This is a genomic window from Mesorhizobium sp. M1406 (genome assembly GCF_040317555.1).
Lineage (GTDB): Bacteria > Pseudomonadota > Alphaproteobacteria > Rhizobiales > Rhizobiaceae > Mesorhizobium.
Map to the genome: position 1 here is coordinate 1 of NZ_JAMYKW010000030.1, position 57,399 is coordinate 57,399.

The window sequence follows — 57,399 nt, forward strand, 5'->3', positions numbered from 1 at the left end:
GCACGGTCGATGGTAACCACGGTCGTATCGAGACCCGAGACATCACGGTTATCCACGATGTCGACTGGCTTCAAAAGAGCCATCAATGGCCTGGCCTCAAGAGTGTCGTCATGGTCCAGAGCACCCGTGAAGTCGCCGGCAAGATCGAACGCGAGACGCGCTTCTACATTACCTCGCTGGTTCTCATCGCCAATCTGATCGGCCCCCTCATCCGCGACCATTGGGCCGTCGAGAACAGCCTCCACTGGGTGCTCGACATGGTCTTCCGCGATGACGAGTGCCGCCTGCGAACCGATCACGCTCCAGCAAACTTCACCACCATAAAACACATGGCTCTCAATCTCATACGACGAGCGCCTGGAAAGGATTCGTTGCGATTGAAACGAAAAGTGGCGGCGTGGGACGACGAATTCCTCGTAAGCGTCATCTCACGATAATTAACTCACCCGATTCCCCTGGTCCGTGCCGCGCTTGTTGCCGCCTTCGCGATGGCAGTTCTTGCTTCGAACATTGGACAATCGCGGCGAATTTAAGGAAAACGGCGGTCGTATCTCCGAAAGGCGCAGCGTCGCCGGCGGCTACGGCAGGTATTCGCTGACCTCGACCAAGTTGCCGTCCGGGTCGCGGAAATAGACCGACATCATCGGTCCTCGGGCCCCGACACGTTCGACCGGACCGAGTTCCACCACCACACCATTGGCCGCAAGACGGGTGCTGACTTCGGCCAGCGGCCGGTCGGCGATCAGGCAGAAGTCCCCCGAGCCGGGCGTCGGCGCCTTGGCCTTCGGCTCGAAGGTGCGGCCGACCTCATGCACATTGATCTTCTGGGTGCCAAAAGCCAACGCCGTCGGCCGGCCCGGCGTGTCGATGCGTTCAAAGCCCAGCACGCTCTGATAAAAATCACAGGTCACTTCAAGCGAAGCCACCGTCAGCACGAAATGATCGATGCCGGCGATCATATCCAATTGCTTTCATGCATGTCGTTACTCCAAAACCGCTGCACACTTCTGGGCGACATGGATGGTCAGATGTTGCGGCTGCCGGGCTTGATCGGCGGGATGGCGGCCAGCTCCGGCGGCAGCCGGTCGGCCGGATAGGCCGGAACCTCGTATTCGGCGAGTGCGATCAGCGGCACGCCGACGTCCGTCTTGCCGGCCGAACGGTCGATGATGCAGGCCGCGGCAACCACTTCGGCGCCAAGCTCGCGCAGGCACTCGATGGTCTCGCGGATCGACAGGCCGGTTGTGACGATATCCTCGACGATGACGACACGCGAACCTCTGGCGATCTCGAAGCGGCGCAGGCGGAACTCGCCCCCTTCCCGCTCGACCCAGATCGCCGGCACGCCGAGGTGGCGCGACGTCTCGTATGCCGGGATCAGCCCGCCGATCGCCGGGCCGACGACGTAGTCGATCTTGCCGGGCACGCCAGCGCGAATCTTCTCGGCCAGCGCCTTGCACAGAAGCTCGGTCTTGTCGGCGTGCATGAACACGCGCGCCTTCTGTAGGAAGATCGGACTGCGCAGGCCCGAGGTCAAAATGAAATGCCCTTCCAGAACAGCACCGGCCTCGCGGAAAATCCCCAGCACTTCATCAGTGTTCATTGTTTGCTCCGTGGTGAATGGTGAATGGTGAATGGTGGCAGTGAGCACCTTCTTTCACTATTCACTATTCACTATTCACTATTCACTATTCACTATTCACTATTCACTATTCACCCGTTCACACGCCGTGCATCGCTGACGCTCGAATTGTCCTTGAGCTGCGACAGCAGCCGGTTGAGGTGCTTCAGATCCCAGACTTCGAGATCGATCAGCATTTCGGTGAAGTCGGGCGCGGTGCGCACCATCGACAGCGTGTGGATGTTGGCGTCGTTCGACGCAACCACCTGGGCGATATCGGCGAGTGAACCCGGTGCGTTGATGGCGGTGACCGAGACGCGCGCCGGAAAGCGCTCCTTGGTGCGCTCGTCGATGTCCCAGCGCACGTCGATCCAGCGTTCTGGCTGGTCGTCGAAAGCCTGCAGCGCCGGCGACTGGATCGGATAGATGGTGATGCCGGTGCCCGGTTGGACGATGCCGACGATGCGGTCGCCAGGGACTGCTCCTTCCGGCGCGAAACGCACCGGCAGGTCGCCGCGCACGCCGCGGATCGGCACGGCGCCATCACGTGGCTGGTCCTTGTCCTTGCGCGCGGCGCGGCCCGGAATCTGGAACAGCATGCCGGCGGCATTGCGGATCTTCGACCAGCCCTCCTCGCGCGGCTTGGGTGCGGCCGTGGTGACGCGCTCATCCTTGTAGTCGGGGAATACCGCCTTCATGACGTCGGCGGAGGCAAGCTCGCCACGCCCGACCGAGGCCAGCACATCCTCGATGTCCTTGCGCGCCAACCGGTGCAGGACCTGCTTCAGGCTCTCCTTGGTGAAAGTCTTGCCGGCGCGTTCGAAGGCGCGTTCCAGGATGCGGATACCGAGACCCGAATATTGCTTGCGGATGGCGTTCTTGGTGGCGCGGCGGATCGCCGAGCGCGCCTTGCCGGTGACGACGACCGATTCCCACGCCGCCGGCGGCACCTGTGCCTTGGAGCGGATGATCTCGACCTCGTCGCCGTTCTTCAGTTCCGTCATCAGCGGCATGATGCGGCCGTTGACCTTGGCACCGACGCAGGTGTCGCCGACATCGGTGTGCACCGCATAGGCAAAGTCGATCGGTGTCGCGCCGCGCGGCAGCGCAATCAGCATGCCTTTGGGTGTGAAGCAGAACACCTGGTCCTGGAACAGCTCCAGCTTGGTGTTTTCGAGGAAGTCCTCGGGATTGTCACCCTCGGCAAGCTGCTCGATGGTGCGCCGCAGCCAGGCGTAGGCGTTGGTCTCTTTCGAGATCGCATGGGCGGCACCGTTCGTCTTGCCGCCGGTATCCTTGTAGATCGAATGGGCGGCGACGCCGTATTCGGCAATCTTGTTCATCTCTCGGGTGCGGATCTGCAGCTCGACGCGCTGACGCGACGGCCCGACGATGGTGGTGTGGATCGATCGGTAGTCATTCTGCTTCGGCGTCGAGATGTAATCCTTGAAGCGACCCGGAACCATCGACCATGTGGTGTGAATGGCACCAAGCGCCCGGTAGCAGTCCTCGATGGTGTCGACGACGACGCGGAAGCCGAAAATGTCGGACAGCTGCTCGAAGGACAGCGCCTTGGCCTCCATCTTCCGGAACACCGACCACGGCTTCTTCTGGCGGCTTTTCACGCTGGCATTGATCGCATGCTTCTCGAACAGCGCCGACAGCGCCTTCTCGATCTCGGACAGCACATCCTTGTTGCGCTCGAAGATTTCGGCGAGCCGGGCGGTGACGGCGCGATAGGCCTCCGGATTGATGAAGCGGAAGGCGATCTCCTCCAGCTCTTCGCGCATGCCTTGCATGCCCATGCGCCCGGCCAGCGGCGCATAGATGTCCATCGTCTCCTCGGCGATGCGCAGGCGCTTGGCCTCCGGCATATGATCGAGGGTGCGCATGTTGTGCAGGCGGTCGGCGAGCTTGACCAGAAGCACGCGGACGTCTTCCGAAATCGCCAGCAGAAGTTTGCGTAGGTTTTCCGCCTGCTCGGCCTTCTTCGACACGAGGTCGAGCTTCTTCAGCTTGGTAAGCCCCTCGACCAGCTTGCCCATTTCGGGCCCGAACAGCTCGTCGATTTCGGCCCGCGTCGCCGTGGTGTCCTCGATCGTGTCGTGCAGCAGGGCGACCGCGATCGTCGCCTCGTCCATGTGCATTTCGGTGAGGATGGCGGCGACTTCGAGCGGATGCGAGAAATAGGGATCGCCGGAAGCGCGTTTCTGGTGGCCATGCTTCTGCATGGCATAGACGTAGGCCTTGTTGAGCAACGCCTCGTTGACGTCAGGCTTGTAGCGCTGGACGCGCTCGACAAGCTCATACTGACGCATCATGGGCGGAATCTCGCAGCGGTGAAATGAATCATGCGCCGCACGGCTGTACGGCGCATGTCCGGTACCAACTGTCGCAAATACCAGATTAATGCATTATGCCAAGCGCGGCCCAAACTGCATCTGGTATTTGCGACAGTTGGTACTAGATAGCCACGAAACTGCCGATACGGAAGTGCTGAAGATTGTTCCAGCGACCTCCGGACCCGAGATCGCTTAGTAGTCGTCGCTCTTTTCCGGCGGCACCAGACCCTCGATGCCGGCCAGGAGGTCTTCCTCAGTCATCCGGTCGAAGGTGATGTTCTCCTCGGTGTCATCGGCGTCGGTGGCCGCAACGGCGGCGCCGGTCTGATCGGCGATCGCCTCGCCATCGGCCTCGGGCTCGTCGACCTCGACATGCTTCTGCAGCGAATGGATCAGATCTTCCTTGAGGTCGTCGGGCGACAACGTTTCATCGGCGATCTCGCGCAGCGCCACGACCGGGTTCTTGTCGTTGTCACGCGGCACGGTGATCGGCGCGCCCTGGCTGATCTGCCGGGCGCGGTGGCCGGCCAAGAGCACCAGCTCGAAGCGGTTGTCGACCTTGTCGATGCAATCTTCAACGGTTACGCGGGCCATGGATGCCCCTTTCATGCGATGGATTTGATGGAAAACAGGCGCGGTCCATAACCCGAACGCCGCCAAAATACAAGCATCATGGCAATGGCGGGGCTGCAGGGCGCTCAATCCTTGGTTCGAACAGCCGATTTGGCAAAACCTGTCTGTACTTATGCGTTCGGTGTCCCGATCACAATTGCTTGCAACGCCGCAACACGCCCTTGGATTGCCGCGAAACTGGCGCTATCTCGGATAGCGTAGAGGTCAGCCGGTTTATTATGAGCCTGACCGAACGTCGCTATCGCATTTCGTTTAGACGGCCGTTTATTTCGAGAAGGAATAATTTTCCATGTTCGACCCTCGTGAAAAAATCGCCCTATTCATCGACGGCGCCAATCTCTATGCGACGTCGCGCGCGCTCGGCTTCGACATCGACTACCGCAAGCTTCTGGCGAGCTTCCAGAAGCGTGGCTATCTGCTGCGCGCCTATTATTACACGGCGCTGGTCGAGGATCAGGAATACTCCTCGATCCGTCCGCTGATCGACTGGCTCGACTATAACGGCTACAAGGTGGTCACCAAGCCAGCCAAGGAATTCACCGACTCGACCGGCCGCCGCAAGATCAAGGGCAATATGGACATCGAGCTCACGGTCGATGCGCTGGAACTTGCCGATGTCGTCGACCACTACGTCATCTTTTCCGGCGACGGCGACTTCCGCACGCTGGTCGAGGCGCTGCAGCGGCGCGGCCGCAAGGTGTCGATCGTTTCGACCATGGCCTCGCAACCTCCGATGATCTCCGACGATCTGCGCCGTCAAGCCGACCACTTCATCGATCTGACAACACTGAAGAACGAGGTCGGCCGCGATCCGTCCGAGCGGCCGGTGCGCCGGCCCGAGCCGGCCGAAGTCGATGAGGACGACTACTGAGGCCGGTCGTCTTGACCGCCCTTTCCGCCTCCGAACCCGGCCGCGATTGCCCGCTCTGCCCAAGGCTGCATGATTTCATCGCCGAGTGGCGGCAGCGTGAACCATCCTGGTTCAATGCGCCGGTGCCGACTTTCCTGCCCCCCGAAGGTGACGCCGCGGTTCAATTGCTGATCGTCGGGTTGGCGCCCGGCCTGCGCGGCGCCAACCGCACAGGGCGTCCCTTCACCGGCGACTTTGCCGGCGACCTGCTCTACTCGACGCTGATTTCGCACGGTTTTGCGCGCGGCGAGTTCAAGGCGCGGCCAGATGACGGGCTGGAGCTGATCGGCACGGCGATCACCAACGCGGTGCGCTGCGTGCCGCCGGAAAACAAACCTGTAGGCGCCGAGATTGCCACGTGCCGGACATTCCTGGTGCCGACGATCGCCCGGTTTCCCAACCTGCGCGCCGTGCTGGCACTGGGATCGATCGCGCACCAGTCGACCGTACGGGCGTTCGGCGGGCGCGTCGCCGCCTACCCGTTCAAGCATGGCGGACAGTTGCCGGCCGGGGGCATCACGCTGTTTTCGAGCTATCACTGCTCACGCTACAACACCAATACCGGCGTGCTGACCGAAGCGATGTTCGTCAGGGTATTCAGAGAGATAGCGATGTTTTTGCAGAAATAGAGGATGTTTCTGCGGGAACAGAGTTGGGTGCCGGCAGACTGTCAGCGTGGCAGCGCAGACAGCGCATTCAACACCGCCGGCCCGCCCTGCAGCACATTCAGGTCGACATCGCCGTTGATGCCGTCGACGCGGCCCCTGTTGTGGTACTGCCAGTAGACCCAGTCGCCGCGGTCCGGCTCCAGGAGCAATGAGCGAAGCCAGAGCGGACGGGCAGCGATGCGCCCGGCATAAGCTTCCGCTGCCTCATCGGTCAGATAGACAATCGCGGGCTTGCCGAACGCCGCCTCGACTGGAGCGAGGAACGCGGCCAGTTCGGCGCTCAGCTGCTCGGGCGTTGGCCGCTGCGGACAATTGCCAACGAACTCGATGTCGACAACCGGCGGCAGCAGCGGCTGATCGTGCGGCACCACCGAGATGAAATTCTTCGCCTGGTCGGCACCTGGCCGGCAGAAGGTGAAGAAATGATAGGCACCGACGGCGAGACCGGCGGCGCGGGCCTCTTCCAGATTCCTCGCGAAGGCATCGTCGACATGATCGCCGCCTTCGGTTGCCTTGATGACGGCAAAGGCGACATCGTCGGCCGCAACACGCCGCCAGTCGATCCAGCCCTGATGATGGGAGACGTCGATGCCCCTGACCGGATATTTATCGCGGTCCGGCGAGAATGTGCGGAAATAGAGATAGCCGCCAGCCGCGACGAGACATACCAAGACCAGGCTGGCCAAACCAAAGAGGACAATCCGGTTCTTCAAACGAATGGCCCCAGCCTACCTACGCTGTTTTACCTATCCACGCTCTTTTAAGAGCCGACCCTTCTCGCGCGACCAGTCGCGCTGCTTCTCGGATTCGCGCTTGTCGTGCAGCTTCTTGCCGCGGCCGACGGCGAGCAGCAGCTTGGCGCGGCCCTGATCGTTGAAATAGATTTTCAGCGGCACCAGCGTCATGCCTTCGCGGTCGACGCTTTGCGACAGTTTCGCCATTTCGCGCTTGTTGAGCAGCAGCTTGCGGCGCCGGCGCGGCTCGTGGTTGAACCGGTTGGCCTGCAGATATTCCGGCAGATAGGAATTGATCAGCCAGATCTCGCCGCCCTCGACCGAGGCATAGCTGTCCTGGATGTTGGCCTGGCCCTGGCGCAGCGACTTGACCTCGGTGCCGGTCAGCACCAAGCCGGCCTCGACCGTGTCGAGCACCTCGTAGGAAAACCGCGCCTTGCGGTTTTCCGAAACGGTCTTGTTGTTGGGATCGGCTTTTCTGACTTGATTCATGATGTGGAGAGGTGGCGCCTCATCGCTAATTAATCAAGCCGGCGTGCTTCATGGCCGCGTCGATCTTCTCGGCGGTCGACTGTTCGACCGTGACCAGCGGCGAGCGCAGCACATTCTCGACCTTGCCCAGCTGCGACAGCGCATATTTGGCGCCGGAAACGCCGGGCTCGATGAAGATCGCCTTGTGCAGCGGCAGCAGACGATCCTGCAAGTCCAGCGCCTTGGTGCTGTCGCCGGACAGGGTCGCCTCCTGGAATTCTGCACACAGCCGTGGCGCGACATTCGAGGTCACCGAGATGCAGCCGACGCCGCCATGTGCATTGAAACCAAGCGCCGAAGCATCCTCGCCCGAAAGCTGGATGAAATCCTTGCCACATGTCGCGCGCTGCTCGGAGACCCGTTCGACCTTGCCGGTCGCATCCTTGACGCCGACAATGTTCTTGAAGTCGTGCGCGAGCCGGCCCATCGTCTCGGGCATCATGTCGATCACCGAGCGCGGCGGGATGTTGTAGATGATGATCGGCAGCTTGGTCGCCCTGGCGACAGCCGCGAAGTGCTCATACAGGCCGCGTTGTGTCGGCTTGTTGTAATAGGGCGTGACGACCAGGGCGGCATCGGCGCCGGCCTTCTCGGCATATTGCACGAGGCCAACAGCTTCCTCGGTGTTGTTGGAACCGGCGCCGGCAACGACCGGAACGCGTCCCTTGGCCACCTCGATGCACACCTTGACGACTTGGCGATGCTCATCATGCGACAGCGTCGGCGACTCGCCGGTCGTGCCCACGGGAACCAGTCCTGTCGTGCCCTCCGCGAGTTGCCATTCGACGAACGCGCGAAAGGCTTTCTCGTCGAAACGCCCGCTCTTTTCGAACGGTGTCACGAGCGCGGTAAGCGAGCCTCTCAGCATGTCGTCCAACTCCTTGGGACTTCTTTGTTTATGCAGGCCACCGCCCCAAAACCGGTATCCAGTTTTTGGGCGACATGCATCGGTGTTTTGTCGTGCGCGCCTTCTAGCCGAAAGCGAAGCGGCGCACCATAGTCTCGACATTGTTGCGCGGCAAGCATTGCCATGGTGCCAGCAAGCGCAATTCGAACGGCCTCGCTAACTCTTTGTTTACGGGCTCTTCACGACCTAAGTTTAGGCTTCGAGCTTCTCGGCCTGCGGTAATATGCCAGGACAAGGAAAGACGTAAAGATCATGCCGGGCAGTCGGCCTCACCTCTTCGCGCTGCTTGGCGCCACGCTCGCGCTGATGCCGGGCATGGCGATCGGCGGTAGCGTGGATGTGCGGGTCACTTCGGCCATTCCGTTGCCAGGCTCGGCCATTCCGATGCCGGGCTCGGCCATTCCGATGCCCGGCCTACGGGACAAAGCGCAAGAAGATGCCTCACCCGGCGTCGCCCTGTTGAAGAGCGGACTGGACGCGCTGGCGGCTGGCGATAGTCCCCGCGCCCGTGCCGTGCGCGATGCCCTTCCCGTCCATTCGCTCGACCAGCATATCCTTGCCTGGGCCATCGCGCTTTATGGCGGTGACAAGGTTCCGAGCGGCGACATTGCCGCCGCTGCGAAGATGTTGCCGAATTGGCCGGGCACCGTCGCGCTGCGCAAGAACAGCGAGCGCGCGCTCTATCGCGAGAACCCTGCCCCCGACATCGTCGTTGCGGCATTCGACGGCAGCCAGCCGCAGACATTCGAAGGCGTGGCGGTGCTTGCCCGCGCCTATGTGGCGTCGGGCAACGTCAAGGCTGCGCGTTCGGTGCTGTCGCCATTCTGGCGCACCGCGATCCTGGAGGCCAAGGACGAGACGGCGCTGATCAAGGAGTTCGGCGGCCTGATCCCCACCGCCGACCACCGTTTTCGCATGGAGCGCATGTTCTATGCCGACCGCGCGAATTCCGCGCTGCGTGTTGCCGGCCTCGCCGGTGCCCAGCAGCTTGCGGACGCCTGGGCAGCGGCCGACAAAGGCGACAAGAACACCGCCAAACTGCTGAAAGCGGTGCCGGCGGCACAACGTTCGGCTGGATATTTCTTCGCGCAAGCCGAATATCTGCGCAGGCAAGAGGATTTTACCGGCGCCGCGGCCATTGTGATGCAGGTACCGACCGACCGCGAAGCTCTGGTCGATCCGGATGCCTGGTGGGTCGAGCGCCGAGTGCTGTCGCGCGAACTGGTCGACCAGGGCGACATGAAGACGGCCTACCGGATCGTCGCCACACACGCCGCCGAAAGTGCCACCAATGCCGCAGATGCTGAATTCCATGCCGGCTGGTACGCGCTGCGCGGCCTGAACGACCCAAAAACCGCGGCAACGCATTTCGCGCGCATCGCCGACCTTGCCCAAGGGCCGATGACGCTGTCGCGCGCGTATTACTGGCTTGGCCGTGCGGCGGAAGTCGGCGGCCCGGGCAACGCGAAAGACTATTTTGCACGCGCCGCTGCCTACGGCACGACATTTTATGGCCAGCTTGCCGCCGAGCGGGTCGGCCGGCAGGCGCTGAACATCGTCTATCCCTCGCCAAGTGCCGCCGACCGGCAGAATTTTGCCGGCCGGGAGGCCGTCAGCGCCATCAAGCGGCTGCAAGAAGCCGGCTACGACCGCTATGCCGAGACGCTTTATCGCGATCTTGCCGGACAGTTGACCAGTCCGGGCGAGCTGGCGCTGCTGGCTGTCCTGGCGGAAAAGCAGGGCAACCATTTCATGGCGCTGAAAATCGGCAAGATCGCCGGCGCGCGTGGCATCGATGTCGGCGCGCTGTCGCATCCGCTCGGCGTCATTCCTGATTCGGCCGACATTTCCGGGTCGGGCAAGGCGCTGGCCTATGCGATCGCCCGTCAGGAAAGCGAGTTCAACATCGGCGCCGTGTCCAGCGCAGGCGCGCGCGGGCTGCTGCAGCTGATGCCGGGCACCGCCAAGCAATTGGCGAAGAAGGCCGGATTGCAGTTTTCGCAGACACGGCTGACCACCGACGCCGGCTATAACGCGACGCTCGGTTCCGCCTTCCTCGGCGAGCAGCTCGATCGCTTCAACGGCTCCTACGTACTGACCTTTGCCGGCTACAATGCCGGCCCCAACCGGGCCAGCCAGTGGGTGACCAGATACGGTGACCCACGCGGCAAGGACATCGACGCGGTCGTCGACTGGATCGAGCGGATTCCCTACACGGAAACAAGAAGTTACGTCCAGCGCGTGATGGAGAATTACGAGGTCTACAAGATGCGTATTTCGGGCAAATACGACATCGTGGGCGATCTGGTGAACGGGCGGAGTTGAGGCATGATAGATGTGGCCGCCTTCTTGCTGCGATATTTGCACAGCGCTCGACATCTTTGAATCGCGTCCCTTCACACCCCCCTCTGCCCTGCCGGGCATCTCCCCCGCAAGGGGGGAGATCGAATGTCACGTCGGCCTTCGCCAATCTCCAACGCAACAGGATGGGCTGAGCGCCGACGCTGCCAATCTCCCTCCTTGCGGGGGAGATGCCCGGCAGGGCAGAGGGGGGTACTGTCCCGCCAAATTTCAAAATTTCCCGCGCCACGTCCTTCAATTTGACCGTCCGTGCCCCCGCCTGTAGCAGTCGCAGACCATCTACACGACGGAGGAGTCCGCATGCCAAACCACGAAGGCTTTTCCGATTTCTTCTACGCCGCACCCGATGGGCTCCAGCTCCACGCACGTGTCTACGGCGAAGCAAGTCCCGGCCACTGGCCGGTCGTCTGCCTGCCGGGCCTGACCCGCAATGCCCGGGATTTTCATGAGCTGGCGCTCTATCTGTCGACCCATGCGGCAAATCCGCGAAAGGTCATTGCCTTCGACTATCGCGGGCGCGGGCAATCCGCCTACGACTCCGATATCAGCCACTATAATGTCGGTGTCGAGGCCGGCGACGTCCTTGCCGGGCTGGCGGCGCTGAACATCGAAGACGCAGCCTTCATCGGGACGTCGCGCGGCGGGCTGATCATCCATGTGCTCGGGATGATGCGGCCGGCTGTCCTGAAAGCCATTATTTTCAACGACATCGGACCGGTGATCGAGGTGGCTGGGCTTGCCCATATCCAGTCTTATCTCGAGCGCGACCCGACACCGAAAACCCGCGCACAGGCGGCTGCCGCCCAGCGCGGCGTGCATGGCAAGGACTTCTCCGCCCTTGCGGGGCCGGATTGGGATCGGATGGTCTGGGCTCTCTACCGTGAAACGGACGGTGGCCTGGTGCCGGATTTCGACCCGAAGCTGGTCGACACCGTTGCCAGTCTCGACCTGGCGCAGCCGCCGCCTGTTCTATGGCCGCAATTCGAGGCGTTGGCAGCCATTCCCTTGCTCGCCATTCGCGGCGCCAATTCGAGACTGCTGTCCATAGACACCCTGCAACAGATGAGAGAGCGCCATTCCATGATGGAAGCGTTCACGGTCGTGGGCCAGGGCCACGCGCCATTCCTTGAGACTGGTAGCCTGCCCAACGACATCGCAGGTTTTCTTGAACGCGCCGAGCGGCGGAACAGCCTGAAGTAGATCCCAAGACCAAACGAGGTCCTGGGATTGCCACATAGTATAGGTCGGGCTCGCCAGCCTACTTGGCTTTTGAACTTTTCCTGGGCGCTTTCTGCGATTCCTTTGCCGCGGTGGCCTCGTTCACTTGTTTCCGCTCTGCCTTCGGCGACGAGGGCGTCGTCACGGGCGATGAAAACATGGAGCCTTGCGCGCAGTTGCCAGCCGGCTGGCACGATCGAGGCGTTTCCAGCACGATGACGCAGCCATCGAGATCGTTGGTGGCCAGATGCGCGTAGCGCATGGTCATCGACAGTGTCTGGTGGCCGAGCCACATCTGCACGCGCCTGATGTCGATGCCGCCTTGGACAAGACGCGAGGCGCAGGTGTGGCGCAGGATGTGCGGCACCACCTGGTCGTCGGCGCCGAGGCCGACTTCGGCCTTCGCGTCGTTCCAGATGGCACGGAACTGTGCCTGGCTGAGCTTGGTGAACGGTCCCTTGGGCCGGCGGCCTTCGGCGGGCGGCAGCTTGATGACCTCCTTGACCCGCTCGGTCATCGGAATGGTGCGGCTGCGGCCGGATTTGGTGATCCAGAAACTGACGCGATGCTCCTGGATGTCATTCCAGATCAGCCCAAGCGCCTCACCGAGACGGCATCCGCTATCGACCAGGAAGACCGAAAGCCTGTAGGCGTCCTCGCTGCGGCTCTTGATAGCGGCGAACAACCGTGCCTCTTCGTCCCTCTCGAGGAAACGAATCCGTCCCGCCCGCTCCTTCTGGCGGCGGAACTCGGGCAGGCTGTGGATATCCCCCATCTTGTGAGCCTTGCGCAGCAGTTTGCTGAGAGCAGCCATCTTTCGATTGATGGTTGCGTTGCTGTTGCCGCGCTGGCGCAAGGTGCCGATAAGGTTGTCCAGGGTACTCTGGTCAAAGGCGCTGAACCGCTCCCCAAGGAGAAGCTCATCTATCTCGCCTATGAATGAGCTGACATTATATTTATGCCGCCCATCATCCCAAAGTATATCCCGATATGCTGAAAACAACTCTCCGACCCTATACGATTTTACTTCTCTGATCTTGTTGTAACTGTATCGTATCGTCGAATTCTGAGAAGAAAACATCGTAAAATGATCAGAGGGCCCACCCTCTTGAATCGCTTCGTTTGTCATTATTTGCCACACCCCCGAGTGGATAGATTCAGCCCTATCCGTTTGGAGGCGTCCTTTCAAGAGTTTAAAATCGTGCGGCTGATTTCATCCGCCGGGCGGCGGATCCCACGAAATCATTCCTCGGATTTTATTCAGCTACCGAATCCCCCTTTTCCTTCTGTCTGACCAAGCCCAGTCACGAAACAAAGACAGCCCGGGCGTAGAAGCGCCCGGGCTGGATTTCACTTGTAAGGAACCAGCCCTTAGAACGAGCGCTGGAAGCGGAGGATGCCGCCGATGGCGCTATCCTCACCGGCCGGAATGCCAGTCCAGTTGGAGTCGCCTTCATTGACGTAGTCGACTTCGGCCGTGACCGTGAGACCTGGAACGACGTCGTAGGCGATGTTCGCCGCCACGCCGAGGTTCTGGTCCTCATCATACGAAATCTGGGTGTTGAACGAGGTCTTCTCGTTGAACTTGTAGGTGCCACCGCCCCAGATCGCCCAGTTGCCGCCCCACTGCTTGAAGAAGCCGCGACCGCCAGCCGGAATGGCCCAGGTCGGATCCGAGAGATTGTCATCGGAACCATAGCCGCCCATGACCCACAGCTGTATGGCGTCATTGACGTTCACGTCCAAGCGCACCTTGCCGGCGACTTCTTCGTAGTTGCTGTCATAAGCCACGACACCGGTGATGGCGCCCCAGCCCTGCGTGTACTTCACGCCGCCGACGACATGCGGAACGTAGCTGTCGATCGTGCCCCTGCCGTAGGCACCAGGCGTGCCAGCGCCCGAGCCTTCTTCAAGAGAGACCACGGCCGAGAAGCCGTTGCCAGCGTCGAAGTAGTACTGGATGACGTTGGAGTCGAAATCACCGTAGGGAACGAGCGTATCCTGGATGACGTTGCCGGCATAGCCGATGAACGTATTGAACGCCGATTCGTCCTTACCGACGCGGAGACCACCGAGCTGGATCCAGGCGAAGTTCAGAGAAGGAGTGGCATTGCTGGCAACAGCACTGTCGCCATTGCCGAAGTTCCAGCGGGTCTCGGTGAAGGTCTTCAAGGTGCCGAGCTCGGTTTCCTGGCCGGTCCAGGTCTTCAGCGTGAAGCGGGCATTCTTGTGCCAGGTGTCGTTTTCGGTGCCGTCCTCAACGTCGGTGGCGCGAGCACCATCGAAGCTGCCTTCCTCGCCGGCGCTGATGTCATAGCGGACAAAGCCGCCGATGCGCAGGCAGGTTTCGGTGCCGGGGATGTAGAAGTAGCCAGCGCCGTAGACGTCGCAAATCTTGACGTATTCAGCGGGTTCCGGCTCGGCGACGACGACGGCGTCGGCGGCGCGCGCACCGGAAACTGCGATCAGGGCCGCAGCGGAGCCGAGGAGAAGGCTCTTAATGTTCATTTTCTGACCTCCAGTCAGAATCGAACAAAACAGCGGCGTTTCGGGAGCATTTTGGCGCCGAATCGCGCGGCGATGGCAGCGGGATATCCAGCTATCAGCCTGTTTTAATGAAGTAATTTTTGGACGCCGGTCTTCAAGCAGGCAGAAGTGGCGGAGAGGATGGGATTCGAACCCACGAGAAGCTTTTGACCTCTACTCCCTTAGCAGGGGAGCGCCTTCGACCACTCGGCCACCTCTCCGTTGCGCCGCTGGATAGAGAAAAGCATCCGCACAATCAACAAACCCGCGTCACTATATGGAAAAGTCTGAGCGCGCCGAACATCGGCTTTTCCTCGGATGCGGCGGATCCGCGGCAATTCCCTGGCGGATGACTCGTGGTCTTGCCATGATTCCGTCGACCGATCGCCGGATTCGGCGGTAAATAAGGGGTTGCGGCGGTCCGGATAGTTAACGAGAGCTTTCTAAGTGAGGCCAAATCGTGACGTTTCTGCAACACAGGCCGGGCATAGCAGCCGAATAGCCCTTTCGCCGGTACGATCGTGGTTGAACGCCGCCGCCTCATGGGTAATGTCGGTTTCGAGGAAGCGGCGCGGTGCGCATCTTTTTCGGTAGTGGGGATGGGGCAGGGAACGCTGTCCTTCAGCAAAGAATACCCAGACCCGTTTTTTAACTTTTGACTGGAGGTCAGAAAATGAACATTAAGAGCCTTCTCCTCGGCTCCGCTGCGGCCCTGATCGCAGTTTCCGGTGCGCGCGCCGCCGACGCCGTCGTCGTCGCCGAGCCGGAACCCGCTGAATACGTCAAGATTTGCGACGTCTACGGCGCTGGCTACTTCTACATCCCCGGCACCGAGACCTGCCTGCGCATCGGCGGCTATGTCCGCTACGACATTGGCGGCGGCGACGTCGGCTCGTTCGACGGCGCTCGCAGCTTCGATCACGAAGACGGTTCCGAAAACGACACCTGGTACAAGAATGCCCGCTTCACGCTGAAGACCTGGACCGGCCAGGAAACCGAACTCGGCACCTTGAAGACCTACACCGAGACCCGCTGGAACTTCGGCAACCGCAACGGCTACGGCGCCTTCGACGCCGACGGCTTTCCCCTTGGCAATACTGCCGGCAACAAGGGCACCTCGCTGAACTTCGCCTGGATCCAGCTCGGTGGCCTGCGCGTCGGTAAGGACGAATCGGCCTTCGATACGTTCATCGGCTACGCCGGCAACGTCATTCAGGATACGCTGGTTCCCTACGGCGATTTCGACACCAACGTCATCCAGTACTATTTCGACGCTGGCAACGGCTTCTCGGCCGTTCTCTCTCTCGAAGAAGGCTCGGGTGTCGTTGGCACCATCGACAGCTACGTTCCGCACGTCGTCGGCGGCGTGAAGTACACGCAGGGCTGGGGCGCCATCACCGGCGTCATTGCCTATGACAGCAACTACGAAGAAGTCGCCGGCAAGGTCCGCTTGGACGTGAACGTCAATGACGCCATACAGCTGTGGGTCATGGGCGGCTACGGCACCGACGACAACCTTGACGACGGCACCTATGCCATTCCGGCTGGCGGTCGCGGCTTCTACAAGCAGTGGGGCGGCAACTGGGCAGTGTGGGGCGGTGGCACCTACAAGTTCAACGAGAAGACCTCGTTCAACGCCCAGATTTCGTATGACGACTGGAAGAACCTCGGCGTCGCGGCGAACATCGCCTACGACATCGTTCCCGGCATGACGATCACGGCCGAAGTCGACTACCTCAATGCAGGCAAGTTCGACGACGCCGACTTCTCCAACTGGACTAATGCCGACAAGAAGAGCAGTGTCGGCGGCCTCCTCCGCTTCCAGCGCTCGTTCTAATAAATTTCGCTTCGGCGAAATTGAAAACCCGGCGGGCAACCGCCGGGTTTTTTGCATCGAAGACAGGCCTCGCGGCAACTTGCGCCCACCCACCCGGCGCGCTAGCAAGAAGCCCCCTTTTCAAGCGAGCTTCCGCTATGCGCCAACGCCCTCCCCTAACGCCGCTCGTCGACGCGCTTCCGTCGACCGTGCCCTTCGTCGGACCCGAAGCGCAGGAGCGCGAGCGGGGCCGCGCTTTTCGCGCCCGCATCGGTGCCAATGAGAGCAGCTTTGGGCCTTCGCCGCGCGTCATCGCCCGCATGGCCGAGATCGCCGGCGACATGTGGATGTATTGCGATCCCGACAATCATGATTTGAAGGTGGCGGCCGCCGCCCATCACCGCGTGAAGGCCGAGAACGTTGTGGTCGGCGAAGGCATAGACGGCCTGCTCAGCCTGGTGGCCCGCATGTATGTGGCGCCGGGCGATACCGTGGTCACGTCGCTCGGAGCCTATCCGACCTTCAACTTCCACATTGCCGGTGTTGGCGGGCGGCTGGTCACGGTCCCCTATGAGAACGACATGGAAAGCCTGGACGGCCTGCTGGCGGCGGTGCGCAAGGACAAGGCGCCGCTGGTCTATCTGTCCAACCCGGACAATCCGATGGGCAGCTGGCGGGAGGCGAACGAGCTCATCCGCTTCATCGAGGCACTGCCGGAAACCACCATGCTGGTGCTCGACGAGGCCTATGGCGAACTGGGCCCGGCCTCGGCGCTGCCGCCGATCGATATCTCCAGGCCAAACGTCATCCGCATGCGCACGTTTTCGAAGGCTTATGGGCTCGCCGGCATACGCTGCGGCTATGCGATCGCCGAGGCCCAGGTGATTCGCGACTTCGAGAAGATCCGCAATCATTATGGCGTCAGCCGCATGGCGCAGATCGCCGGCGTCGAGGCGCTTGCCGATCAGGACTATCTCAGGAGCGTGGTGGCGCGGGTGGCTGCCGGCCGCCGGCGCATCGCCGGCATTGCCGAGCAGAACGGGCTGATGCCGCTGGCGTCGGCGACCAACTTCGTCACCATCGATTGTGGTCGCGACGGCGCCTTCGCGCTGAAAGTGCTGCAGGGCCTGCTGTCGCGCGACGTCTTCATCCGCAAGCCGATGGTGCCGGTGCTCGACCGCTGCATCCGCGTCAGCGTCGGCCTCGATCACGAGCTCGATATTTTTGCCGAGGAACTTCCCGGTGCTTTGGCGGCAGCGCGCGGAAACTAGGATCCGCCAGCAGGCAAACCAGATCACAAGGCGCGCGCTTACAAATCCAGTTCCCAAGTCTGGCCGGTCAATTCCTTGCCGAAACTGTGGTGATGCTGCTGCGAGACCAGCCTGAAGCCGGCGCGCTCGTAGATCGCGCGCGCCGCGACGAGAACGTCGTTGGTCCACAGCACCAGCCTGATATAGCCGCAAGCCCGAGCCTGGTTCACGCATTCCGCGACCAGGCGTTTGCCTATGCCAAGGCCGCGCGCCGTCGCCTCGACATGCAGCAGCCTCAGCTTGGCCACCTCGTCATCCTGATGAACAAGGAACACCGCGCCGACCGGCTGTCCATCGCGTTCGGCGATCCAGCAGAAATCGCGGCCGGGCTCGAAATTGCGGATGAAATCGGCGCCGATCTCGGCGAGCATGGCCTCGAACTCGATGGTCCAGCCATATTCCTCGGCATAGAGCTGGGCCTGCCGCTGCACGACCCAGCCGACGTCGCCGACGCGGTGCGGCCGCAGCGTCACCTCGCCGTTCTCACAGGCGGGATCACCCAGCAATTCCCCCACCTTGCGCAAGGCGCTGCCCAGTTCCTGCAATCTGTGGTCAGGCAAATTCTCGATAAGCCGCGCCGTATCGCGATCCGCCGCGGCCTGGAGCCCTGAAAGGGCTGCCTCGCCTCTTGCCGTGAGCGACAGAATCCGCCGGCGCTTGTCGGCCGGATCGGTCCGGGTCTCGGTCAGCCCTTCGCCGGCGAACTTGCGCAGAATTCGCGTCAGATAGGCGGCATCGACGCGTAGTTGCCTGGCGATATCGGAAGCAGTGGGGCCTATCTCCAGATGAAAAACCTTGGCAAGAAAACCCCGCTCCCCAGCAGCTTCAGAAGCCGCCGGACGATTAAGGTGGCCGAGTTCGAAAAGCACGCGCGCCTCGGTCAAGGTGAATGCGCTTTGTGTCAGCGTCTCGTCGAGAAGACCAACGGTGCGCGTGTAGAAGCGATTGAAGCGCCTGATATCGGCCACCAGTGCTTTTCGTTCGTCCAACATTTGCGTCCAACTCCCAATAGCCAGCCCCATTTTCCAAAATTAGTGGACTGAGTAAATTAAATTTCGAAAGCCAGAGAGCCAAGTGCTTTGTGCGCATAATTCCCAGGTTGCTTTCCCCGGGCCATGCGCCAGATTCCAAGGAGACAGGCTTGGAGACAGTCATGACTGATCCTCGGGAAGTGCGGGCGCGCGTCTACGGCAATGTGCAAGGCGTCGGTTTCAGGATTTGGGCCCGGGACGAGGCCACAAGCCTCGGTCTTGCGGGTTGGGTTCGCAATGAAGCGGACGGGTCTGTAACGACCCAGATTGCAGGCCTTGATGAGGCGGTTTCGACAATGATCGAACGACTGTGGAAAGGGCCGTCCGGGGCTTCCGTCTCGAGGGTCGACGTCGAGGAGTTGGCACCCGGAAACACATCTGTCGAGTTCAGGATTGTTGCATGATGGTGGATTTGGTTTAGCGCTCTTGAATTAATTGAACGTTCGTTTTATTATTGTCCCGCGAAGGGGCAGACATGGCGCGTACGACCGGATCAGATGGTGAAAAGACCGAGGCAGCCATCCGCGAGGCGGCGGTCAATCTGATCGCCCGTTTTGGCTACGAGGCGATGTCGACGCGCCAGCTCGCCGCCGAAGTCGGCGTCCAGGCGGCCGCGCTCTACCGCTATTTCCCGACCAAGGAAGAGCTTCTGTTCACACTGATGCGCGAGCACATGGAAGGTTTGACCGATGCGTGGGAAGCAGCCCGCCCTATCAGTGCGGATCCCGTGCAACGGCTGTCAGCCTATGTCGAGAACCACATCGCCTTTCATATCGAGCGCCGGCACGCCACGCATGTGTCGAACATGGAATTGCGCAGCCTGTCGCCAGAAAAGCTGACGCAGATCCTGCGGATGCGTACGGCCTACGAAAAGGAACTGCGAGCCATCCTGCGCGACGGCACCGAGACGGGCGCCTTCAGCATCGACGACACCGGGCTGACGGCGATGGCGCTGATCCAGATGATGACCGGCGTTATCGTCTGGTTTCGACCGGGCGAGCGGCTGTCGATCACTGAAGTGACGGCGACATATCTTTCGATGACAATGCGGCTCGTCGGCGCGAAGATCGACGCCTACAGCGCCGCGCGTGCCTTCGGACGCGCAAAGGACGTTGTAGCATTTTGATTTCGCGCATGACCCGACAATCGAAGTCGATTTTCGGAGTCATGCGGCAGGAGGAACCATGTACACGAACACGCTCGGCTTCGGGCATGACGAGGATATCGAGGCGTTGCGCGATCTGGTGCGACGCTTCGCGCAGAACAAGATCGCGCCGATCGCCGCCGATATAGACCGTTCGAACGAATTCCCGGCGCATCTGTGGAGCGAACTCGGCGCACTTGGCCTGCTCGGTATCACCGCCGATCCGGATTTCGGCGGCAGCGGTATGGGCTATCTCGCGCATGTCATCGCCGTCGAGGAAATCTCGCGCGCCTCGGCATCGGTCGGCCTCTCCTACGGCGCTCACTCCAATCTCTGCGTCAACCAGATCAATCGCTGGGCGACGACCGCGCAGAAGGAAAAATTCCTGCCGCCGCTGTGTTCGGGCGAACGCGTCGGCGCGCTGGCGATGTCGGAATCCGGCGCCGGCTCGGATGTCGTCTCGCTCAAGCTGCGTGCTGAAAAGCGTAACGACCGCTACGTGCTGAACGGCACCAAGATGTGGATCACCAACGGACCGGACGCCGAGACGCTGGTCGTCTATGCCAAGACCGATCCGGAGCGAAACTCGCGCGGCATCACCGCTTTCATCGTCGAGAAGGCGATGGCCGGGTTTTCCGTCGCGCAAAAGCTCGACAAGCTCGGCATGCGCGGCTCCAACACTGGCGAACTGGTATTCGAGGACGTCGAAGTGCCGTTCGAAAACGTGCTGCACGAGGAAGGGCGCGGCATTGAAGTGCTGATGTCGGGCCTCGACTATGAGCGCGCCGTGCTGGCCGGCGGCCCGATCGGCCTGATGGCGGCATGCCTCGACGTGGCCATCCCCTATGTGCATGAGCGCAAGCAGTTCGGCCAGGCGATCGGCGAGTTCCAGCTGGTGCAGGGCAAGCTGGCCGACATGTACACGACGATGAATGCCGCGCGCGCCTATGTCTATGCCGTCGCCGCCGCTTGCGATCGCGGTCAGACGACGCGCAAGGATGCCGCCGGCTGCGTGCTGTTTGCCGCCGAGAAGGCGACGCTGATGGCGCTGGACGCCATCCAGCTGCTCGGCGGCAATGGCTATATCAACGACTATCCGACCGGCCGCCTGTTGCGCGACGCCAAGCTCTACGAGATCGGCGCCGGCACCAGCGAGATCCGTCGCTGGCTGATCGGGCGCGAGATCATGGCGGAGGGACTATAGTATGGCGGTACTCCAAACCCAGATCTCCCCCTCCTCCGAGACCTTCCGCGCCAATGCCGAGCGCATGCGAGCCTTGGTCGCCGACATCGCGGAAAAAGCCGCGACCGTGGAGCGCGGTGGCTCGGACGAAGCGCGTGAGCGCCATGTTTCGCGCGGCAAGCTGTTGCCGCGCGAGCGCCTCGCCCAGCTGCTCGATACCGGCTCGCCCTTGCTCGAGATCGGCCAGTTTGCCGCATGGTCGATGTATGGCGAGGAGATTTCGTCGGCCGGCATGATCGCCGGCATCGGCCGCGTCGAAGGCACCGAGGTGATGGTCGTCGTCAACGACGCCACGGTGAAGGGCGGGACCTATTATCCGCTGACCGTGAAGAAGCATTTGCGCGCCCAGGAGATCGCGCTGCAGAACAATCTGCCTTGCATCTATCTGGTCGACAGCGGCGGCGCCAATCTGCCCAACCAGGATGAGGTGTTTCCCGATCGCGAGCATTTCGGCCGCATCTTCTACAACCAGGCCAATATGTCGGCGGCCGGCATTCCGCAGATCGCCTGCGTCATGGGTTCCTGCACGGCGGGCGGCGCCTATGTGCCGGCGATGTCGGACGAAACGATCATGGTGCGCAACCAGGCGACCATCTTCCTCGGCGGCCCGCCGCTGGTGAAGGCGGCCACCGGCGAGGACGTCAGTGCTGAGGATCTCGGCGGCGCCGATGTGCACACCAGGCTTTCCGGTGTCGCCGACCACTACGCGCTGGACGACGACCATGCGCTCGCCATCTGCCGGCGCATTGTCAAAAACCTGAATCGGAACAAGACTGTAAGCCTGAACTTACAGAAGTCGGTTCCGCCGCTTCATCCGGCGGATGAACTCTACGGCATCATGCCGACCGACCTGCGCCAGCCCTACGACGTGCGCGAGGTGATCGCACGCATCGTCGACGGCTCCGAGTTCGATGAGTTCAAGCAGAACTACGGCATCACGCTGATCACCGGCTTTGCCCACCTCCATGGCATGCCGGTCGGCGTCATCGCCAACAACGGCGTGCTGTTTTCCGAAAGCGCGCTGAAGGGCGCGCATTTCATCGAGCTGTGCTGCCAGCGCAAGATCCCGCTGGTCTTCCTGCAGAACATCACCGGCTTCATGGTGGGACGTAAATACGAGGCCGGCGGCATCGCCAAGGACGGTGCCAAGCTGGTTATGGCTGTCGCCACCGCCAGGGTGCCGAAGGTGACCATGATCATCGGCGGCTCGTTCGGCGCCGGCAATTATGGCATGTGCGGCCGCGCCTACTCACCGCGCTTCCTGTGGATGTGGCCGAACGCCCGCATCTCGGTGATGGGCGGTGAACAGGCGGCGACGGTGCTGGCCATGGTCAAGCGCGAGGGCATCGAGCGCAAGGGTGGAGAATGGAGCGCCGAGGAAGAGGCGAAATTCAAGAAGCCGATCCTGATGAAATACGAGCATGAGGGCCATCCGCTCTACTCGTCCGCTCGCCTCTGGGACGACGGCATCATCGACCCGGCGAAGACGCGCGACGTGCTGGCACTCAGCCTGTCAGCCTCGCTCAACGCCGAGATCGAGGAGACGCGCTTCGGCGTGTTCAGGATGTGAGATGAACGAACGCCCGCGAATTCAGGTTCATACCGGCGACATCACCAAGCTAGCGGTCGACGCCATCGTCAATGCCGCCAATACCTCATTGCTCGGCGGCGGCGGGGTCGATGGCGCCATCCACCGCGCCGCAGGCCGCGAGCTTGAGTTCGAATGCCGGATGCTGAACGGATGCAAGGTCGGCGACGCGAAGATCACCAAGGGTTACAAACTGCCGGCTCGACACATCATCCACACAGTCGGCCCAGTCTGGCAGGGCGGCGGCAAGGGCGAAGCCGAGTTGCTGGCCTCCTGCTATATCAGGTCGCTCGAACTCGCCGCCGCCAATGACTGCCGCACAGTGGCGTTCCCGGCGATCTCGACCGGTGTCTACCGCTACCCGAAAGACGAGGCGACCCGTATCGCCGTCAGCACGGTGGCTGACTTCATGAACCAAAACATAGTGCCGGGAACCGTCATCTTCTGCTGCTTCGATGAGCCGACGGCGGAATTATACCGGCAGGTCGTTGCTGCCCTCGGCGGAGGGTAGACTACATGGGCAAGGTGATCCATTTGCGTGGCGAAGTGCGAATTTCGGTTACGGAACTGGCGGCGCCGGGGAAAGGTCGCCGAGTCGCTGCTGATACCCTGTCTGACCATCGGCGAACGCGAGCACGGATAGGCTGGCGGGACAGCGCTCCCCTCTGTCCTGCCGTCGCCAGATTCTCGGTTGTGGAGGCTCCATGTTCGCCAAGATCCTGATCGCCAATCGGGGCGAGATCGCTTGCCGTGTCATCCGTACGGCCCGCAGGCTTGGCGTGCACACCGTCGCCGTCTATTCGGACGCCGACGCCAGGGCCCTGCATGTCGAGATGGCCGACGAGGCCGTGCATATCGGCGCCTCGCCTGTCGGCGAAAGCTATCTGCGCGGCGACAAGATCATCGCCGCGGCCCTGGCGACGGGTGCTGAAGCCATTCATCCCGGCTATGGCTTCCTATCCGAAAACCCCAATTTCGTCGACCAGATGGTAGCGGCGGGGCTCATCTTCATCGGGCCGGCGGCGGGCTCGATCCGTGCCATGGGGCTGAAGGACGCCGCCAAGCGGCTCATGGAAAAGGCCGGCGTGCCGGTCGTGCCGGGCTACCATGGCGAGGCGCAGGAGATCGTGCTGCTTGCGTCCAAAGCACGCGAGATCGGCTATCCCGTGCTGATCAAGGCGCGTGCTGGCGGCGGCGGCAAGGGCATGCGCCGCGTCGAGCATCCCGACGAGTTTTCCGAAGCGCTGTCCAGCGCGCGGCGTGAGGCGAAAGCCGCCTTCGGCGACGACCGCGTGCTGGTCGAGAAATATGTCGACAAGCCGCGCCACATCGAGGTGCAGGTGTTCGGCGATAGCCTCGGCAATGTCGTGCATCTCTACGAGCGCGACTGCTCGGCGCAGCGCCGCCACCAGAAGGTGATCGAGGAGGCGCCCGCCCCCGGCATGACACCGGCTTTGCGCAAAGCAATGACGGACGCGGCGGTAAAGGCCGCCAAGGCGATCAATTATTCCGGCGCCGGCACCATCGAATTCATCGTCGATGCCTCGCAGGGCCTGAAGGCCGACCGCTTCTGGTTCATGGAAATGAACACCCGCCTGCAGGTCGAGCACCCGGTCACCGAAATGGTCACCGGCATCGATCTGGTCGAGTGGCAGTTGCGGGTCGCCAGCGGCGAAGAGCTACCGAAGACGCAAAGCGAGATCGCGCTCGCCGGTCATGCCTTCGAAGCGCGCATCTATGCCGAGGATGCGGCAAAGGGATTCCTGCCAGCAACGGGCACCTTGCATCATCTGAAATTTCCGGATGCAGCCCCCGAAGGCGCCACGATGCGCGTCGAGACCGGCGTGCGGGCGGGTGACGCCATCTCGCCCTATTACGACCCGATGATCGCCAAGCTGGTCGTCCATGCGAAGGACAGGCAGGCGGCACTCGAAGCGCTTGGTGCGGTGCTGTCGCGAACCGAGGTCGCCGGTTCCACCGTCAACACCGCCTTTCTTGCCGCTCTGGCCGCCGATCCGGACTTTGCTGCAGGCGACGTCGCCACCAGCCTGATCGGCCGGCACCAGGAGACATTGACGATCATCCCGCCGCCGACCGGCGAAACCATTGCCGCCGCCGCTGTCGCAGCCTCGGCTGCCGGAGCATCGCCGCCATCCGACGATCCCTGGTCATCCCTTCCCGGCTATGCGCATTTCCACAGCGTGGCGCGGCGCACACGGCTGAAGTTCGGCGAAGACGATATCGCGGCAAGGGTTTCGGTGCGGCCGGATGGACGGTTCCAGGTGGCGCTGGATGCACCCTATGACAGCACAAATTCGCATGATTTTCGTGCTGCACCACGCCTCGCCCGCTGGCCAGGCCACATCACCGTGTTCGAAGACGCCGTCGGCTATACCTTCGCTGTGCCCGACCCGCTGGCGCGGGCGGACGAAGTAGCGGCCGGCTCCGGCAGCCTGCGTGCGCCGATGCCGGGGTTGGTCAAGCTGGTGCGTGTGGCAAAAGGCGACGCGGTAACCAGGGGCCAGCCGCTGCTGATCCTCGAGGCGATGAAGATGGAGCACACCATCGCCGCGCCGCATGACGGCGTGATCGCCGAGATCGCCACGGAGGGCGCGCAGGTCACCGACGGGACGGTGCTGGTGAGGTTCGTCGAGGACCAAAACGCCTCGACCGCGGTGGCGAGATGACGGTTCGAAAGACAAACGACAGGGCAAACAAGAAAATGGCCGGGACGAGCCCGGCCATTTGTCTATGCTATTCGGCCACCAGGGCGGCGATTACTGCGCGATCGGCGCGTATTTGCCGTCATGCCACTGGTTGATGTCGTAGCTGGCATTCTTGAGGTCGCCCTTCTCGTCGAAGGTGACATCGCCGACAACAGTGCTGATCGGAGTACCGTTCTTCAACGCTTCGGCAACCTTGGCCGGATCGTCGCTGCCGGCGCGCTTGATGCCTTCAGCAAAAGCCTGGATCACCGCGTAGGAGAACAGTGTGAAGCCTTCCGGCACGAAGCCGCCGGCCTTGATCTTCTCGACGGCTGCCTTGGCTTGCGGTTTTGCCTGGGGATCCGACGGGAACACGAACATGGTGCCCTCGCCGGCCGGGCCGGCAACCTGCCAGAATTCGGGCGAGGCGATGGAGTCCGGCATGATCAGCTGGAACTTGACGCTCTGTTCCGCCGACTGACGCAGGATCAGTCCAGCTTCAGGATGATAACCGCCGAAATAAACGACGTCGGCTTTCAAGTCCTTGAGCTTGGTGACGAGAGCCGAATAGTCCTTCTCGCCGGCGTTGATGCCGTCATAATAGACCTCCTTGAGGCCGCCGGCATTCATGGTTGCCCTGACGGCGTCAGCCACGCCCTGTCCGTAGGCGCTCTTGTCGTGCAGGACGACGACGTTCTTGCCGGCAAACTTCTTGGCGATCCATGGGCCGATGAAGGCGCCCTGCGCATCGTCACGCGTATAAAGGCGCATGATCGTCGGCCAGCCGGCCTTGGCCGCCGCGTCGGTCAGCACCGGGTTTGACGAAGCCGGGCTCATCATCAAAGCGCCGGCTTCGGCATAGACGGCCGAGGCCGGAATGCTGGAGCCCGAGCAGGCATGGCCGTCGATGAACTTGACGCCATCGGCGACGATGCGGTTGGCGACCGACACAGCCTGCTTGGGATCGCACTGGTCGTCTTCGATATCGAGCTTGATCATCGACCCGTTGACACCGCCCGCGGCGTTGATCGCGTCAGCAGCGGCCTGTGCGCCCTGCTTGAACTGATCGCCGATGGTGGCGAGCTGTCCCGTCATCGGGCCGACCACCGCAAAGGTGATGTCGTCGGCGAATGCGACCGGCGTGCTCATCATCAGGCCGAATATGGCCGCGTTCAAAATACTCAATTTTTTCATTGTAGTAGAACTCCTCCACTCACGCGCGGCCGCCCCGGCCGCACTTCTTCCAGAGAGGCGGGACAATTTCACCCTTCCTTGGGCCTGTCTAGGCGCATTGGCGCCGCTCGATTGGGCCTGCAAGACGTCATCCACGCAAAAAAGCCACGCCAGCCTTGTTCCGGCCGGTCGTGGCTTTTTTTGCCCGTCGAGCAATCTCCAGGCGCCCCCGCGCCTAATTATCCCGCTCGCCTTCCCCGTGTCGTGCGCGACTGAACCTTGCGGCCTGCCGCGTTCTCTTTCTTCAGAGCATGATCTCTGGACAAACGGTTTCCGTTAGTCCGAGAAGACCGAATTCCACACGCTCTGGGTTATCGACCGTCTTGCGCGGCCTTCTAATGTGCCGGGTCTGGCCGTCTGCGCGGTCTTGATCCCGGAGCTTCCCTGTCTTCGGTAGGCCTATCTGCGATCGGCGGATCTCAGTGGATGGTCATCCACTCGCGGGCTTCGCGAAGCGCCTTGGCAATCTCGACTTTCGACATTGCCGCCGACAGTTCGGAGCGCAGTTCCGCGGCGCGGGCCGAGCCCTTGATCGCGGCGATGTTGAACCATTTGTGGGCGGCAACGACATCGGTCTCGCAATCGCGGCCGGTCGCATACATCATGCCCAGTTCGAAAAGAATGTCGGCCTGGGCAGTTGCCCCCATGGCGCCGAAAGCTGCTTCAAGCATTTCAAAACGTGCCATTTCAAATCCCCTGTTTCCGGCCCCTGTCAGGCTCCCGAGAGCTGCCTCTTTCGTGCTTGCCGGCTGCTCTTCCGATGCTTTCGAGAATGCCGTGCAGGCTTGAATCTGTCGTTAAATGGCGTGCTTAATTTGAGGAAAACAAAGCTAAAACAATAGGTAAACGCGGAAATTCGTTAAGGATACAAAGCCAGCAATTCAGCCCGCTTGCATCAAATTTGACGAAAATTTTAAACTGACAAATCAAGACTCCGCTAACCACGGGAGACAAAGGCGCTGCGCCGGTCGTTTCATTTTCTCACTGACGGGCCGCATTCGGACGCCCTCAAGAATCCGAAAGTCTTCCGCAGCGGCACCGCTTTTGTTTTGTCGGGAGCTGGATTAGCTTACGTTTGCGTAAGGGGCAGACCGGCGAGGCGGAGCGTGCGGCCGGACGTCCAAAGGGAGGAAGACATGTTTCGAAAAACGAGCCTGGCCCTTGCGGCCACATTGATCATGGCGGGCGCGGCGTGGGCCGACCCGATCGAAGGCAATTGGAAGACGCAGGCCGGCGACACCGCGGCCATCGCTGGCGGCGGCTCGTTTTCCATCACGCTCAAGTCCGGCAAATATGCCGGCAAGACCATCGGCTCGCTCAAGGCGGCAGGCGATAACAAATATGCCGGTAACATCACCGATCCGGCAAACGACAGGACCTATTCGGGCAAGGCGACCCTTTCGGGCAGCTCGCTCAAGATGAGCGGCTGCGTGCTCGGCGGACTGATCTGCAAGAGCCAGACCTGGCACAAGCTCTGATCGACCGCATCCTTGTGACATGAAGACGGGGCCCGACGGGCCCCGTTTTCGTTTTGTCGCGGCGCAATGCCGGCACCCTGTCGAAACCGACGCCGGCGCCGCCAAAATCCCGTCAATCATTTTGAACCGCAGATGAACGCCGTCATCAGAGCCGGTTCAGTTGCATCAGGGCATTCTCCGGCGTGCTGAAGGAGACCCGACCCAATGCTTGCTCGCCGCTTCACCATTGTCTGCCTGCTGATGAGCCTGTTTGGAATGTTCTTCGCCATCCTCGTCGCTGAAGCGGGCCGTCCGGCCCGCACCTGGGACGAAGCCAGTTCCAGAACCTGCCGCCTCGCCTGCCCCACCCATCTTCGCAACTGAACAAAGAACCCAAGACCTCGAAAAGAAAAGCTGAAACCCCATGAACCGCTTCGCCGCCAACGCTCTCAAGACCCTTCGGCTTCTGCCGCGGGCGGCGCTTATCCTGACGGTTCTTGCCGCTCCGGTTCTGGCCGTGCCGATGATGCGCGCCGATGCCGGCTCGACGATCGAAGCACCAGCTTTGAAGAAGTCCGGCGTCGGCTTTGTCCTCCTGGTCAGCCTGCGGCGCGGATAAGAGATGTCTTGTGCATGTCGATATCCCGCGAGATGCATCGGAAAGAAACCCGACGCTTTGGCCGCCTTCGGTCGCGATACCCCTCCCAAGTGCCGGTCCAAGTCTCTATATTGAGTCATGGAAAAGCGAATCTACCCTCAAGCCATCGAATCTGTCGTCATGCCGGAGCCTTTTGGCCGGCAAAGCTTTGATAGCGCCGAAAAGGCCGTCGCGGCATTGCGGGTGCTTTACGACCGCAACACCAAGTTCCTGCGCGACTCCTTTGCGGAACTGGCGGCAGCGGGCGGCGATAATGGCAAGCGCTACCGGGCCTTTTATCCGGAGATTGGCGTCACCACCAACTCGTTCACCCAGATCGACTCCCGCCAGGCCTATGGCCATATGCCGACGCCGGGGCATTTTGCCACCACCATCACCCAGCCGGGTCTGTTCGCAAGGTACCTCGTCGAACAGCTGCGCCTGATTATGCGCAATCATGGGGTTGCGGTTACCGTGTCGGAATCGACCACGCCGATCCCGCTGCATTTCGCCTTTCTCGAAGGCACCCATGTCGACGGCGCGGCGGCCGAGCGCATCAAGCGGCCGATCCGAGACCTGTTCGACGTGCCGGATCTCGACGGCACCGACGACCAGATCGCCAACGGCACTTTCGAAGTGGCCTTCGGCGAGCCGAGGCCACTGGCGCCCTTCACGGCGCAGCGCATCGACTATTCGCTCCACCGCCTGTCGCACTATACGGCGACCACGCCGCAGCATTTCCAAAACTTCGTGCTGTTTACCAACTACCAGTTCTACATCGACGAATTCGTCGCCCGTGCCCGCGACCTGATGGCCAATGGCGGCGGCGGATATACCGAATTCGTCGAGCCGGGCAATGTCGTCACCTTGGCTGGGCAAAGCGCGCCCGGTGCCGGGATCGCGCCGCCGCGCCTGCCGCAGATGCCGGCCTATCACCTGAAAAAGCCGAACCATGGCGGCATCACCATGGTCAATATCGGCGTCGGTCCCTCCAACGCCAAAACGATCACCGACCACATCGCCGTGCTTAGGCCGCATGCCTGGGTGATGCTTGGCCACTGCGCCGGTCTGCGCAACACCCAGGCGCTGGGCGACTATGTGCTGGCGCATGCCTATGTGCGCGAGGACCACGTCCTCGACGACGATCTTCCGGTCTGGGTGCCGATCCCGCCGCTGGCCGAGATCCAGGTGGCGTTGCAGGAAGCCGTCGCCGAAGTCACCGGCCTGTCCGGCTACGACTTGAAGCGCATCATGCGCACGGGCACCGTTGCCACCATCGACAACCGCAACTGGGAGCTGCGCGACCAACGCGGCCCGGTGCAGCGGCTGTCGCAGTCGCGTGCCATCGCGCTCGACATGGAATCGGCGACCATCGCCGCCAACGGCTTCCGCTTCCGCGTTCCCTACGGCACGCTGCTGTGCGTTTCGGACAAGCCACTGCATGGCGAGTTGAAGCTGCCCGGCATGGCGACCGAATTCTACAAGCGCCAGGTGGCGCAGCATCTGACCATCGGCATCAGGGCGATGGAGAAGCTTGCGGAAATGCCGATGGATCGGCTGCATTCGCGCAAACTCAGAAGTTTTTCGGAGACGGCGTTCCAGTAGGACGATCTGCGCGCTGCCGGAGCATCTCATCATCTTGATTGGGCCGCATTTCTGCCGATAAGCAGGCCGGTATTCTCCGGCAACCCGCGCGGACCTGACCCGATGAGACGCAGTCGACACATGGCGGCTTCACTGGCATTTATCGCGATGATGATGTTCTCGGTTGCGCTGGTCGCCGGGTTCTTGGGTACCTTGCATCCGGCCTTCGATTCCTTCTCGCATTTCCGCGTCCACCTTGCCGTGCTGATGGCGCTTTGCGCACTGCCGCTTCTGGCCACGACATTTCGCCTGCAAGCGGCCGTGGCACTGCTTTTTGCCGTGGCGGCCGTTGCCACGACCTTCAACACATTACCTAGTCCATGGCCGGTTCAGGCTGCCTATGAAGCCAAGATCGAAGATCGTGCGATCTACAAGTTGCTGCAGATGAACCTGCGCTACGACAATCCGACGCCGAAGAAGGTGCTGTCGCTGATCGGCCGGACCAATCCGGACGTGATCACCCTCGACGAAGTATCGGCGATGTGGGCGACCGAGCTAGGCTACATCAGCAGCGCGTATCCATACCGGATCCTCTGCCCTTATCCCAACGGCATATTCGGTGTCGCGCTGCTCTCGCGGAGGCCCTTTGCCGCCGGCACCGAGGCGCGTTGCGAACGGCGCGGCGCCATGGCGACAGCGACCGTCGACTTCGGCGGCATCGACGTCGATGTCGCCGCGATCCATCTCAGCTGGCCGTGGCCACGCGAGCAGTACTGGCAGATCGGTGAACTCACCGATCAGCTCTCCGCGCTCGGGGAGACGGCCATCATGGCGGGCGACTGCAACGCCGTGTCGTGGAGTGCCGCCGTACGGCGCGTCGCCTCGCTCGGCGGGCTGACCGTCATGCCGTCCGCCGGGCCGACCTGGATCCACATCAAGCTGCCGGATGTCCTGCGGCGCTTCGCCGGCCTGCCGATCGACCAGGTTTTCAGCAAGGGCGGCGTGACCATTCATTCCTCGACACGACTGGAGGACACCGGCTCGGACCACCTGCCGGTCATGGTGGAATTCTCGCTCAGGCTGGCACAACAGAAGCCGGTCGACGAGCATGAAACCGCGACCGCGGCGATAGTCCAGACCGGCAAGACGCCAGGCTAAAAGATCAAGGCTTGATCAAAGCGGTGATGAGATGTTCGACATGCCCACCGTCGCGATGCTCGCGGGCGTCGAAAGCGATCTGCTTCGCCTCATATGCGGCATAGGTGGCCCTGATACGCCGCTGCGCCTCGCGGCGCGTCTTGTAGCAGGACCGGTCGTCGGCAATCCTGAGGCCGGAGATCGATCTTTCAGAGGCCCGCATCATTTCCTTGGCTAGGCGGCCATGGGTTTCTTCGTGGGCACGGACGCCGGCGAAGAACCGCGTCCATCGCTTCTGGAGCGCCGGCGTGGTGGCCGAGGCGGCATGTGGAAACGTGTAAAAGAGATTGAGCGTGCCATTGGCGCGCCGCAGACGGCAGGAGCCATTGTCCTGGCCGGCGTCAAGGTCCCAATCCACGGTGTAGCCGGTCTGCGCGATAGCGTGCGTCATGAAGCCGTGCTTCGGCCCCTTGCGGTCCATCGCCTTCATCAGCGCCAGGCCCGTGGTCCCGGTGATGTCATAGGTCCGCGTCTTGACCAGCACCCTGGTGTCGGCCGAGGCCACCGGAACGGAACCGCACACCGCGCCGATCGCCACAAGGCATGCCAGAACCGCCACGCGCATTGGCCATCTCCCTATCGTCAGGCAATGGAACCACAAGCGCGTGACAGTTTCAACAGTTCTAATATTTCACATGCCCGGTGGACCGGGCCTTCGCCAACATTTTGCTTGCGGTGGCCGAGATGTCCGGCCAGCGCGTGGCTTACATACCTTGGTAGACCGGGCCTTCGCCGCCTTGTGGCGGCACCCAGTTGATGTTCTGGTTCGGGTCCTTGATGTCGCATGTCTTGCAGTGGACGCAGTTCTGCGCGTTGATGACGAAGCGCACGTCCTTTGCCGCGGGATCGGCGGCGGCGTTGCCGTCCTTGTCGACCCACTCGTAGACACCGGCCGGACAATAGCGTGTCGAGGGCCCCGCAAAGACATCATGTTCGGACCGTTTCTGCAGTTCCATGTCACCGACAAGCAGGTGGACCGGCTCGTTTTCCTCGTGGTTGGTGTTGGACAGGAACACCGAGGACAGCCGGTCGAAGGTCAAAACGCCATCGGGCTTCGGATAGGCGATCTTCTTGTGTTGGGCGGCAGGCTCGAGTGTTGCGTAGTCGGCTTTGCCATGCTTCAGCGTGCCGAAGGGCGAGAAGCCGAACAGCGTATTCAGCCACATGTCGAGGCCGCCGAGGCCGACACCGACGATGGTGCCGAAGCGCGACCACAGCGGCTTGACGTTGCGCACCCTCTTCAGGTCCTTGCCGATGTCAGTCTCCCGCCATGCCGCCTCGTAGGAGGACAGCTCGTCATTGGCACGGCCGGCGCCGATCGCCTCGGCGACATGCTCGGCCGCCAGCATTCCCGAAAGGACCGCGTTGTGGGAGCCCTTGATGCGCGGCACGTTGACGAAGCCGGCCGCACATCCCATCAGCGCACCACCGGGGAAGGACAGTTTCGGCACCGACTGCCAGCCGCCCTCGGTGATGGCGCGCGAGCCGTAACCCAGGCGTTTGGCGCCCTCGAAGGTGCCCCTGATTGCCGGATGGGTCTTGAAGCGTTGGAATTCGTCGAACGGCGACAGCCAGGGGTTCTTATAATTGAGGTGGAGGACGAAACCGACCGCCACCTGATTGTCTTCGAGATGGTAGAGGAACGAGCCGCCGCCGGTCTTCATGTCGAGCGGCCAGCCGAAGGAATGCTGGACCAGGCCCGGCTTGTGGTTCTCCGGCTTTACCTGCCAGAGCTCCTTGAGGCCGATGCCATATTTGCCGGGCTCGCGGCCATCGGAAAGCTTGTATTTGGCGATCAATTGCTTGGCGAGCGACCCGCGCGCGCCCTCGCCGATCAGCACATATTTGCCCATCAGCGCCATGCCAGGTGCGAAGCCCGGGCCGTGCGTGCCGTCCTTCTCGATGCCCATGTCGCCGGTGACGACGCCGGTGACGGCGCCTTCTTCATTGTACAGCAAGCCGGCGGCGGCAAAGCCTGGATAGATCTCGACGCCAAGCGCCTCGGCCTTACCAGCCAGCCAGCGGCAGACATTGCCGAGCGAGACGATGTAATTGCCGTGATTGTTCATCAGCGGCGGCATCAGGAAGTTAGGCAGGCGGAACGAGCCGGCAGGGCCGAGCACCAGGAAATGGTCCGCCGTGACCGGCGTCTTGAAGGGGTGGCCTTCCTCGTCGCGCCAGCCCGGCAGGAGCCGGTCGATGCCGATCGGATCAACGACGGCGCCGGAGAGGATATGGGCACCGACCTCGCCGCCCTTTTCCAGGACGACGACCGAGAGCTCGGGATTGATCTGCTTGAGGCGGATGGCGGCGGCGAGGCCGGCCGGACCGGCGCCGACGATAACCACGTCGAATTCCATGCTTTCGCGTTCGATGTCGCTCATCAACCCCTCCGCACTGGCTTATCCCATTCGGGTATCTAGCTGGCTCCTTCGCTGCATAGCGCATCAATCGGCGACAGGAAACCGGCGCATATGTGACAATGCCTTTTTGGCCAAAAAGTCGCGCATTGCGAGGGCTCGGCTGCCGTTTTCGCCCGGCATGCCCTCGGCGCCGACGTTTTTAATTGTTCGACGGCTTGCTTATCGGCCATACTTCACGCCATGCGCATTCCTGGGCCCGCCGGCTTTTCATCGACGCGCTTTCCTTTCACGCCCGGCCGGGTCCGCCGGGCGCTCCTTTTGGGCCTTCTGGTGCTGGCACCGGGTCGCGCTTTCGCGGACGAAGTGAAAGTCTGGGCGGCAGGCGCCTACTCCTTCTCCGACGAACTTGGCGGCTTCCACATCACCGGCGCTTCGGGCGTCGGAACCAGGGATGATCCGCTGGTCATCACCGAAGAGCTGAATTCCTCAACGCCGGTGACGCTGACCATCCGCACGACAAAGCCGATCCAGGCTTTCGGCCCGTCCGGCGAATTCGCCAATGGCATCATGTATATGCGCATCGACGCCCTCAACAACAGCGGCCAGGCCTGGATCGAATTCCAGTTCGAGCTGCAGGAGATCCTGAACCGGCCGAGCGTGTTCGGCGACGGGCTTTCGTTCGACCAGCGCAACAAGACCCCCGACAACATCTGGTCGAGCAATTTCGCCGATTTCGATCGCGATTTCGAACCCTATGACCGGCTGCTGTTCAGGAATGGCAAGGTCGACCCGCTGAAAACCGCCAGGTTCGAATTCCTGATGACCGACTATACGCCGCGATGGACCTTCTATCTGGTACAGGATCCGCGCATACCAACGGGGTAGGGAAGCGGCCAGCCTTGCAAATTGCCGCCACGCGGACGAATGTGCTGGCATGACTGCCGCTTCCCCAAACAACAGACCTGACATCGCCGACCTGCTGGCTTTTTATGCCAGCGTGGGCGTCGACGAGGCGCTTGAAGACCAGCCGGTGAACCGGTTCGCCGAGGTTGCGCCAAAGCCGATGGAACGAGCGCCGACGGCGACGCCTTCGGGCGACACCGCCGCTCCGCAGCGTTCGACGGACATGTCTCGCGCCGAAGCCGGAGAGAGAGCAAATGCGCCACCGGTTGTGCGCGCACCGTCGGCCACGATTCCCGACGAAGCACAAGCAGCACGTGCCCGCCAGCTGGCAACGACGGCAACGACCCTGGACGAGCTCCGCCAACATATGGCGGCGTTCGACGGCTGCAATCTCAAGGCCACCGCCAAGAACATGGTGTTCGCCGACGGCAACCCGCAAGCCTCCGTGATGCTGGTCGGCGAGGCGCCCGGCCGCGACGAGGATATCGAGGGCCTCCCCTTCGTCGGCCGCTCCGGCCGGCTGCTCGACCGCATGCTGGCCGCGATCGGGCTCGACCGCACTTCGGTCTATATCGCCAATGTCATTCCCTGGCGGCCGCCGGGCAATCGCACGCCGACGCCGCACGAAACCGAGATCTGCCGGCCGTTCATCGAGCGGCAGATCGAACTGGTCAATCCGAAGGTGCTGATCAACCTCGGCGGCCCGTCAGCCAAGACCTTGCTCAACACCTCGGAAGGCATCCTGCGGCTGCGCGGCAACTGGCGCGTCCACACGACTGCGTCAGGCATCGCCATACCCGCCATGCCGACGCTGCATCCCGCGTATCTCCTGCGAACCCCGTTGCACAAGAAACTGGCGTGGCGGGATTTTCTTGAGGTGAAGGCGAAATTGCGGGCGCTCACCCAGCGATAACCTCGCAGGTAATTGAAATGCGCCCCTCTCCGGCCTAGTCATCGCTCATGACAACGGCCCAAACCTCCGCTGGCAGTCTCATCCGCGAGTGGCGCACGCGCCGGCGCATGTCGCAGCTCGACCTCGCCATGGAGGCCGAGATCTCGCAGCGGCATCTGAGCTTCGTCGAGAGCGGACGGGCCGCACCCTCGCGCGATATGGTGCTGCATCTGGCCGAACAGCTCTCTATTCCGCTCAGGCAACGCAACCAGTTGCTTCTCGCCGCCGGCTTTGCCCCCAGCTTCGGCGAGCGCTCGCTTGGCGACGCGATGTTGGCGCCGGCGATGGCGGCGGTCGAAATCGTCCTCAAGGGGCATGAGCCGTTCCCCGCACTTGCTGTCGACCGCCACTGGAACTTGGTCTCGGCCAATGCCGCCATCGCTCCCTTCCTTGCCGATGTCAGCGAGGAGGCGCTGCTCAAGCCGCCGGTCAACGTGCTTCGCCTCAGCCTGCACCCCGGCGGCATCGCACCGCGCATCGTCAATCTCCAGGAATGGCGGGCGCATCTGCTTGAGCGCCTCAAACACCAGAACGACGCCAGCGGTGACCCGGTGCTGGTTGACCTGGAGCGCGAGCTGCGGACCTACCCGTCCGGCTTGAAAGGCAGCCGGCCGGCGCCGGTCGAGCCGAATGCCATCGTGCACCCGCTCAGGCTTGCCCACGGCGATCAGGTGCTGTCGTTCATCAACACCATCACCGTGTTCGGTACGCCGCTCGACGTGACCTTGTCGGAACTGGCGATCGAATCGTTCTTCCCAGCCGATGAGCAGACGCGGTCAGCGCTGGTGCGATTGGCGAAGGAGCGAGCCGAGCTGTCGTAATCACCCTTCAGGCAAAGATGCCTTGCGCGTGCGGGTGCGCTCCAGGCCAAGCTGGCGCTCGCGCCAGATGATGAATATCCCGGCGGCAACGACAATGAGCCCGCCGACAAGCATGTGAACCGTGGCAACGTCGCCGAAGACGAGATAGCCGACGACCAGGCCAAGGATCATCGAGGTGTATTCGAACGGCGCCACCACCGAGGCCTCGGCATGCCGATAGGCCGCCGTCATCAGGATCTGGCCGAGGCCGCCGCAGAAGCCGGCGGCAACCAGAAGAGCTGCCTGGAGCGGCGTCAGCATCTGCCAGCCGAACGGCAGCGACAATAGCGACATGACGCTCGCCGTCACCGAAAACCACAACACGATGGTCGCGGTGCGTTCGCTCTGCACGAGATTGCGCACCAATAGCATGGCGACCGCCGAGATCGCCGCGGCGACCAGGGCGGCAATGACGCCAAGCACCTCCTGGTCGTCGAGCGCCTGATCGGAACTGAGCAGCGTCAGTTCAGGCCAGGAGATGATCAGCACGCCGACCAGACCGACCGCAACCGCGCTCCAGCGATAGACGCGGATGGCCTCGCCGAGAAAGATCGAGCTGAACACCACCACCAGCAGCGGCTGCGCATAGTTCAGCGTGATCGCCTCGGGCAGCGGCAGCGGGGTCAGCGCGAAAAAGCCGAGCCCCATGGCGCAGACGCCGACAAGGCCCCGGGCGATGTGATTGAGCGGACGCTTGGTGGTGAACGCAGTGCCAAGTTCTCGCCTGAAAGCCAGAAAGGCGATGATCGGGAAGATGGCGAAGAACGAACGGAAGAAGACGATTTGACCCGCCGGCACGGTGCCCGCGGCCTTGATGCAGGTCTGCATGCCGACGAAGACCGCCACCGACACGATCTTGAGCATGATGCCGGTGAGCGTGTTGTGCCCGCCAGCATGGTCGCTGACTGTGGCTGTGGGGCTGCCGTGGCCAGCTTTCACGCTCCCACAGCTTCCCGGATGGTTGCCCAGATGCGCGCCGGCGTTGCCGGCATGTCGATGTGCCTGACGCCGTAGGCACGCCAGAGCGCGTCGGTCACCGCATTGAGTGCGGCCGGGGTCGAGCCGATGGTGCCGGCCTCGCCTGCCCCCTTGATGCCGAGCGCATTGGTGGTCGAAGGCACGTTGCGGGTCTCGAAATGGAAGAACGGGAAATTGTCGGCGCGTGGCATGGCGTAGTCCATGAAGCTCGCCGTCAAAAGCTGTCCATCCTCGCCATAGATCGTGTCTTCGATCAGTGCCTGGCCGATGCCTTGCACGACACCGCCATGCACCTGGCCGGCGAGCAGGATCGGATTCACGGTGACGCCGAAATCGTCGACGATAGTGTAACGGACGACCTCGGTGGCGCCGGTGTCCGGGTCGATCTCGACCTCGCAGATATGGGTGCCGTTCGGGTAGGTGCATTCGTCCTGCACGAACTCGCCAAAGCCCTTGAGATCATCGGGCGTCTTGGCGGCCTTGGCGATGGTGGAAAAATCGATCGAGCGATCGGTGCCGACGATGCGGGCAACGCCGTCAGACAGTTCGATGTCGCCGGCCGAAGCTTCCAGCTCGTCGGCGGCGATACGCTTGATCTTGTTGGCCAGATCCTCGCCCGCGCGAGAAGCTGATACACCCCCCAGCGGGATCGAACGCGAGCCGCCGGTGCCGCCGCCTGCCTTCAATTCGTCCGTATCGCCCTGCCGGACATGGATCTTGTCGATGTCGAGATTAAGCTTTTCCGACAGGAACTGCGCATAGGCGGTGGCGTGCCCCTGCCCGTTGGTCTGGGTGCCGATCTTCAGCGTCACCGTGCCATCGCCATTGAGTTCGACAAAGGCCGGCTCCGAGCCCGGAAAGGCGCAGGCCTCGATATAGGTCGCCATGCCGAGGCCTCGGATCTTGCCGCCAGCCTTCGACTGCGCCAGCCGCTGCGGAAACGCTTTCCATTCGGACCGTTCAATGGCGCGCTCCATATGGCCCTCGAATTCACCAGTGTCGTAGAGGCGGCCGGTTTGGGTGCGGTAGGGAAACCGTTCCGGCCGAATGAAATTGCGGCGGCGAATCTCTTCGACGGGCAGGCCGAGATCGTGGGCGCAGGCATCGACCAGCTTTTCCAGCAGGAACGCTGCTTCCGGACGGCCGGCGCCGCGATAGGCATCGACCGGGCAGGTGTTGGTGTAGAGGCCGGTGACCGAGACGTCGAGCGCCTGGATATCATAGACGCCGGTCGACATGGTGACGCCGATATAGGGAATGAACGGACCGTATTGCGAGATATAGGCGCCAATGTTGGCGAGCAGGTCCACCTTCATGCCAAGGAAGCGGCCGTTCTTGTCCAGCGCCATCTCGGCCGTCACGACATTGTCGCGCCCCTGCGCGTCGGTCAGGAAGTGTTCGGTGCGGTCGCCGGCCCATTTGACCGGGCGGCCAAGCCGCTTTGCCGCCTCCATCACCAGCGGATATTCGCGGTAGACGAAACTCTTCGGCCCGAAACCGCCGCCGACGTCCGGCGTGATGACGCGCAGCTGGGCCTTCTTGATCTTGAACACGCCGGCCAGGATATACTGCATGGAATGCACGCCCTGCGACCCCGTGGTCAGCACGAAGCGGTTCTCCTCCACGTTCCACTCGCCGATCGCCGAGCGCGGCTCCATGTAGTTGCAGACCAGCCGGTTGTTGACGAATTCGATGCGGGTGACATGGGCGGCCTTGGCAAAAGCCGCTTCGGTCTTTTTCTTGTCGCCCATGTGATAGTTGAAGGCGCGGTTTGAGCCGAGTTCCGGCCAGACCAGCGGCGTGCCTTCGGCAAGAGCCGTTGCCGTCCCGGAGACCGCGTCTTCGCTGTTATAGTCGACATCGATCAGTTCGGCGGCATCCTGCGCCAGAGCGCGGCTGTCGGCGACGACGAAGGCTACGGCATCGCCGACATAGTGGACCCGATCACGGCACAGGATCGGGATGTCGCGCGTCGGCGCCGTGGTGCCATCCGGCTGCTCCTGCATGACGCCGGATTTCAGATCGCCGAGATGAACAAGGTCCTTGCCGGTCAGGACTAGGTGGACGCCGGGTGCCGCCTTCGCCGCTTCGGTCGAACCGATGGTGAAGCTGGCCTTGGCGACCGGCGAGCGCAGGACATAGCCATGCAGGACGCCAGCCGGCTGGATGTCGTCGGTATAGCGGCCCTGCCCCTGGATGAAGGCTGCATCCTCGCGCCGCGGCACGGATGCGCCCATGCCGAATTTCGGTGTGACGACGGTCATGAGTGCCTCGTGATGATGACGGGAGAAGAACGCCTGAAATAGGCATTGCCTTAGTTTTGTCGAGGGGCCGTTTCGTGTAAAGAGCGCGGACTTCAAATTTCTTGGACCAGCGGACACAATCCGCCGCCAACGCAATCGACAGGAAAACCAACGGAATGCGCACGGACACCGGCCAGGTCTTCAAGCTCGAAGACTATCGCCCCAACGACTACCTCATTCCGCAAACCAACCTCACCTTCCGCCTTTCGCCAGACGCAACGCGCGTCATCGCCTTGCTCACGATCGAGCGACGTGACGGCGTCTCCGCGTCGGCACCATTGGTGCTGGACGGTGACGGCCTGACGCTCAAGCGCATCGAGATCGATGGCAAGAAAGTAAAACCGTCGGATTTTCTGGCGAGCCCGGACCAGCTGACCATCCTCAATCCGCCGGCCGCGCATCGCTTCCAGTTGCTGATCGACACCGAGCTGGCGCCGGCGGGCAATGAAGCCCTGATGGGCCTCTACCGCTCGAACAATGTCTACTGCACGCAGTGCGAGGCCGAGGGCTTTCGCCGCATCACCTATTTCCTCGATCGCCCCGACATCCTGTCCGTCTATACGGTGCGGATCGAAGCGCTGCGTGACGAGGCGCCGCTGCTTTTGTCCAACGGCAACCCGCTCGACAGAGGCGATCTCGGCGACGGCTGGCACTATGCTAGATGGCACGACCCCTTCCCGAAGCCGTCCTACCTGTTCGCGCTGGTGGCCGGCGATCTCGGCCAGCTCGCCGACAGTTTCGTCACCCTGTCCGGCCGCACCGTCGAGCTCGGCATCTATGTCGAAGCGGGCAAGGAGAAGCTGGCCGGCTACGCGATGGACGCCCTGAAGCGGTCGATGAAATGGGACGAGGAGGCGTTCGGCAGGGAATACGATCTCGACGTCTTCAACATCGTCGCGGTGTCCGATTTCAACATGGGCGCGATGGAGAACAAGGGCCTCAACATCTTCAACGACAAATATGTGCTGGCCGATCGGGAGACCGCGACGGACGCCGATTTCGCCAATATCGAGGCGATCATCGCGCATGAGTATTTCCACAATTGGACAGGCAACAGAATCACTTGCCGCGACTGGTTCCAGCTCTGCCTGAAGGAAGGTCTGACGGTTTTCCGCGACCACGAATTCTCCGCCGACCAGCGCTCGCGCGCGGTCAAGCGCATCGCCGAGGTGCGCACGCTGCGTGCCCACCAGTTTCCCGAGGACCAAGGCCCGCTGGCGCATCCGGTGCGGCCGCGCCGCTACCGCGAGATCAACAATTTCTACACGGCGACGGTCTACGAGAAAGGCTCCGAAGTGGTGCGCATGATCCGCACAATTCTCGGGGTCGACGCCTTTCGCGCCGGCATGGACCTCTATTTCGAGCGGCACGACGGTGACGCGGCGACGATCGAGGATTTCGTCAAGGTGTTCGAGGATGCGTCCGGCCGCGACCTGTCGCAGTTCGCGCTCTGGTATCATCAGGCGGGTACCCCTAACCTGACGATCAGTTCGACCTACAATCCGGCCGCGCGGGAGTTCACGCTCGAAATCGAACAGTCGGTGCCGCCGACGCCTTCCGAAAGCCGCAAGCGGCTGATGCACATCCCGCTCGCCTTCGGCCTGATCGGCGCCGGCGGCAAGGCGGTGGAGTATAGCGGCGTCGAGGGTGCCAGCGTCGAGGAGGGCGTCATCCATGTCCGCAAGCGCCGCCACATGGTGCGGTTTTCAGGCGTCGCCGAACGCCCGGCCGTGTCCCTCAACCGCGGCTTTTCGGCGCCGGTAACGTTGTCGGTCGAGCAGAAAGCCGATGACCAGTTCTTCCTCGCCCGCCATGACAGCGACGCCTTCTCGCGCTGGCAGGCCTTCAACACATTGCTGACCGACGCACTGATATCAGCCTTCCGCGAGATCCTCGGCGGCAAGCAAGCTGACTTCGCCGCGCGGCTGACCGAGCTTGCCGGCAGCATCGCCGGCGACGAGACGCTGGAGCCGGCCTATCGTGCGCTGGCGCTGGCATTGCCGGGCGAAGCCGACATTGCCCGCGACATCGGCAGGAATATCGACCCCGATGCCATCTATGCGGCTCGCGAGGCGCTGGCGCTGGCGATCGGCACCGCGAACCGGGACGCTTTTTCGGTCCTCTACCTCAGCCTCGCCGACACGGGAGCGTTCAGCCCCGACGCGGCGAGCGCCGGACGACGCGCCTTGCGCAACACCCTGCTGGATTATCTGTCGCTGCAGCCGGGCGGAGCAGCACTCGCCGCCGGGCATTTCCAGTCCGCGACCAACATGACCGACCGCGCGGCAGCGCTTGCCGTGCTCGCGCATCGTCACCACGGTTCGCCCGAGGCTATCGAGGCGCTGGCGGCTTTCGAGACGATCTATGGGTCCGACCCGCTGGTCATGGACAAATGGTTCCAGATCCAGGCCAGCGTTCCGGGGCCGCAAACCGTCGACACAGTGAGGGCCCTGACCAGCCACCCGGCCTTCTCGATGGGCAATCCGAACCGGGTACGCTCATTGATCGGCACCTTCTCCAGCGCCAACCAGACCGGCTTCCACCGGGCCGACGGCGAAGGCTACCGGTTCTTTTCGCAAACGGTACTCGAGGTCGAAAAACGCAACCCGCAGGTGGCGGCAAGGTTGGCGACGGCGCTCAGATCCTGGCGTTCGCTCGAACCTTCGCGGCAGGCCAAGGCCAGGGAAGCGCTGCTGTCGATCGCCAACGCCGAAAACCTGTCAGCGGATCTGAGGGATATCGTCGAGCGCACGCTGGCGTGAATGGAACGATCTCCCCTCGTGGGGGAGATTGGCCGTTTCAGCATTATTTTAGTCGATTTTTAATCTTTTTTCGCCGGACCACTGGACAAGGCGAATCACCTTTGATTCTTTACTGACGATTCGGATGTGCGGCGTTTGCCGGATCACCAAGCAGCATAGGCAAATTCGGGGAGTGCCATTTATGGCGAAGGCGGACGCGTGGGGCGCGCCCGAAGGGACGGCTTTTGCGCATCGCGAGGCGCGAAGCGACGGCCTTGCCGGGAATACGCGGCTCATCGCCGAACCGGCCTACCGACGGCTTCTGGCCGCCGAGCCGCTGCTGCGCCGATCGATACCCGTCCTCATCATCACCTTCCTGATCGTCATCGCGGCGCTGCGCGTGCTGTCGCTGATGAACGAGCGCGACGATGTCGAGCGCAATGCCAAGGCGATCCTGACGTTGGCGGCGGGCCAACTGGCCAGTTCGCTGGCCACCACCTTGGACACGGTGCCTGGCGCCATCCAGGATCTGCTGGAGACCACAAGCCGTCAGGGCGCGATGGGCCGCAGCCATGTGCTCGTCATCACCGACAGTGCTTTCAAGATCGTCGCGGAGACACCGCGTTCGATGCCATGGCAGGGCCATTCGCTCGACAGCCTCGTCGAGGGCGGCCAGCCCTTGTTCATGTTCGGAGATCGCGCCGGCGTCATGGAAGTCAACATCGACGGACGGGACTGGTATGCGGCGGTCAGCCTGGCGAATGGTGGAAAGGGCGCATCGGCGGCCTTGGTGCCGCAAGACGCGGTTTTCGATGCCTGGCGCAAGACTGTTTCGCTGAACGTCACCCTGTTCGTGCTGACGGCCGGCGTGCTGATCGTCATCCTCTATGCCTATTTCGGCCAGGCGGCACGTGCGCAGGCGGCTGACCGCATCTATCTCGAAGCGCATCAGCGCATCGACATGGCACTGGTTCGCGGCCGCTGCGGCCTGTGGGACTGGGATATGGTGCGCGGCAAGATGTACTGGTCGCGATCGATGTACGACATGCTCGGTTACAAGCCCTGCGACACGATGCTGTCCTTCGGCGAGGTCGATCAGATCATCCACCCCGAGGACGGCGACCTGTTCCAGCTCGCCAACAGAATCGTCGCGCGCGAGATCGACCACATCGACCAGGTGTTCCGGATGCGGCATGCCGACGGCCAATGGGTCTGGATGCGCGCACGGGCGCAGGTCATCGATCCGGAAGCGCCGGAAATCCAGCTCATCGGCATCGCCGTCGACGTCACCGAACAGCGTCATCTGGCGCTGCGTTCCGAAGCGGCCGACCTTCGCCTCAGAACAGCGATCGAGAACATCAACGAATCCTTCGTACTGTGGGATTCGGCGCAGCGCCTGATCATGTGCAATTCCAAATATCAGCAGGATAACGGGCTTTCGGACCGTGACGTGATGCCGGGCACCGCGCGCGCGGCGTTGGAAGAACGCATGCTGGCCTTTGCCTCCGAACGGCGGCTTGCCAACACCAGCGGCCTGCAAGGCGGCGCCTCTTTCGAGCGGCAGCTGGCCGACGGCCGCTGGCTGCAGGTCAACGAACTGAAGACCCGGGACGGCGGCATCGTCTCGGTCGGCTCCGACATCACCCAGATCAAGCTGCACCAGGAGAAGCTGGTCGACAGCGAGCGCCGGCTGATGGCGACGATCCATGATCTCAGCCTCGCGCGACGGGCGGAAGAGGAACGGTCGCGCGAACTGGTCGACCTCAACCGCAAATACATGAATGAAACCGAACGCGCCGAGGCGGCGAACCGGGCCAAGTCCGAGTTCCTGGCCAACATGTCGCATGAGTTGCGCACGCCGCTGAACGCGATCATCGGCTTCTCCGAACTGATGGAGCAGGGGCTGTTCGGCCCGCTCGGATCGGAGCGCTACGAGGAATACGCCACCGACATCAACAGCAGCGGTAAATATCTCCTGGGCGTCATCAACGACATTCTCGATATGTCCAAGATCGAGGCTGGCCAGTTCTCGCTGGACCGCGAAGAGATCGATCTCGGCCCGCTGATCAGCGAAACCGTTCGCGTCGTATCATTGCAGGCGACGCAAAAGGCCATCACCGTGGAAACCCGCATCGCCGACGCGCTGACGCTGGTCGCCGACCGCCGTGCGATCAAGCAGATTGTCATCAACCTTTTGTCCAATGCGGTGAAATTCACCGGCCAGGGCGGCCACATATCGGTCAGGGCCCGCAACACATCCGGCGCGCTGGTGCTGACGATCGAGGACAATGGCTGCGGCATCCCCAAGGATGCGCTCGGCAAGCTCGGACGGCCCTTCGAACAGGTGCAAAACCAGTTCTCCAAGAGCCACGCCGGATCCGGCCTTGGCCTCGCCATCTCGCGTTCGCTGGCCGAGCTCCAGGGTGGCGCGCTGAAGATCCGTTCGACCGAAGGTGTCGGCACGATCGTATCGGTGCGCATTCCGTTGAGGAAAGCCGCGCCGGCGATCAGGGTCGCGGCCTGAGCAGCAGGCTCCGACTGACACCGCCGGAGCCTGCCCAGGCAGCCTCACTGCATATCGCTGTTGTCGCCGTCGTCACTCCATTGAGGGTGACGGCCGAAGCGGCCGCCCTTCGGCAATTCGCTCTTCTCGATCTTGCCGTCGTTGTTCCTGTCGAGCATGGCAAAGGTTTTCTTCTCCCGACCGGTGATGTCGTCTGACGTCAGCGTGCCGTCGCCCTTGGTGTCGTAGCGGGCGATGATGCGTTTGGCCATCTGCTCGAAACGCGCCTTCTCCAGCGCCTCGGCGAGCTGGGCGACGGTCAGCTTGCCGCCGTTGTCGGCGACGAGTTTCTTCAGCCGCGCGTTCATGGCGTCGGAGAACTGGTCGAAGCTGATGGTCCCGTTCGAATCCTTCATCGCCTTGTTGAGGCGCATCATCGTGCCCTCACGCATTCTTGCGCTGGCATTGTTTTCGGCATAGGCCGTGGTGCCGACGGCGCCGGCCAAGGCAAAGAAGGCAAGGGCAAGTTTGGTTGTCTTTCTCATGGTCTTCTCCTGTTGCATCGTCACCCCCGATGCGGTCCGAGATAGCCGCTCGTCGCGGTCATCCCGTACGAAGCAAAAGGTCGAAATCTTTCCTGACCTTTTGCGACGTCTCTTTGAGATGTGCTTCCAGCACACCGAAATCCGGCAGATCGGTCACCGCCAGAAGCAGATCCGACAGTCCCGGTGGAACATCGTCGCGTTCAAAGGCTCCGGTGAGGCACAGCCGCGTCATCTGGGTCAGTGCCAGATAGAGCGAGTAGGCGTCGCCAAGGTCCTGCCTTGTCCCGGCATCGGCGAAGCCCGGCGCGAGACGCGACAGGATCTCGGCCGTGCCGGTGGCACGTGCAACGACCGGGGCACGTGCCATTGGCGCGGCCGCGGCACGTGCAATTGGCACGGCCGGCGCACGCGGCCCAGCCTCGACCTGCCCGGTGATGACGGCCACCTGAGCGATGAATTCGAGATCGATGAGGCCACCGGGGATCAGCTTGATGTCCCAAAGGTCGCGCGGCGGCTTTTCCTTCTCGATCATGGCGCGCATGTCCGAGGCCTCGGCCATCACCTTTGCGGCGTTGCGAGGCTGGCCAAGCACCGCCGCCACTTCCGCCTCGACCTCGCTGCACAGGCTGGGGTCGCCGGCAATGGTACGCGCCCGTGCCAGCGCCATGTGTTCCCACGTCCAGGCTTCCTGACGCTGATATTTCTTGAAGGCATCGATATGGGTGGCGACCGGGCCCTTGTTGCCGGATGGCCGCAGGCGCAGGTCGAGTTCGTAGAGCACCCCCTCCGCCGTCGGTGCGGACACCGCCGCGATCAGCCGCTGCGTCATGCGGGTGTAGTAATGCGAAGGCGCCAGCGGCTTGGCGCCATCGGATTCCTCGGCATCCGGCGCGTGGTCGTAGAGCAGGATCAGGTCGACATCCGATCCGGCGGTCAACTCTCGGCTGCCGAGTTTGCCTAAGCCGAGCAGGGAAACCAAGCCCCCGGCAATCGTGCCGTGGCGCGCCGCGAATTCGGTTGTCACCGCCTGCAGCGCCGCCTCGATGGTGAGATCCGCCAGATCGGAAAAGGCGCGGCCGGCGCGCGCCGGGTCGATCGAGCCGGCCAGCAGCCTGACGCCGATCAGGAATTTCTGCTCGGAAGCAAATATGCGCAGCCGGTCGAGCACGTCCTCATACAGCCGGTCGCCCTCGACGAAGGCGGAAAGCCGCGCCGACAGATAGGCGCGGTCCGGCAGCTCCGTCAGCAAGGCCGGGTCCAGCAAACCGTCGAAAACATGCGGCCGGCGCGTGATGATCGCCGCCAGCCGGGGTGCCGCACCCATGATCGTCGCCAGAAGCTTCAACAGGGCTGGATTGGATTGCAGCAGGGAAAACAGCTGGATGCCGGCCGGCAGGCCAGCGAGAAACTCGTCCAAGCGCATCAGGGCTTCGTCGGCCCGGCGCGTCTGGCCGAAGGAGCGCAGCAGCGCCGGCGTCAGTTCCGTCAGCCGCTCGCGGGCTTCCGCCGACTGGGTGACGCGATAGCGGCCGAAATGCCAGCCGCGAATGACGCGGCAGATGTCGCTTGGCCTGTGAAAGCCTAGGCCGTGCAAGGTCTGCAAGGTATCGGGATCGTCGACATCGCCGGTGAAGACCAGATTGCCGATACCGGTCGAAAGCTCCGGCGCGGTTTCGAAAAGAGCCGCGTAATGGCGTTCGACCTGCTGCAGCGAGGCGCGGAACGCTTGGGAAAAAGCGGAGGCGTCGGCAAAGCCCAACATACGGGCGATTCGCTCCAGCCCCTCATCGTCTTCCGGCAGCGTGTGCGTCTGCTCGTCGGCAACCATCTGCACGGCATGTTCGACGCGGCGCAGGAACCAATACTGACGCGCCAGCGCGTCGCGCGCATCGGCGGTGATCCAGCCGCGCGCCGCAAGCTGGCCGAGCATCGGCACGGTCTCGCGGCCGCGCAGTTCCGGGACGCGGCCGCCGGCGATGAGCTGCTGGGTCTGGACGAAGAACTCGATCTCGCGGATGCCGCCACGACCGAGCTTGACGTTGTGGCCCTTGACCGCGATCTCGCCATGGCCCTTGTGGGCGTGGATCTGGCGTTTGATCGAATGGACATCGGCAATCGCCGCGTAGTCCATGTATTTGCGCCAGATATAGGGCTGGAGCTCCTTGAGGAAGGCCGCGCCCGCTGCCAGGTCGCCGGCCACCGGACGCGCTTTGATCATGGCGGCACGCTCCCAGTTCTGACCGCGCGCCTCATAGTAGCGCAGTGCGGCCTCGACCGGAATCGCCAGCGGGGTGGAACCCGGATCAGGGCGCAGCCTCAAATCGGTGCGGAAGACATAACCGTGCTCGGTGCGATCCTGCAGGATACGCACCAGGCGGCGCGTTAGGCGCGAAAACAGCTCGGTGGCGTCAAGCGGATCGACGACGGCCGGCGCTTCCGGATCGAAGAAAACCACAAGATCGATGTCCGAGGAGAAATTCAGCTCGTGCGCGCCGAGCTTGCCCATGCCGAGCAGAATCCAGCCCGATTGCTTCGACGGATTGTCGAGATCCGGCAGTTTGAGCTTGCCCTGGCCATGCGCGTCACGCAGCAGGAAGTCGACGGCGGCGCGGGTGCAGGCATCGGCAAGGTCGCTCAGCCGCCGCACCGTCAGCGCCGTTTCGGCTTCACCGGCAAGATCGGCTAGCGCGATCAGGAAATGCGCCTCGGCCTTGCACCGGCGCAGTTCCATCATCAGGCCGGCTTCCGAGACTGCCTCGGCCAGGTGCGCCTGGTCGATGGCAGCACCGATCGCCTTCAGCCGATCCTCGACCGTCTGCTCGAACAGCCCATCGAGCATCCGCGGCCGGCGACGTGCCGTGTCGCGCAGGAAGGGCGACAGATCGAAGATGGCTGCCAGGAAATCCTGGCCCTCCCCTTTGCCGGCCAGGAACCTGGCCAGCCGTGTCAGCCCTTCCTCGTTTGCGGCGGAGGCGATCTCGGCCAGTTCTTGCCGCGAACGGTTCTCGTCGAGTGGAGCAAGGCTGATAGACGGCTTCAGCAGCCATTGCGCCACCGCCCGCTTCGCAGCCGTGCTCATCAGTGATCCTCCCGTACCGGGAAACTCATGACCACGGATAGTCCGGGATTGCCAGGCAAGAGATCAAGCCGGCCATTGTGGAATGTCATGACGGCCTTGGCGAGGCTGAGGCCAAGACCGGAACCCGGCTGCGAACGGCTCTTTTCCAGCCGCACGAAACGTTCCGTCGCGCGGGCGCGGTCGCTATCGTCGGGGATGCCGTGGCCATTGTCGACGACCGACAGCCGAACATCCGTGCCGGTTCGCTCAAGGGCCACGCGCACAGCCGGCTGAGCAGCGGCGTCGGTCGAATATTTGATGGCGTTGTCGACGATGTTCGACAGCGCCTGGCCGATCAGTTCGCGGTTACCGTTGACGAAAACCGTCTCCCGCACGTCTGTCTCCAGCGAGACGCCCGCCTCCTCCGCCACCGGCTCGTAGAGTTCGACGACATCGCGCACGGCCCCCGCAAGATCGACGCGGTCGGTGTTCTCCGAGGAGTAGCCGGCCTCCAGCCGGGAGATCATCAGGATGGCATTGAAGGTTTTTATCAGTTGGTCGGACTCGGCGATGGTGCCTTCCAGTGCCTGACGGTAGTCGGCGGTCTTGTGCTTACCCGAAAGCGCCGCTTCTGCCCGGTTGCGCAGCCGCGTCAGCGGCGTCTTCAGATCATGCGCGATGTTGTCGGAAACCTGCTTCAAGCCTTCGTTGAGCGTGGCGATCCTGGCCAGCATCACATTGAGGTTTTCGGAAAGCCGGTCGAACTCGTCGCCGGTCCCGGTCACCGGCAGCCGGCCGGACAGGTCGCCACCCATGATGCGGCGGCTGGCCTCCGACACACTGTCGATGCGCTTCAGCGCCGCGCGGCCGACGAAGAACCAGATCAGCAGCCCGCCAAGCCCCATCATGCCGAGCGCCAGCATCAGGGCGCGACGGATGACGGCGCGAAACCGCTCCGGCTCACCGAGGTCACGGCCGACCAGCATGATCATCTGGTTTGGCAGCCGCAGCACCAGCGCAATGGCGTTGTGGCCCGTTTCGCCCTGGGCCTGCGCGTCGTTCTGCTCGGTTTGGTTGGTACCCTGCTCGGCGGGCAGATTGCGCAGACGCTCGAGTTCTCCTTCGCCAAAGCGCTGATAGGAGAACGGGCTGCTGGTCCAACCTTCGGTTTCGAGAACGCCCGGTTCAAGGCTCTGCACATTGCCGGTCAGAATCTGGCCGTTGGCATCGGCGATCAGATAGAGGTTTGCGCCGGGCTGGCGCGAGCGCGCCTCGACCACACGGACCAACACCGGCAGGCCGCCGCGTTGATAGGCGCGAGCCAGACCGAGCACCTCGTCGTTGATGGTGTCCTGGGTCTGCGCCGTCAGCATGCGCGCCGACAGGGAGGTCATGTAGAAGACGAGCGCCACCGCGCAGAGCGCGAAGAGCAGGAGGTAGAGCGCCGAAAGCCGCGCTGCCGTCGTCTTCATGATGGCTGGCACGGAAAGAGCCATGCTGCCGCTAACTGCTCTTCAGCATATAGCCGGCGCCGCGAACCGTATGCAGGATGGGCTTGTCGAAGCCCTTCTCGATCTTGCCGCGCAGCCGCGAGACATGGACGTCGATGACATTGGTCTGCGGATCGAAATGATAGTCCCAGACATTTTCGAGCAGCATGGTGCGCGTCACCACCTGGCCGGCATGGCGCATCAGATATTCCAGCAGGCGGAATTCACGTGGCTGCAGCGTGATCTCGCGCGCCGCGCGACGGACCGAATGCGACAGCCTGTCGAGTTCGAGATCGCCGACGCGGTAGACGGTTTCGGCTTCCTTGGCGCTGGCGCGGCGATTCAGCACCTCGACGCGGGCCAGAAGCTCGGAAAAGGCATAGGGCTTGGTCAGGTAATCGTCGCCGCCGGCGCGCAGGCCGGTGACCCGGTCATCGACCTCGCCCAGCGCCGACAGGATCAGCACCGGGGTGGTGTTGCCCCTGGATCTCAGACCGGCAATGACCGACAGGCCATCACGGCGCGGCATCATCCTGTCGATGACCATCACGTCGTAGTCGCCGGCATCGGCGAGCGCGAAGCCGGTTTCGCCATCACCGGCGACATGCGCGGTGTGACCGGCCTCGGTAAAGGCTTTCTGCAAGTAATCCGCGGCCTCGCGATCGTCCTCTATGACGAGAATCTTCATCGGACTGTTATACGCGATTTCGCCGGAAGGTTGAGTGGCAGACATCTGCATTGTGGCCTTTGCCATCGCGATCAAGATCATCCGAAGCCGTGTGCGATAAAGTCCTTGTCCCCGATGTGGTTGCGCCAAGACCGCCGAAACGCTTTCAGACGACAAGCAGGCTTTCAGACGATAGTGCGGCAGCGGGCGATGGGAGGCCCGCTGCCGCCGGGGGAGAGCACGATGACTGACTAACGCGCGCTCCTCCATGCTTTCCCGTGCGGCGGCTCGGGGGTGTTTGAAACGGCCGCACCGGAAAAGTCGAACAGCGTCAGCCCTTGGCGACGGGCAGTGCGACGAAACGATTGGTATCGTCGCGGCTAATCTGCATCAGCACCGCCTTGCGGCCGGATTTGACTGCGTCGGTCATCGCCTTGGTGACATCGTCTGTGCCGTTCACCTCGGTCGAATTGACTGATGTGATGACGTCGCCTGGCTGGATGCCGCGATCTGCGGCATCGCTGTCGGGATCGACGTCGGTCACCACCAGCCCCTTGCCGCTTTCGGACTTGGTGACGGTCAGTCCGAGATCGGCCAGAGTGTCGGGCTTGGCCGGAGCGGGCGGCTGCGGCTGGTCGGCAGATGCCTGCTTGTCACTGGTGGGTAGAGTGCCGAGATCGACCTTGACCGTCTGGCTCTTGCCGTCGCGCCACATGGTGACGTCGACGGATTTGCCGGGCGAAAAGGCGCCTATCAGGCGTGCCAGTTCCTTCGGCGAAGCAACGTCCTTGCCGTCGACCTGGGTTATCACGTCACCGGCGGTGATGCCGGCCTTCTTGCCGGGGCCATTGTCCTGGGCGCTGGAAACCAGCGCGCCGTTATTGGACATCAGACCGAGCGATTCGGCGATGTCGGACGTGACCGGCTGGATTTCGACGCCGAGCCAGCCGCGCTGCACCGAACCGCTCTTCATCAGATCCTGAACGACCTGCTTGGCGGTCGAAGCGGGAATGTCGAAGGCGATGCCAACGCTGCCGCCGGACGGCGAGAAGATCGCGGTGTTGATGCCGACGACCTGACCGTTGAGGTTGAAGGTCGGGCCACCCGAATTGCCGCGGTTGACCGACGCATCGATCTGGATGAAGTCGTCATAGGGGCCGGCGCCAATGTCGCGGCCGCGGGCCGAGACGATGCCGGCGGTGACGGTGCCGCCGAGGCCGAACGGATTGCCGACGGCCACCACCCAGTCGCCAACACGAACCTTGGAATCGTCGGCGAAGTCGACGTAGGTGAACTTGCCGACACCCTCGACCTTGAGCACGGCGAGATCGGTGCGTGGGTCGGTGCCGATCAGCTTGGCGTCGAGTTCCTTGCCGTCATTCATCACCACGGTGAAGGCCGAGCCTTCCGAAACGACGTGGTTGTTGGTGACGAGATAGCCGTCATCGGAGATGAAGAAGCCGGATCCCTGCGCAACCGGCCGCGGCTGGCCGTTATTGTGGTCACGGTGGCTGAAGCGCCTGTTACTGTCCTGACCGTTCTGGTCGCCAAAGCCGCGGAATTCCTTGAAGAAGCGGCGCAGCTGTGGGTTATCGGGCATGTTGTTCATGCCGTCCGGATCGTCGGACTGGTCGGAGCCATCATCGGCCGCCGGGCTGATCTTGGCCTTGACCTTGACGCTGACAACGGCGGGAGAAACGCGCTCGACGACATCGGCGAAGCCCGGCACCTGCGGCGCCTCGACGCGCACGGCGTCGGCCAGAACAGGGCTGGTTCCACTGGTCAGCGCGCCGACGCCGATCGCACCGGCCACGGCGATGGACGCGACGGCAGCCAGCAGACGCTTGCGGGTGAGGGAATATGAATTGGGGGCAATATTCATGGTTCTCGTATCCTCTTTCAAATGGATGCTGCTCGATCGGCATCCTCGGGAAGAGAGAATTAGAGAAGCGCACATTACGGCGCCATTTCCGACACATGAAACTTTGGTAATGTTTGGCAGTGACCGCGGCGTCAATCGCGGCGCAATATGGCATCCAACGATGCCTGCTCTTCGGCGGACAGGGATCTTGTCGCCAGCGTGCGGCGCGACCGCGCGGTCAGCACGATGAAAACGCCTCCCACCAGCAACAGCAGGACAGGCGTGCCCCACAGCAACGCATTGCGCAGATCGAAACGCGGCTTCAGCAGCACGAACTCGCCATAGCGGGAGACGACGTAATCCATCACCTGCTGGTCGGTATCGCCGGCGACGAGGCGCTGGCGCACGAGGATGCGCAGGTCACGCGCAAGGTCGGCGTCGGATTCGTCGATCGACTGGTTCTGGCAGACCATGCAGCGCAGGCCCTCCGACAGCGCCCGTGCCCGCGCCTCGAGCGCCGGATCGGGCAGCATCTCGTCAGGCTTCACCGCCAGGGCCGTGCCGGCGAAGAACAGCGCCAGCAGCAGGACAAGCGAGGTCAGCGAAAATCTTGCGCTCATGGCAGACCCGCAGATGTCGCCGCGCTCGCCTGCTTTCTCCTCCGCGACGGCGCGCCGACGCGCAGGCGCCGGTCCATCAGCGACATCGCCGCGCCCGCCATCATCACCAGGCCGCCGCCCCAGATCAACGTCACCAGCGGTTTCCACCACAGACGCACCACGACGGAACCGTCATTGCCCTCGTCGCCGAGCGAGATGTAGAGCTGGGAGAGGCCGATCGTCTTGATGCCGGATTCCGTCGTCGTCATCTGCCGCACAGGATAAAACCGCTTGGCGGAGCTGATTTCGGCAACGGGACCGCCGCTGACGCCGATTAGTTCGAAGCGGCCGCGATCCTCGCTGTAGTTCGGCCCCTGGGCCGGATAAAGCCCGACGAAACGCACTGTATGGCCGGAGAGTTCGACGGTCTCGCCGGCATGCATCGACAGGATCTTCTCGGTGCCGAAGCAAAGCGTGCCGACGATGCCGAGCGTGGTCAGGCCAAGGCCAAGATGAGCGAAGGCGGTGCCGAAGACCGAGCGCGGCAAGCCGAGCAGGCGCCTGACCACGATCCCCGGCGCGACATTGCCAAAGCCGGATTTGACGGCAAGGTCGGTGAGCGCCCCGAGGATCAGCCAGACGGCGAGGCCGACGCCCAGGGCCGCAAACACCGACGCGCCGTCGATGAACAAAGCGGTGACCAGCGTTGCCAGGAGGGCCGCGGCGAACGCCACCATCAGGCGCTGCGCGACGGCGAAGACATCGCCGCGCTTCCAGGCCAGCAGCGGCCCGAACGGAACCACCAGCAGCAGCGGCACCATCAAGGGTCCGAACGTGAGGTTGAAGAACGGCGCGCCGACCGAAATCTTGTCGGCGGAAAAGGCCTCGACGGCCAGCGGATAGAGCGTGCCAACGAGCACGGTCGCGGTGGCCGTGGTCAGGAACAGATTGTTGAGGACGAGCGCGCCTTCGCGAGAAATCGGATGAAACAGGCCGCCGGCCGTCAGACGCGAGGCGCGCAACGCAAACAGCGCCAGGGAGCCGCCAATGAACAGTGTCAGGATGCACAGGATGAAGACGCCGCGTGTCGGATCGGTGGCGAAAGCGTGCACCGAAGTCAAGACGCCCGAGCGCACCAGGAAGGTGCCGAGCAGCGACAGCGAAAAGGTCAGGATGGCGAGCAGCAGCGTCCAGATCTTCAGCGCCGACCGCTTTTCCATGACGATCGCCGAATGGAGCAGCGCAGTGCCGGACAGCCACGGCATGAAGGAGGCGTTCTCGACCGGATCCCAGAACCAGAAACCGCCCCAACCGAGTTCGTAGTAGGCCCAGTACGATCCCATGGCGATGCCGCCGGTCAGGAACATCCAGGCGACCAGCGTCCACGGCCGCACCCAGCGCGCCCAGGACGCATCGATGCGTCCTTCGATGAGGGCGGCGACCGAAAAGGAAAAGCAGATCGAGAAACCGACATAGCCGAGATAGAGGAAGGGCGGGTGGATGGCGAGGCCGAGATCCTGCAGGATCGGGTTGAGATCGCGGCCCTCGATCGGCGCCGGATTGAGCCGGATGAACGGATTGGATGTCACCAGGATGAACAGGAAGAAGGCGGCGCCGATGGCGCCCTGCACGGCAAGCACGTTGGCGCGCAGCGTCGCCGGCAGATTTGACCCGAAAGCGGCGACAAGGGCGCCGAAGAAGGTCAGGATCAGCACCCAGAGCAGCATCGAGCCTTCGTGATTGCCCCAGGTTCCGGTGATCTTGTAGATCAATGGCTGCAGCGAATGCGAGTTTTCCCACACGCTCGCCACCGAGAAATCGGAGCTTGCATAAGCGCTCGCCAACGCCACGAAGGACAGCGCCGTCAGGGCAAAGCCGGTCACCGCGACTGGCCCACCGACCGCCATCAGGCGCTGGTTGTTCAGGCGTGCGCCAAGCAGCGGCACGAGCGCCTGCACCAGTGACAGCGCAAACGCCAGGACCAAGGCGAAATGTCCGGTTTCAACCATGGCTGTAATTCACTTTTGCTCTCCTGCCAGAGCTATTCGCTCTTGCTCTCCTGCCAGACGCCCTTGGCCTTCAGGCCGTCGGCCACCTCCTTGGGCATATAGCGCTCATCATGCTTGGCCAGCACGCTGTCGGCAACGAAGACGCCGTCCGGGCCGAAGGTGCCTTCGGTGATGACGCCTTGCTCTTCGCGGAAAAGGTCGGGCAGGATGCCGGTATAGGTGACCTTGACCGATTTGTGCGTGTCGGTGACCAAAAAGCCGACCGTCGCCCCCTGCCCGCGCTGGATCGTGCCCTTTTCGACCAGCCCGCCCAGCCTGATGCGCTGGCCAGGCTGGACACTGGCGGTGATAAGATCGGCCGGCATGTAGAAATAGGAGGCCTTCTGGCCAAGCGCGTAGAAGGTCAGCCCGGTGGCGACACCGAGGAAAACCAACCCGCCCGCTATCACCGACAATCGTTTCTGTTTGCGCGTCATGTCTTACTCTACTCCGTCGCCGTCAGACCAAGCGTGGCGGCAAAGGCGGTGATTTTTTTCGCTTCGTCACTGTCGGCCCCAAAGACGGCAATGGCGCGACCGAGCGCCTGACGTGCCAGATCGGCCTTGCCCAGCACGACATAGGAACGAACGAGCCGCATCCAACCTTCCGGATCGCGCGGATTTTGCCGCAGTTTGTCGTCGAGGCGCGCGACCATCGTGCTGATCATGGCTTCCCTATCAGCGGGAGACATCGAGGATGCAGCGTCGATATCGCCGGCATCGGGACCGTTGGTGGCGCCGCCGGAAGCGACTGCGGAACTGCCGGACCTAGCCAGCGCTTGCTCGACCGCACTGCGCCATGGCGACTCCGGCGGCAGCTTGTCCAACATTGCCTGCCAGGCCGTGGCCGCCTCCTTGGTGCGGCCCTCCTGCGCCAGCGCCATGACCAGGTAGAAGCTCGCCTTCGCATTGGCCGGGTCGAGTTTCAAGGCCGCCTCGAAGGCATTCTGTGCATCGGCCGAGACAATGCCGCCTGCCGCACCGGCGATCGCCTCGCCAAGACCGGCCTGGCGAACGGCGCTGTCGCCATCGAGGCGTATAGCGTTGCGATAGGCCGCCGCCGCATCGGAAAAGCGTTGCATGCGCAGATAGACTGGCGCGAGCACATCCCAGCCCCTGCCATCGGAAGGATTGGCGGCAAGATGGGCTTCGGCCCGCGCCACCAATTCGTCGACCGAACTGTCGGCCGGGTTCTTGGCCAACCGCTCGCTGAGCGGTTGCGACGGCAAATCGGGTGAGCCGAGCTGACTGTAAAGGCCCCAGCTGACCAGCGGCACTACCAGCACGGCCGCGGTTGCCACCAGCCTTGCCGCGACCGAGGCTCGGCCGACGGACGCCTGGTCCGTCGTTGCCGCATTGTCGAGGCGAAGGATGCGGCGAGCGATCTCGGCGCGCGCTTCGGCAGCTTCCGCCGGCTGGATCAAGCCACGCGCAGCGTCGCGGTCAAGCTCGGACAACTGGTCGCGATAGACTTCGAGATCGTGATCGCCGCTCGACGACGCGCCCTTCGAGCTGGCGGCCAGCGGCAGCAGCACCGCCAGGCTTGCACCCAGCGTGAGAATTGCGGCTATGACCCAGAACAGCATGGTTCTTCCAATAGTGGCAGAGTTCTGCCGTGCCAACACAGGCTTCCTGCGACGCTTTGACGGCAGGCGCGCCACATGTCCTTGATCGACATCAACCGACCGGATACCAACCGGACCCGTCTTTGATTAGGTCAGCGGTGTCCAGCTGCCGTCGGTGTTGCGGCAAGCGGTTCCACGCGCCGTCACTCCGGCCCCGCCGGTGAACACCGTCTGCGTGTACTGGCGGCAATCCTGCGAACCGACGCGATAGGGCTGTGCCGGAACCACCTCGCCATAGTGCGAAGCCTGGGCGCCCTTCCACGTTACCTTCTGGCCACTGGTCGTGTACTCGAGCGCCTTGTATTCAGCCTCGAGCGCACTGCGCTTCTCGGTCTCGCTGAGGCCGGCGCCGATCGACCCACCGATGAGGCCGCCGCCCATCGCCGAAATGATCGTCGTGGTCACCTTGCCGCTGGAAGGAGGCGTCGAGGCCGGTGTCACTGCTACGGTCGGCCCCTTGCCGCTCAAGGTGGTGCAGCCGGAAACGGCCAGCAATGCGGAAACAAGC

At 62.8% G+C, this 57,399-nt stretch carries 49 protein-coding genes and 1 tRNA gene (1 of these 50 only partly in view); 23 read left to right on the plus strand and 27 right to left on the minus strand.

Features of this window, described 5'->3' with window-relative positions; genetic code table 11:
- Positions 1–437, plus strand: a 437-nt coding sequence (locus NKH03_RS22190; RefSeq protein ID WP_352970550.1) for an ISAs1 family transposase, incomplete at its 5' end; no start/stop codon positions are given.
- 141 nt (positions 438–578) lie between these two features.
- Here the strand turns inward: NKH03_RS22190 and NKH03_RS22195 are convergent.
- The 4 genes from NKH03_RS22195 to rpoZ all read right to left on the minus strand — a co-directional run bounded on the left by NKH03_RS22195 (position 579) and on the right by rpoZ (position 4,557).
- Complete coding sequence (locus NKH03_RS22195; protein ID WP_352872696.1) at positions 579–959, minus strand: VOC family protein; 381 nt, start codon at positions 957–959, stop codon at positions 579–581.
- Between the two features lie 65 nt (positions 960–1,024).
- Positions 1,025–1,603: an orotate phosphoribosyltransferase gene (gene pyrE / locus NKH03_RS22200; protein WP_352872698.1), complete on the minus strand. Its 579-nt coding sequence runs from the start codon at positions 1,601–1,603 to the stop codon at positions 1,025–1,027.
- A gap of 110 nt (positions 1,604–1,713) precedes the next feature.
- Positions 1,714–3,942: a RelA/SpoT family protein gene (locus NKH03_RS22205; protein WP_352872700.1), complete on the minus strand. Its 2,229-nt coding sequence runs from the start codon at positions 3,940–3,942 to the stop codon at positions 1,714–1,716.
- Between the two features lie 213 nt (positions 3,943–4,155).
- Positions 4,156–4,557, minus strand: coding sequence for a DNA-directed RNA polymerase subunit omega (rpoZ, locus tag NKH03_RS22210; protein ID WP_023762094.1), 402 nt, complete (start codon positions 4,555–4,557; stop codon positions 4,156–4,158).
- Positions 4,558–4,885: 328 nt separating this feature from the next.
- On the opposite strand from rpoZ, the gene NKH03_RS22215 reads away from it, so the two are divergent.
- Positions 4,886–5,467 (plus strand): LabA-like NYN domain-containing protein, encoded by a 582-nt coding sequence (locus tag NKH03_RS22215; protein ID WP_352872701.1) that lies wholly within the window; start codon positions 4,886–4,888, stop codon positions 5,465–5,467.
- An 11-nt stretch (positions 5,468–5,478) separates the two neighbouring features.
- Positions 5,479–6,135, plus strand: a complete 657-nt coding sequence (locus tag NKH03_RS22220) for a uracil-DNA glycosylase (RefSeq protein WP_352970551.1) — start codon at positions 5,479–5,481, stop codon at positions 6,133–6,135.
- A 41-nt stretch (positions 6,136–6,176) separates the two neighbouring features.
- Here the strand turns inward: NKH03_RS22220 and NKH03_RS22225 are convergent, their stop codons facing one another.
- Genes NKH03_RS22225 through dapA form a run of 3 tightly spaced genes read right to left on the minus strand, consistent with a single transcriptional unit; the run spans position 6,177 to position 8,307 of the window.
- The gene (locus NKH03_RS22225) at positions 6,177–6,887 is read right to left on the minus strand and encodes a glycoside hydrolase family 25 protein (protein WP_352970553.1); all 711 of its coding nucleotides are present in this window, start codon (positions 6,885–6,887) and stop codon (positions 6,177–6,179) included.
- 33 nt (positions 6,888–6,920) lie between these two features.
- On the minus strand, positions 6,921–7,400 hold the full coding sequence (gene smpB, locus NKH03_RS22230; RefSeq protein ID WP_013532594.1) for an SsrA-binding protein SmpB: 480 nt from the start codon (positions 7,398–7,400) through the stop codon (positions 6,921–6,923).
- Positions 7,401–7,425: 25 nt separating this feature from the next.
- On the minus strand, positions 7,426–8,307 hold the full coding sequence (gene dapA / locus NKH03_RS22235; protein WP_352876793.1) for a 4-hydroxy-tetrahydrodipicolinate synthase: 882 nt from the start codon (positions 8,305–8,307) through the stop codon (positions 7,426–7,428).
- Positions 8,308–8,598: 291 nt separating this feature from the next.
- Here dapA and NKH03_RS22240 point away from each other — a divergent pair, with 291 nt between their 5' ends.
- Together NKH03_RS22240 and NKH03_RS22245 are read left to right on the plus strand one after the other, a co-directional pair.
- Positions 8,599–10,671: a lytic transglycosylase domain-containing protein gene (locus tag NKH03_RS22240; RefSeq protein WP_352970555.1), complete on the plus strand. Its 2,073-nt coding sequence runs from the start codon at positions 8,599–8,601 to the stop codon at positions 10,669–10,671.
- A 336-nt stretch (positions 10,672–11,007) separates the two neighbouring features.
- Complete coding sequence (locus tag NKH03_RS22245; protein WP_352970557.1) at positions 11,008–11,907, plus strand: alpha/beta fold hydrolase; 900 nt, start codon at positions 11,008–11,010, stop codon at positions 11,905–11,907.
- Between the two features lie 58 nt (positions 11,908–11,965).
- Here the strand turns inward: NKH03_RS22245 and NKH03_RS22250 are convergent, their stop codons facing one another.
- The 3 genes from NKH03_RS22250 to NKH03_RS22260 form a co-directional block, all read right to left on the minus strand.
- Complete coding sequence (locus NKH03_RS22250) at positions 11,966–13,054, minus strand: tyrosine-type recombinase/integrase (RefSeq protein ID WP_352871941.1); 1,089 nt, start codon at positions 13,052–13,054, stop codon at positions 11,966–11,968.
- A 242-nt stretch (positions 13,055–13,296) separates the two neighbouring features.
- The gene (locus NKH03_RS22255; RefSeq protein WP_352970559.1) at positions 13,297–14,433 is read right to left on the minus strand and encodes a porin; all 1,137 of its coding nucleotides are present in this window, start codon (positions 14,431–14,433) and stop codon (positions 13,297–13,299) included.
- A gap of 148 nt (positions 14,434–14,581) precedes the next feature.
- Positions 14,582–14,672 (minus strand) — tRNA-Ser (locus NKH03_RS22260).
- A gap of 452 nt (positions 14,673–15,124) precedes the next feature.
- Between NKH03_RS22260 and NKH03_RS22265 the strand changes: the two genes are divergently transcribed.
- Positions 15,125–16,288, plus strand: coding sequence for a porin (locus NKH03_RS22265; RefSeq protein ID WP_352970561.1), 1,164 nt, complete (start codon positions 15,125–15,127; stop codon positions 16,286–16,288).
- A gap of 137 nt (positions 16,289–16,425) precedes the next feature.
- Positions 16,426–17,538 (plus strand): pyridoxal phosphate-dependent aminotransferase, encoded by a 1,113-nt coding sequence (locus tag NKH03_RS22270; RefSeq protein ID WP_352970562.1) that lies wholly within the window; start codon positions 16,426–16,428, stop codon positions 17,536–17,538.
- 38 nt (positions 17,539–17,576) lie between these two features.
- On the opposite strand, the gene NKH03_RS22275 is transcribed toward NKH03_RS22270, so the two are convergent.
- Positions 17,577–18,569: a bifunctional helix-turn-helix transcriptional regulator/GNAT family N-acetyltransferase gene (locus tag NKH03_RS22275; protein WP_352970563.1), complete on the minus strand. Its 993-nt coding sequence runs from the start codon at positions 18,567–18,569 to the stop codon at positions 17,577–17,579.
- Positions 18,570–18,730: 161 nt separating this feature from the next.
- Between NKH03_RS22275 and NKH03_RS22280 the strand changes: the two genes are divergently transcribed.
- The 6 genes from NKH03_RS22280 (at position 18,731) to NKH03_RS22305 (ending at position 25,270) form a co-directional block, all read left to right on the plus strand.
- Positions 18,731–19,012: an acylphosphatase gene (locus NKH03_RS22280; protein ID WP_352970611.1), complete on the plus strand. Its 282-nt coding sequence runs from the start codon at positions 18,731–18,733 to the stop codon at positions 19,010–19,012.
- A gap of 71 nt (positions 19,013–19,083) precedes the next feature.
- Positions 19,084–19,734, plus strand: a complete 651-nt coding sequence (locus tag NKH03_RS22285) for a TetR/AcrR family transcriptional regulator (RefSeq protein WP_352970564.1) — start codon at positions 19,084–19,086, stop codon at positions 19,732–19,734.
- Between the two features lie 58 nt (positions 19,735–19,792).
- Positions 19,793–20,956 carry an isovaleryl-CoA dehydrogenase gene (locus NKH03_RS22290; RefSeq protein WP_352970565.1) on the plus strand — a complete coding sequence of 388 codons (1,164 nt, stop codon included), beginning with the start codon at positions 19,793–19,795 and terminating at the stop codon, positions 20,954–20,956.
- A 1-nt stretch (position 20,957) separates the two neighbouring features.
- Positions 20,958–22,565, plus strand: coding sequence for a carboxyl transferase domain-containing protein (locus NKH03_RS22295; protein WP_352970566.1), 1,608 nt, complete (start codon positions 20,958–20,960; stop codon positions 22,563–22,565).
- A 1-nt stretch (position 22,566) separates the two neighbouring features.
- A complete protein-coding gene (locus NKH03_RS22300) occupies positions 22,567–23,094 on the plus strand; it encodes an O-acetyl-ADP-ribose deacetylase (protein WP_352970567.1) in 528 nt (175 codons plus the stop codon).
- 193 nt (positions 23,095–23,287) lie between these two features.
- Positions 23,288–25,270, plus strand: a complete 1,983-nt coding sequence (locus NKH03_RS22305; protein WP_352970569.1) for an acetyl/propionyl/methylcrotonyl-CoA carboxylase subunit alpha — start codon at positions 23,288–23,290, stop codon at positions 25,268–25,270.
- A 90-nt stretch (positions 25,271–25,360) separates the two neighbouring features.
- Here NKH03_RS22305 and NKH03_RS22310 read toward each other — a convergent pair whose 3' ends face one another.
- Positions 25,361–26,482, minus strand: a complete 1,122-nt coding sequence (locus tag NKH03_RS22310; protein WP_352970572.1) for an ABC transporter substrate-binding protein — start codon at positions 26,480–26,482, stop codon at positions 25,361–25,363.
- Positions 26,483–26,940: 458 nt separating this feature from the next.
- Complete coding sequence (locus tag NKH03_RS22315) at positions 26,941–27,207, minus strand: SEL1-like repeat protein (protein WP_352970574.1); 267 nt, start codon at positions 27,205–27,207, stop codon at positions 26,941–26,943.
- 450 nt (positions 27,208–27,657) lie between these two features.
- On the opposite strand from NKH03_RS22315, the gene NKH03_RS22320 reads away from it, so the two are divergent.
- The 5 genes from NKH03_RS22320 to NKH03_RS22340 all read left to right on the plus strand — a co-directional run bounded on the left by NKH03_RS22320 (position 27,658) and on the right by NKH03_RS22340 (position 31,357).
- Entirely contained in the window at positions 27,658–27,999 is a 342-nt protein-coding gene (locus NKH03_RS22320) for a DUF2147 domain-containing protein (RefSeq protein WP_352970575.1), read from the plus strand.
- Between the two features lie 204 nt (positions 28,000–28,203).
- Entirely contained in the window at positions 28,204–28,362 is a 159-nt protein-coding gene (locus NKH03_RS22325) for a hypothetical protein (protein WP_352871960.1), read from the plus strand.
- Positions 28,363–28,402: 40 nt separating this feature from the next.
- On the plus strand, positions 28,403–28,597 hold the full coding sequence (locus NKH03_RS22330) for a hypothetical protein (protein ID WP_352970576.1): 195 nt from the start codon (positions 28,403–28,405) through the stop codon (positions 28,595–28,597).
- A 159-nt stretch (positions 28,598–28,756) separates the two neighbouring features.
- Positions 28,757–30,220, plus strand: a complete 1,464-nt coding sequence (locus NKH03_RS22335; RefSeq protein WP_352871963.1) for an AMP nucleosidase — start codon at positions 28,757–28,759, stop codon at positions 30,218–30,220.
- 102 nt (positions 30,221–30,322) lie between these two features.
- Complete coding sequence (locus NKH03_RS22340) at positions 30,323–31,357, plus strand: endonuclease/exonuclease/phosphatase family protein (RefSeq protein ID WP_352970577.1); 1,035 nt, start codon at positions 30,323–30,325, stop codon at positions 31,355–31,357.
- A 4-nt stretch (positions 31,358–31,361) separates the two neighbouring features.
- Here NKH03_RS22340 and NKH03_RS22345 read toward each other — a convergent pair whose 3' ends face one another.
- The gene (locus NKH03_RS22345; protein WP_352970578.1) at positions 31,362–31,961 is read right to left on the minus strand and encodes a DUF922 domain-containing Zn-dependent protease; all 600 of its coding nucleotides are present in this window, start codon (positions 31,959–31,961) and stop codon (positions 31,362–31,364) included.
- Positions 31,962–32,100: 139 nt separating this feature from the next.
- Positions 32,101–33,780: an electron transfer flavoprotein-ubiquinone oxidoreductase gene (locus tag NKH03_RS22350; RefSeq protein WP_352970579.1), complete on the minus strand. Its 1,680-nt coding sequence runs from the start codon at positions 33,778–33,780 to the stop codon at positions 32,101–32,103.
- A gap of 219 nt (positions 33,781–33,999) precedes the next feature.
- Here NKH03_RS22350 and NKH03_RS22355 point away from each other — a divergent pair, with 219 nt between their 5' ends.
- Genes NKH03_RS22355 through NKH03_RS22365 form a run of 3 tightly spaced genes read left to right on the plus strand, consistent with a single transcriptional unit; the run spans position 34,000 to position 36,435 of the window.
- Positions 34,000–34,644, plus strand: a complete 645-nt coding sequence (locus NKH03_RS22355; protein WP_352970580.1) for a hypothetical protein — start codon at positions 34,000–34,002, stop codon at positions 34,642–34,644.
- Positions 34,645–34,693: 49 nt separating this feature from the next.
- On the plus strand, positions 34,694–35,575 hold the full coding sequence (locus tag NKH03_RS22360; protein ID WP_352970581.1) for a uracil-DNA glycosylase: 882 nt from the start codon (positions 34,694–34,696) through the stop codon (positions 35,573–35,575).
- A gap of 47 nt (positions 35,576–35,622) precedes the next feature.
- The gene (locus tag NKH03_RS22365) at positions 35,623–36,435 is read left to right on the plus strand and encodes a helix-turn-helix domain-containing protein (RefSeq protein ID WP_352970582.1); all 813 of its coding nucleotides are present in this window, start codon (positions 35,623–35,625) and stop codon (positions 36,433–36,435) included.
- Here NKH03_RS22365 and NKH03_RS22370 read toward each other — a convergent pair whose 3' ends face one another.
- Together NKH03_RS22370 and NKH03_RS22375 are read right to left on the minus strand one after the other, a co-directional pair.
- Positions 36,436–37,338 (minus strand): DMT family transporter, encoded by a 903-nt coding sequence (locus tag NKH03_RS22370; protein WP_352970612.1) that lies wholly within the window; start codon positions 37,336–37,338, stop codon positions 36,436–36,438.
- 71 nt (positions 37,339–37,409) lie between these two features.
- Positions 37,410–39,716, minus strand: a complete 2,307-nt coding sequence (locus NKH03_RS22375; RefSeq protein WP_352970583.1) for a xanthine dehydrogenase family protein molybdopterin-binding subunit — start codon at positions 39,714–39,716, stop codon at positions 37,410–37,412.
- A gap of 155 nt (positions 39,717–39,871) precedes the next feature.
- Here NKH03_RS22375 and pepN point away from each other — a divergent pair, with 155 nt between their 5' ends.
- Complete coding sequence (pepN, locus tag NKH03_RS22380; RefSeq protein ID WP_352970585.1) at positions 39,872–42,517, plus strand: aminopeptidase N; 2,646 nt, start codon at positions 39,872–39,874, stop codon at positions 42,515–42,517.
- Positions 42,518–42,698: 181 nt separating this feature from the next.
- Entirely contained in the window at positions 42,699–45,020 is a 2,322-nt protein-coding gene (locus NKH03_RS22385) for a PAS domain-containing sensor histidine kinase (RefSeq protein WP_352970587.1), read from the plus strand.
- Between the two features lie 44 nt (positions 45,021–45,064).
- Here the strand turns inward: NKH03_RS22385 and NKH03_RS22390 are convergent, their stop codons facing one another.
- The 10 genes from NKH03_RS22390 to NKH03_RS22435 form a co-directional block, all read right to left on the minus strand.
- A complete protein-coding gene (locus tag NKH03_RS22390; RefSeq protein WP_352970588.1) occupies positions 45,065–45,544 on the minus strand; it encodes an EF-hand domain-containing protein in 480 nt (159 codons plus the stop codon).
- A gap of 58 nt (positions 45,545–45,602) precedes the next feature.
- Complete coding sequence (locus NKH03_RS22395) at positions 45,603–48,623, minus strand: bifunctional [glutamine synthetase] adenylyltransferase/[glutamine synthetase]-adenylyl-L-tyrosine phosphorylase (protein WP_352970590.1); 3,021 nt, start codon at positions 48,621–48,623, stop codon at positions 45,603–45,605.
- Entirely contained in the window at positions 48,623–50,098 is a 1,476-nt protein-coding gene (locus NKH03_RS22400; protein ID WP_352970592.1) for a sensor histidine kinase, read from the minus strand. Before NKH03_RS22400 ends, NKH03_RS22395 begins: the two co-directional genes overlap by 1 nt.
- A gap of 7 nt (positions 50,099–50,105) precedes the next feature.
- Positions 50,106–50,780, minus strand: coding sequence for a response regulator transcription factor (locus tag NKH03_RS22405; protein ID WP_352626833.1), 675 nt, complete (start codon positions 50,778–50,780; stop codon positions 50,106–50,108).
- A 310-nt stretch (positions 50,781–51,090) separates the two neighbouring features.
- Positions 51,091–52,641 carry a Do family serine endopeptidase gene (locus tag NKH03_RS22410; RefSeq protein ID WP_352970594.1) on the minus strand — a complete coding sequence of 517 codons (1,551 nt, stop codon included), beginning with the start codon at positions 52,639–52,641 and terminating at the stop codon, positions 51,091–51,093.
- 131 nt (positions 52,642–52,772) lie between these two features.
- Positions 52,773–53,240 (minus strand): cytochrome c-type biogenesis protein, encoded by a 468-nt coding sequence (locus NKH03_RS22415; RefSeq protein ID WP_352871980.1) that lies wholly within the window; start codon positions 53,238–53,240, stop codon positions 52,773–52,775.
- Entirely contained in the window at positions 53,237–55,228 is a 1,992-nt protein-coding gene (locus NKH03_RS22420) for a heme lyase CcmF/NrfE family subunit (RefSeq protein ID WP_352970595.1), read from the minus strand. The genes NKH03_RS22415 and NKH03_RS22420 overlap by 4 nt, the downstream gene beginning before the upstream one ends.
- A gap of 32 nt (positions 55,229–55,260) precedes the next feature.
- Positions 55,261–55,704, minus strand: a complete 444-nt coding sequence (gene ccmE, locus NKH03_RS22425) for a cytochrome c maturation protein CcmE (protein ID WP_352970596.1) — start codon at positions 55,702–55,704, stop codon at positions 55,261–55,263.
- A gap of 8 nt (positions 55,705–55,712) precedes the next feature.
- A complete protein-coding gene (ccmI, locus tag NKH03_RS22430; RefSeq protein WP_352970597.1) occupies positions 55,713–56,852 on the minus strand; it encodes a c-type cytochrome biogenesis protein CcmI in 1,140 nt (379 codons plus the stop codon).
- 126 nt (positions 56,853–56,978) lie between these two features.
- Positions 56,979–57,399: the 3' portion of an RT0821/Lpp0805 family surface protein gene (locus NKH03_RS22435; RefSeq protein ID WP_352871984.1), read on the minus strand. 17 nt of this gene lie beyond the right edge of the window; only the last 421 of its 438 coding nucleotides appear in the window; its start codon lies off the right edge, out of view; its stop codon occupies positions 56,979–56,981.

Excerpts from the sequence above, each read along its gene's own strand:
- NKH03_RS22195 (WP_352872696.1), bottom strand. The coding sequence starts at position 959 with ATGATCGCCGGCATCGATCATTTCGTGCTGACGGTGGCTTCGCTTGAA.
- pyrE (WP_352872698.1), bottom strand. The coding sequence starts at position 1,603 with ATGAACACTGATGAAGTGCTGGGGATTTTCCGCGAGGCCGGTGCTGTT.
- NKH03_RS22205 (WP_352872700.1), bottom strand. The coding sequence starts at position 3,942 with ATGATGCGTCAGTATGAGCTTGTCGAGCGCGTCCAGCGCTACAAGCCT.
- rpoZ (WP_023762094.1), bottom strand. The coding sequence starts at position 4,557 with ATGGCCCGCGTAACCGTTGAAGATTGCATCGACAAGGTCGACAACCGC.
- NKH03_RS22215 (WP_352872701.1), top strand. The coding sequence starts at position 4,886 with ATGTTCGACCCTCGTGAAAAAATCGCCCTATTCATCGACGGCGCCAAT.
- smpB (WP_013532594.1), bottom strand. The coding sequence starts at position 7,400 with ATGAATCAAGTCAGAAAAGCCGATCCCAACAACAAGACCGTTTCGGAA.
- dapA (WP_352876793.1), bottom strand. The coding sequence starts at position 8,307 with ATGCTGAGAGGCTCGCTTACCGCGCTCGTGACACCGTTCGAAAAGAGC.
- NKH03_RS22240 (WP_352970555.1), top strand. The coding sequence starts at position 8,599 with ATGCCGGGCAGTCGGCCTCACCTCTTCGCGCTGCTTGGCGCCACGCTC.
- NKH03_RS22245 (WP_352970557.1), top strand. The coding sequence starts at position 11,008 with ATGCCAAACCACGAAGGCTTTTCCGATTTCTTCTACGCCGCACCCGAT.
- NKH03_RS22250 (WP_352871941.1), bottom strand. The coding sequence starts at position 13,054 with ATGACAAACGAAGCGATTCAAGAGGGTGGGCCCTCTGATCATTTTACG.
- NKH03_RS22255 (WP_352970559.1), bottom strand. The coding sequence starts at position 14,433 with ATGAACATTAAGAGCCTTCTCCTCGGCTCCGCTGCGGCCCTGATCGCA.
- NKH03_RS22265 (WP_352970561.1), top strand. The coding sequence starts at position 15,125 with ATGAACATTAAGAGCCTTCTCCTCGGCTCCGCTGCGGCCCTGATCGCA.
- NKH03_RS22270 (WP_352970562.1), top strand. The coding sequence starts at position 16,426 with ATGCGCCAACGCCCTCCCCTAACGCCGCTCGTCGACGCGCTTCCGTCG.
- NKH03_RS22275 (WP_352970563.1), bottom strand. The coding sequence starts at position 18,569 with ATGTTGGACGAACGAAAAGCACTGGTGGCCGATATCAGGCGCTTCAAT.
- NKH03_RS22280 (WP_352970611.1), top strand. The coding sequence starts at position 18,731 with ATGACTGATCCTCGGGAAGTGCGGGCGCGCGTCTACGGCAATGTGCAA.
- NKH03_RS22285 (WP_352970564.1), top strand. The coding sequence starts at position 19,084 with ATGGCGCGTACGACCGGATCAGATGGTGAAAAGACCGAGGCAGCCATC.
- NKH03_RS22290 (WP_352970565.1), top strand. The coding sequence starts at position 19,793 with ATGTACACGAACACGCTCGGCTTCGGGCATGACGAGGATATCGAGGCG.
- NKH03_RS22295 (WP_352970566.1), top strand. The coding sequence starts at position 20,958 with ATGGCGGTACTCCAAACCCAGATCTCCCCCTCCTCCGAGACCTTCCGC.
- NKH03_RS22300 (WP_352970567.1), top strand. The coding sequence starts at position 22,567 with ATGAACGAACGCCCGCGAATTCAGGTTCATACCGGCGACATCACCAAG.
- NKH03_RS22305 (WP_352970569.1), top strand. The coding sequence starts at position 23,288 with ATGTTCGCCAAGATCCTGATCGCCAATCGGGGCGAGATCGCTTGCCGT.
- NKH03_RS22310 (WP_352970572.1), bottom strand. The coding sequence starts at position 26,482 with ATGAAAAAATTGAGTATTTTGAACGCGGCCATATTCGGCCTGATGATG.
- NKH03_RS22315 (WP_352970574.1), bottom strand. The coding sequence starts at position 27,207 with ATGGCACGTTTTGAAATGCTTGAAGCAGCTTTCGGCGCCATGGGGGCA.
- NKH03_RS22320 (WP_352970575.1), top strand. The coding sequence starts at position 27,658 with ATGTTTCGAAAAACGAGCCTGGCCCTTGCGGCCACATTGATCATGGCG.
- NKH03_RS22325 (WP_352871960.1), top strand. The coding sequence starts at position 28,204 with ATGCTTGCTCGCCGCTTCACCATTGTCTGCCTGCTGATGAGCCTGTTT.
- NKH03_RS22330 (WP_352970576.1), top strand. The coding sequence starts at position 28,403 with ATGAACCGCTTCGCCGCCAACGCTCTCAAGACCCTTCGGCTTCTGCCG.
- NKH03_RS22335 (WP_352871963.1), top strand. The coding sequence starts at position 28,757 with ATGCCGGAGCCTTTTGGCCGGCAAAGCTTTGATAGCGCCGAAAAGGCC.
- NKH03_RS22340 (WP_352970577.1), top strand. The coding sequence starts at position 30,323 with ATGAGACGCAGTCGACACATGGCGGCTTCACTGGCATTTATCGCGATG.
- NKH03_RS22345 (WP_352970578.1), bottom strand. The coding sequence starts at position 31,961 with ATGCGCGTGGCGGTTCTGGCATGCCTTGTGGCGATCGGCGCGGTGTGC.
- NKH03_RS22350 (WP_352970579.1), bottom strand. The coding sequence starts at position 33,780 with ATGAGCGACATCGAACGCGAAAGCATGGAATTCGACGTGGTTATCGTC.
- NKH03_RS22355 (WP_352970580.1), top strand. The coding sequence starts at position 34,000 with ATGCGCATTCCTGGGCCCGCCGGCTTTTCATCGACGCGCTTTCCTTTC.
- NKH03_RS22360 (WP_352970581.1), top strand. The coding sequence starts at position 34,694 with ATGACTGCCGCTTCCCCAAACAACAGACCTGACATCGCCGACCTGCTG.
- NKH03_RS22365 (WP_352970582.1), top strand. The coding sequence starts at position 35,623 with ATGACAACGGCCCAAACCTCCGCTGGCAGTCTCATCCGCGAGTGGCGC.
- NKH03_RS22370 (WP_352970612.1), bottom strand. The coding sequence starts at position 37,338 with ATGCTCAAGATCGTGTCGGTGGCGGTCTTCGTCGGCATGCAGACCTGC.
- NKH03_RS22375 (WP_352970583.1), bottom strand. The coding sequence starts at position 39,716 with ATGACCGTCGTCACACCGAAATTCGGCATGGGCGCATCCGTGCCGCGG.
- pepN (WP_352970585.1), top strand. The coding sequence starts at position 39,872 with ATGCGCACGGACACCGGCCAGGTCTTCAAGCTCGAAGACTATCGCCCC.
- NKH03_RS22385 (WP_352970587.1), top strand. The coding sequence starts at position 42,699 with ATGGCGAAGGCGGACGCGTGGGGCGCGCCCGAAGGGACGGCTTTTGCG.
- NKH03_RS22390 (WP_352970588.1), bottom strand. The coding sequence starts at position 45,544 with ATGAGAAAGACAACCAAACTTGCCCTTGCCTTCTTTGCCTTGGCCGGC.
- NKH03_RS22395 (WP_352970590.1), bottom strand. The coding sequence starts at position 48,623 with ATGAGCACGGCTGCGAAGCGGGCGGTGGCGCAATGGCTGCTGAAGCCG.
- NKH03_RS22400 (WP_352970592.1), bottom strand. The coding sequence starts at position 50,098 with ATGGCTCTTTCCGTGCCAGCCATCATGAAGACGACGGCAGCGCGGCTT.
- NKH03_RS22405 (WP_352626833.1), bottom strand. The coding sequence starts at position 50,780 with ATGAAGATTCTCGTCATAGAGGACGATCGCGAGGCCGCGGATTACTTG.
- NKH03_RS22410 (WP_352970594.1), bottom strand. The coding sequence starts at position 52,641 with ATGAATATTGCCCCCAATTCATATTCCCTCACCCGCAAGCGTCTGCTG.
- NKH03_RS22415 (WP_352871980.1), bottom strand. The coding sequence starts at position 53,240 with ATGAGCGCAAGATTTTCGCTGACCTCGCTTGTCCTGCTGCTGGCGCTG.
- NKH03_RS22420 (WP_352970595.1), bottom strand. The coding sequence starts at position 55,228 with ATGGTTGAAACCGGACATTTCGCCTTGGTCCTGGCGTTTGCGCTGTCA.
- ccmE (WP_352970596.1), bottom strand. The coding sequence starts at position 55,704 with ATGACGCGCAAACAGAAACGATTGTCGGTGATAGCGGGCGGGTTGGTT.
- ccmI (WP_352970597.1), bottom strand. The coding sequence starts at position 56,852 with ATGCTGTTCTGGGTCATAGCCGCAATTCTCACGCTGGGTGCAAGCCTG.